Annotated in this window: 53 protein-coding genes, 1 tRNA gene and 1 other annotated feature (1 of these 55 cut by a window edge); of the genes, 46 read left to right on the top strand and 8 right to left on the bottom strand. The window is 44.7% G+C overall.

Annotated features, from left to right (window positions below):
- The 6 genes from accD to argS form a co-directional block, all read left to right on the top strand.
- A protein-coding gene (gene accD, locus ABD014_RS03185) for an acetyl-CoA carboxylase, carboxyltransferase subunit beta (protein ID WP_343857308.1) crosses the window boundary here: on the top strand, positions 1-565 show its 3' portion. The gene continues 329 nt to the left of window position 1, outside the view; only the last 565 of its 894 coding nucleotides appear in the window; the start codon falls outside the window, past its left edge; the stop codon is at positions 563-565.
- Positions 566-1,663, top strand: a complete 1,098-nt coding sequence (locus tag ABD014_RS03180) for an acetyl-CoA carboxylase carboxyltransferase subunit alpha (protein WP_343857306.1) — start codon at positions 566-568, stop codon at positions 1,661-1,663. It abuts the gene before it with no gap.
- Positions 1,664-1,786: 123 nt separating this feature from the next.
- Positions 1,787-3,208, top strand: a complete 1,422-nt coding sequence (gene pyk / locus ABD014_RS03175) for a pyruvate kinase (RefSeq protein WP_343857304.1) — start codon at positions 1,787-1,789, stop codon at positions 3,206-3,208.
- A gap of 124 nt (positions 3,209-3,332) precedes the next feature.
- A complete protein-coding gene (locus ABD014_RS03170; protein ID WP_251407564.1) occupies positions 3,333-3,752 on the top strand; it encodes an acyl-CoA thioesterase in 420 nt (139 codons plus the stop codon).
- A gap of 89 nt (positions 3,753-3,841) precedes the next feature.
- Positions 3,842-4,234 carry an FxsA family protein gene (locus tag ABD014_RS03165; RefSeq protein WP_343857300.1) on the top strand — a complete coding sequence of 131 codons (393 nt, stop codon included), beginning with the start codon at positions 3,842-3,844 and terminating at the stop codon, positions 4,232-4,234.
- Between the two features lie 83 nt (positions 4,235-4,317).
- Positions 4,318-4,547, top strand: a binding site (T-box leader).
- 61 nt (positions 4,548-4,608) lie between these two features.
- Positions 4,609-6,360 (top strand): arginine--tRNA ligase, encoded by a 1,752-nt coding sequence (gene argS / locus ABD014_RS03160; protein ID WP_343857298.1) that lies wholly within the window; start codon positions 4,609-4,611, stop codon positions 6,358-6,360.
- A gap of 23 nt (positions 6,361-6,383) precedes the next feature.
- On the opposite strand, the gene ytvI is transcribed toward argS, so the two are convergent.
- Positions 6,384-7,502, bottom strand: coding sequence for a sporulation integral membrane protein YtvI (gene ytvI, locus ABD014_RS03155; protein WP_343857296.1), 1,119 nt, complete (start codon positions 7,500-7,502; stop codon positions 6,384-6,386).
- 350 nt (positions 7,503-7,852) lie between these two features.
- Here ytvI and ABD014_RS03150 point away from each other — a divergent pair, with 350 nt between their 5' ends.
- The 4 genes from ABD014_RS03150 to ABD014_RS03135 all read left to right on the top strand — a co-directional run bounded on the left by ABD014_RS03150 (position 7,853) and on the right by ABD014_RS03135 (position 11,967).
- Complete coding sequence (locus ABD014_RS03150; protein WP_343857294.1) at positions 7,853-8,965, top strand: citrate/2-methylcitrate synthase; 1,113 nt, start codon at positions 7,853-7,855, stop codon at positions 8,963-8,965.
- A 93-nt stretch (positions 8,966-9,058) separates the two neighbouring features.
- Positions 9,059-10,357, top strand: a complete 1,299-nt coding sequence (gene icd, locus ABD014_RS03145) for an NADP-dependent isocitrate dehydrogenase (protein ID WP_343857291.1) — start codon at positions 9,059-9,061, stop codon at positions 10,355-10,357.
- A 147-nt stretch (positions 10,358-10,504) separates the two neighbouring features.
- The gene (locus tag ABD014_RS03140) at positions 10,505-10,930 is read left to right on the top strand and encodes a hypothetical protein (protein ID WP_251408922.1); all 426 of its coding nucleotides are present in this window, start codon (positions 10,505-10,507) and stop codon (positions 10,928-10,930) included.
- 167 nt (positions 10,931-11,097) lie between these two features.
- Entirely contained in the window at positions 11,098-11,967 is an 870-nt protein-coding gene (locus ABD014_RS03135) for an SDR family oxidoreductase (RefSeq protein ID WP_343857286.1), read from the top strand.
- Between the two features lie 149 nt (positions 11,968-12,116).
- Here ABD014_RS03135 and yfbR read toward each other — a convergent pair whose 3' ends face one another.
- Positions 12,117-12,716: a 5'-deoxynucleotidase gene (yfbR, locus tag ABD014_RS03130; protein ID WP_343857283.1), complete on the bottom strand. Its 600-nt coding sequence runs from the start codon at positions 12,714-12,716 to the stop codon at positions 12,117-12,119.
- A 166-nt stretch (positions 12,717-12,882) separates the two neighbouring features.
- Here yfbR and ABD014_RS03125 point away from each other — a divergent pair, with 166 nt between their 5' ends.
- From ABD014_RS03125 to ABD014_RS03080, 10 genes are all read left to right on the top strand, one after another.
- A complete protein-coding gene (locus ABD014_RS03125; protein WP_343857280.1) occupies positions 12,883-14,436 on the top strand; it encodes a fumarate hydratase in 1,554 nt (517 codons plus the stop codon).
- Entirely contained in the window at positions 14,437-16,239 is a 1,803-nt protein-coding gene (gene pnpS / locus ABD014_RS03120; RefSeq protein ID WP_343857278.1) for a two-component system histidine kinase PnpS, read from the top strand.
- A gap of 196 nt (positions 16,240-16,435) precedes the next feature.
- A complete protein-coding gene (locus ABD014_RS03115) occupies positions 16,436-17,164 on the top strand; it encodes a response regulator transcription factor (RefSeq protein WP_343857276.1) in 729 nt (242 codons plus the stop codon).
- Between the two features lie 151 nt (positions 17,165-17,315).
- Entirely contained in the window at positions 17,316-18,479 is a 1,164-nt protein-coding gene (locus tag ABD014_RS03110; protein ID WP_343857273.1) for a methyl-accepting chemotaxis protein, read from the top strand.
- Between the two features lie 173 nt (positions 18,480-18,652).
- Positions 18,653-19,441, top strand: coding sequence for a phosphate ABC transporter ATP-binding protein PstB (gene pstB / locus ABD014_RS03105; protein WP_343857271.1), 789 nt, complete (start codon positions 18,653-18,655; stop codon positions 19,439-19,441).
- A gap of 17 nt (positions 19,442-19,458) precedes the next feature.
- Positions 19,459-20,118 (top strand): phosphate signaling complex protein PhoU, encoded by a 660-nt coding sequence (gene phoU / locus ABD014_RS03100; protein WP_343857270.1) that lies wholly within the window; start codon positions 19,459-19,461, stop codon positions 20,116-20,118.
- A 143-nt stretch (positions 20,119-20,261) separates the two neighbouring features.
- Positions 20,262-22,922, top strand: coding sequence for a DNA polymerase I (gene polA / locus ABD014_RS03095; RefSeq protein WP_343857268.1), 2,661 nt, complete (start codon positions 20,262-20,264; stop codon positions 22,920-22,922).
- 37 nt (positions 22,923-22,959) lie between these two features.
- The gene (gene mutM, locus ABD014_RS03090) at positions 22,960-23,868 is read left to right on the top strand and encodes a DNA-formamidopyrimidine glycosylase (RefSeq protein ID WP_343857266.1); all 909 of its coding nucleotides are present in this window, start codon (positions 22,960-22,962) and stop codon (positions 23,866-23,868) included.
- Entirely contained in the window at positions 23,865-24,461 is a 597-nt protein-coding gene (gene coaE / locus ABD014_RS03085) for a dephospho-CoA kinase (protein ID WP_343857263.1), read from the top strand. Before mutM ends, coaE begins: the two co-directional genes overlap by 4 nt.
- Positions 24,458-25,021 carry a lytic transglycosylase domain-containing protein gene (locus ABD014_RS03080; protein ID WP_251407505.1) on the top strand — a complete coding sequence of 188 codons (564 nt, stop codon included), beginning with the start codon at positions 24,458-24,460 and terminating at the stop codon, positions 25,019-25,021. Before coaE ends, ABD014_RS03080 begins: the two co-directional genes overlap by 4 nt.
- 76 nt (positions 25,022-25,097) lie before the next feature.
- On the opposite strand, the gene ABD014_RS03075 is transcribed toward ABD014_RS03080, so the two are convergent.
- Positions 25,098-25,316, bottom strand: a complete 219-nt coding sequence (locus tag ABD014_RS03075) for an alpha/beta-type small acid-soluble spore protein (protein ID WP_343857260.1) — start codon at positions 25,314-25,316, stop codon at positions 25,098-25,100.
- Between the two features lie 138 nt (positions 25,317-25,454).
- On the opposite strand from ABD014_RS03075, the gene nrdR reads away from it, so the two are divergent.
- The 11 genes from nrdR to pstB (ABD014_RS03020) all read left to right on the top strand — a co-directional run bounded on the left by nrdR (position 25,455) and on the right by pstB (ABD014_RS03020) (position 38,330).
- Entirely contained in the window at positions 25,455-25,922 is a 468-nt protein-coding gene (nrdR, locus tag ABD014_RS03070) for a transcriptional regulator NrdR (protein ID WP_343857257.1), read from the top strand.
- A gap of 222 nt (positions 25,923-26,144) precedes the next feature.
- Positions 26,145-27,152, top strand: a complete 1,008-nt coding sequence (locus tag ABD014_RS03065; protein WP_343857254.1) for a substrate-binding domain-containing protein — start codon at positions 26,145-26,147, stop codon at positions 27,150-27,152.
- 24 nt (positions 27,153-27,176) lie between these two features.
- The gene (locus tag ABD014_RS03060) at positions 27,177-29,027 is read left to right on the top strand and encodes a cache domain-containing sensor histidine kinase (protein WP_343857252.1); all 1,851 of its coding nucleotides are present in this window, start codon (positions 27,177-27,179) and stop codon (positions 29,025-29,027) included.
- A 43-nt stretch (positions 29,028-29,070) separates the two neighbouring features.
- Complete coding sequence (locus tag ABD014_RS03055; RefSeq protein ID WP_343857250.1) at positions 29,071-30,288, top strand: response regulator; 1,218 nt, start codon at positions 29,071-29,073, stop codon at positions 30,286-30,288.
- Positions 30,289-30,630: 342 nt separating this feature from the next.
- Entirely contained in the window at positions 30,631-31,719 is a 1,089-nt protein-coding gene (chvE, locus tag ABD014_RS03050) for a multiple monosaccharide ABC transporter substrate-binding protein (protein ID WP_343857248.1), read from the top strand.
- Between the two features lie 79 nt (positions 31,720-31,798).
- On the top strand, positions 31,799-33,328 hold the full coding sequence (gene mmsA, locus ABD014_RS03045; protein ID WP_343857246.1) for a multiple monosaccharide ABC transporter ATP-binding protein: 1,530 nt from the start codon (positions 31,799-31,801) through the stop codon (positions 33,326-33,328).
- 5 nt (positions 33,329-33,333) lie between these two features.
- Positions 33,334-34,497 carry a multiple monosaccharide ABC transporter permease gene (mmsB, locus tag ABD014_RS03040; RefSeq protein ID WP_343857244.1) on the top strand — a complete coding sequence of 388 codons (1,164 nt, stop codon included), beginning with the start codon at positions 33,334-33,336 and terminating at the stop codon, positions 34,495-34,497.
- A gap of 268 nt (positions 34,498-34,765) precedes the next feature.
- On the top strand, positions 34,766-35,701 hold the full coding sequence (locus ABD014_RS03035) for a phosphate ABC transporter substrate-binding protein (protein ID WP_379339293.1): 936 nt from the start codon (positions 34,766-34,768) through the stop codon (positions 35,699-35,701).
- Between the two features lie 76 nt (positions 35,702-35,777).
- Positions 35,778-36,677 carry a phosphate ABC transporter permease subunit PstC gene (gene pstC, locus ABD014_RS03030; RefSeq protein WP_343857242.1) on the top strand — a complete coding sequence of 300 codons (900 nt, stop codon included), beginning with the start codon at positions 35,778-35,780 and terminating at the stop codon, positions 36,675-36,677.
- Positions 36,674-37,561 (top strand): phosphate ABC transporter permease PstA, encoded by an 888-nt coding sequence (gene pstA, locus ABD014_RS03025; RefSeq protein ID WP_127001114.1) that lies wholly within the window; start codon positions 36,674-36,676, stop codon positions 37,559-37,561. The genes pstC and pstA overlap by 4 nt, the downstream gene beginning before the upstream one ends.
- 10 nt (positions 37,562-37,571) lie before the next feature.
- The gene (gene pstB / locus ABD014_RS03020) at positions 37,572-38,330 is read left to right on the top strand and encodes a phosphate ABC transporter ATP-binding protein PstB (RefSeq protein WP_343857237.1); all 759 of its coding nucleotides are present in this window, start codon (positions 37,572-37,574) and stop codon (positions 38,328-38,330) included.
- Positions 38,331-38,449: 119 nt separating this feature from the next.
- Here pstB (ABD014_RS03020) and ABD014_RS03015 read toward each other — a convergent pair whose 3' ends face one another.
- On the bottom strand, positions 38,450-38,893 hold the full coding sequence (locus ABD014_RS03015; protein ID WP_343857235.1) for a hypothetical protein: 444 nt from the start codon (positions 38,891-38,893) through the stop codon (positions 38,450-38,452).
- Between the two features lie 185 nt (positions 38,894-39,078).
- Between ABD014_RS03015 and ABD014_RS03010 the strand changes: the two genes are divergently transcribed.
- A complete protein-coding gene (locus ABD014_RS03010; protein ID WP_343857233.1) occupies positions 39,079-39,708 on the top strand; it encodes a DedA family protein in 630 nt (209 codons plus the stop codon).
- Positions 39,709-39,740: 32 nt separating this feature from the next.
- On the opposite strand, the gene ABD014_RS03005 is transcribed toward ABD014_RS03010, so the two are convergent.
- A complete protein-coding gene (locus tag ABD014_RS03005) occupies positions 39,741-39,962 on the bottom strand; it encodes a hypothetical protein (RefSeq protein WP_343857230.1) in 222 nt (73 codons plus the stop codon).
- A gap of 175 nt (positions 39,963-40,137) precedes the next feature.
- Here ABD014_RS03005 and ABD014_RS03000 point away from each other — a divergent pair, with 175 nt between their 5' ends.
- Positions 40,138-40,254: a YjcZ family sporulation protein gene (locus ABD014_RS03000; protein ID WP_343857228.1), complete on the top strand. Its 117-nt coding sequence runs from the start codon at positions 40,138-40,140 to the stop codon at positions 40,252-40,254.
- Positions 40,255-40,335: 81 nt separating this feature from the next.
- On the opposite strand, the gene ABD014_RS02995 is transcribed toward ABD014_RS03000, so the two are convergent.
- Positions 40,336-41,283 carry a radical SAM protein gene (locus ABD014_RS02995; protein WP_343857226.1) on the bottom strand — a complete coding sequence of 316 codons (948 nt, stop codon included), beginning with the start codon at positions 41,281-41,283 and terminating at the stop codon, positions 40,336-40,338.
- A 572-nt stretch (positions 41,284-41,855) separates the two neighbouring features.
- On the opposite strand from ABD014_RS02995, the gene ABD014_RS02990 reads away from it, so the two are divergent.
- The 5 genes from ABD014_RS02990 to ABD014_RS02970 all read left to right on the top strand — a co-directional run bounded on the left by ABD014_RS02990 (position 41,856) and on the right by ABD014_RS02970 (position 46,673).
- Positions 41,856-43,205 carry a lytic polysaccharide monooxygenase gene (locus ABD014_RS02990; protein ID WP_343857353.1) on the top strand — a complete coding sequence of 450 codons (1,350 nt, stop codon included), beginning with the start codon at positions 41,856-41,858 and terminating at the stop codon, positions 43,203-43,205.
- A gap of 207 nt (positions 43,206-43,412) precedes the next feature.
- The gene (locus ABD014_RS02985; protein ID WP_343857224.1) at positions 43,413-44,306 is read left to right on the top strand and encodes a DMT family transporter; all 894 of its coding nucleotides are present in this window, start codon (positions 43,413-43,415) and stop codon (positions 44,304-44,306) included.
- 162 nt (positions 44,307-44,468) lie between these two features.
- The gene (locus ABD014_RS02980) at positions 44,469-44,873 is read left to right on the top strand and encodes an RrF2 family transcriptional regulator (protein WP_343857222.1); all 405 of its coding nucleotides are present in this window, start codon (positions 44,469-44,471) and stop codon (positions 44,871-44,873) included.
- 118 nt (positions 44,874-44,991) lie between these two features.
- Positions 44,992-46,107 carry an AbrB family transcriptional regulator gene (locus ABD014_RS02975; RefSeq protein ID WP_343857351.1) on the top strand — a complete coding sequence of 372 codons (1,116 nt, stop codon included), beginning with the start codon at positions 44,992-44,994 and terminating at the stop codon, positions 46,105-46,107.
- Entirely contained in the window at positions 46,104-46,673 is a 570-nt protein-coding gene (locus ABD014_RS02970; RefSeq protein WP_343857220.1) for a hydrolase, read from the top strand. The genes ABD014_RS02975 and ABD014_RS02970 overlap by 4 nt, the downstream gene beginning before the upstream one ends.
- Positions 46,674-46,714: 41 nt before the next feature.
- Here ABD014_RS02970 and ABD014_RS02965 read toward each other — a convergent pair whose 3' ends face one another.
- Both ABD014_RS02965 and ABD014_RS02960 read right to left on the bottom strand, forming a co-directional pair.
- On the bottom strand, positions 46,715-48,040 hold the full coding sequence (locus tag ABD014_RS02965) for a sensor histidine kinase (protein WP_343857218.1): 1,326 nt from the start codon (positions 48,038-48,040) through the stop codon (positions 46,715-46,717).
- A 1-nt stretch (position 48,041) separates the two neighbouring features.
- Positions 48,042-48,728 (bottom strand): response regulator transcription factor, encoded by a 687-nt coding sequence (locus ABD014_RS02960; protein WP_343857216.1) that lies wholly within the window; start codon positions 48,726-48,728, stop codon positions 48,042-48,044.
- A gap of 281 nt (positions 48,729-49,009) precedes the next feature.
- On the opposite strand from ABD014_RS02960, the gene ABD014_RS02955 reads away from it, so the two are divergent.
- The 8 genes from ABD014_RS02955 (at position 49,010) to ABD014_RS02920 (ending at position 57,195) form a co-directional block, all read left to right on the top strand.
- Positions 49,010-50,050, top strand: coding sequence for a DJ-1/PfpI family protein (locus ABD014_RS02955; protein WP_343857213.1), 1,041 nt, complete (start codon positions 49,010-49,012; stop codon positions 50,048-50,050).
- Between the two features lie 39 nt (positions 50,051-50,089).
- The gene (locus ABD014_RS02950) at positions 50,090-50,719 is read left to right on the top strand and encodes a DUF2306 domain-containing protein (RefSeq protein WP_343857348.1); all 630 of its coding nucleotides are present in this window, start codon (positions 50,090-50,092) and stop codon (positions 50,717-50,719) included.
- A gap of 168 nt (positions 50,720-50,887) precedes the next feature.
- Positions 50,888-50,961: transfer RNA gene (locus ABD014_RS02945), tRNA-Ala, on the top strand.
- A gap of 422 nt (positions 50,962-51,383) precedes the next feature.
- On the top strand, positions 51,384-52,982 hold the full coding sequence (locus ABD014_RS02940) for a hypothetical protein (protein WP_343857211.1): 1,599 nt from the start codon (positions 51,384-51,386) through the stop codon (positions 52,980-52,982).
- 530 nt (positions 52,983-53,512) lie between these two features.
- Positions 53,513-54,271, top strand: a complete 759-nt coding sequence (locus ABD014_RS02935; RefSeq protein ID WP_343857209.1) for a hypothetical protein — start codon at positions 53,513-53,515, stop codon at positions 54,269-54,271.
- Positions 54,272-54,508: 237 nt separating this feature from the next.
- Positions 54,509-55,447, top strand: a complete 939-nt coding sequence (locus tag ABD014_RS02930) for a hypothetical protein (RefSeq protein WP_343857207.1) — start codon at positions 54,509-54,511, stop codon at positions 55,445-55,447.
- A 230-nt stretch (positions 55,448-55,677) separates the two neighbouring features.
- The gene (locus tag ABD014_RS02925; RefSeq protein WP_343857205.1) at positions 55,678-55,845 is read left to right on the top strand and encodes a hypothetical protein; all 168 of its coding nucleotides are present in this window, start codon (positions 55,678-55,680) and stop codon (positions 55,843-55,845) included.
- Between the two features lie 657 nt (positions 55,846-56,502).
- Positions 56,503-57,195 (top strand): hypothetical protein, encoded by a 693-nt coding sequence (locus ABD014_RS02920; RefSeq protein WP_343857203.1) that lies wholly within the window; start codon positions 56,503-56,505, stop codon positions 57,193-57,195.
- Positions 57,196-57,671: the final 476 nt, after the last annotated feature.

Here is a 57,671-nt window from a genome sequence, read left to right as displayed (position 1 = left end):
GCAGCAGGCTCTGAAGTCGGGACTTCGTGAAGCGGTCGTCACGGGTGAAGGAACGATTGGTGGATTTCCGGTCGTTGTTGCTGTAATGAGTTTTGATTTCTTTACGGGAAGCATGGGCTCGGCTGTTGGCGAGAAAATTACGCGCGCCATTGAAGCGGCGACAGCCAAACGTCTTCCTATAATTATTTTCTCAACATCGGGCGGGGCTCGTATGCAAGAGAGTATCCTCAGTCTGATGCAGATGGCGAAGACGAGTGCAGCTTTAGCCCGCCATAATGAACAGGGTGGATTCTACATTTCGGTCATTACCGATCCGACTACGGGAGGGGTATCGGCCAGCTTTGCTATGCTTGGTGATATTATCATCGCTGAGCCGGGAGCTGTGTTCGGATTTGCCGGGAGAATTGTCATTGAGCAGACGATTCGTCAGAAGCTGCCAGATGATTTCCAGACCGCGGAATTTAACCTGCAGCACGGTCAGTTAGACCTCGTAGTTCATCGTAAAGAGCTTAAGGCGATGCTGACCAAATTGATCGACTTGCACAGCGTGAAGGGAGGAGCATAAATGGCTGGAGAATTGCCTTTTGAGACACCTCTTGTGAAACTGCGTGAGAAAATTAATGAACTGAAGCAGTTTGGCCAGGAGAAGGGAATCGATTTCAGCGATGAAGTTGCACGGCTGGAGGAACGTTACAAGCAGCTGGAGGAAGAAATATACAGCTACATAACGCCATCGCAGAAGATGCATCTGGCTAGACATCATCAGCGTCCAACCTCGTTGGATCTGATTAACCTGATCTTTGAAGATTTCATTGAGCTGCATGGGGACCGTCAATTTGGAGACGATCTAGCCATTGTGGGCGGTCTGGCTAAGCTGGATGGAACCGCTGTTACGGTCGTCGGCCAGCAACGCGGTAAGGATACGAAGGACAATATCGCCCGATTCTTCGGTAGCCCGCATCCGGAAGGGTTCCGCAAGGCACTGAGACTGATGCATCAAGCTGAGAAGTTCGGCAGACCCGTTATCACCTTTATTGATACCAAAGGCGCTTATCCAGGCAGTACAGCAGAGGAGAGAGGCCAATCCGAGGCGATCGCCCGCAACCTGTTGGAGATGGCTGGGCTTCGCGTACCTGTGATTTGTGTAGTTATTGGCGAAGGCGGCAGCGGTGGCGCTCTAGCACTTGGTGTCGGCAACCGTGTTCTTATGCTGGAGAACGCTATATATTCTGCGATCTCGCCAAACGGAGCAGCTTCGATCTTGTGGAAGGATGCCTCCAAGGCGGATAAGGCGGCCGAAGCGATGAGGATTACTGCTCAGGACCTGTTGGAGATGGAAGTCATCGAAGGTATTATTCCTGAACCACGCGGTGGTGCTCATCGTGATTACGAGACAACCGCAACAGCGATCAAACAGGAGTTGCTTATTCAATTGCAGGAATTGTCCATTATGAATTCGGACGAGCTGCTGGAGGATCGCTACAGAAAGTTTCGTAAAATCGGCAAATTTACGGAGAAGGCAGAAACTTATGCCGAACTTTCCAATTCCGATGAAGCGGCAACTGCTGAGCCTGTGCTGGAAGTCAAGCAAGAGCTGGACGAAAAACATGCGGAAGATAAAGACAAAGTTGTTATAGAATCTACCGGTTCAGGAAATGAATAGGACAGTTATATTGTTAATATGACAAATTCCCTATACAAATCGGTCAAACTGTAGTAAATTTAGTTGTTGGAAAAGATGAATTAAAAAAGTATAGAGAGAACCTAAAAACGGAGGAAACCCAAAATGCGCAAAACAAAAATCGTATGTACTATCGGTCCTTCCAGTGAATCGTTAGAAAACACCAAGAAATTAATCATGGCCGGAATGAACGTTGCTCGCCTGAACTTCTCGCATGGTGATTTTGAGGAGCATGGCAACCGAATCAAGACGATTCGCCAAGCGAGCAAAGAGTTGGGGAAAACGATCGCCATACTGCTGGACACCAAAGGTCCTGAAATTCGCACCGGTAAATTGAAAGAAGAGCCAATTGAACTTGTACAAGACGAGTTCATCACTTTGACCACCGAAGAAATCCTCGGTGACAAGAGCCGTATCTCCATTACCTACAAAGAGCTTCCTGGAGATGTGAAAGTGGGTTCGACTATTCTGATCGACGATGGTTTGATCGGATTGACCGTTGAAGAAGTTCAAGGTACGGAAATCAAATGCCGCATTGTTAATGGCGGTACGATCAAGAGCAAGAAGGGTGTTAACGTTCCAGGCGTAAACATCTCTTTGCCAGGTATTACAGAGAAAGACGCTAACGATATCAAGTTTGGGGTTGAACAAGGCATCGATTTCATTGCGGCTTCCTTCGTTCGTAAAGCAAGCGACGTACTTGAAATTCGTAAACTGCTCGAAAGCTTAAACGCAGCACATATCCAAATTATCTCGAAGATTGAGAACCAGCAAGGTGTGGACAACCTGGATGAAATCCTTGAAGTGTCTGACGGCTTGATGGTAGCACGTGGTGACCTTGGCGTGGAAATTCCTGCTGAAGATGTGCCACTCGTGCAAAAATTGATGATCGAGAAATGTAACCGTGCTGGTAAGCCAGTTATTACTGCAACGCAAATGCTCGACTCCATGCAGCGCAACCCAAGACCTACCCGCGCTGAAGCAAGTGACGTAGCGAATGCGATCCTTGACGGCACAGATGCAATCATGCTCTCCGGCGAGACGGCTGCTGGTAAATATCCGGTAGAGTCTGTTCAGACGATGTCCCGCATCGCTGAGAAGGCTGAGTCTGCGCTTGACTATCATGGAATTCTCGTGAAGCAAAGAATCGCTCAAGAGACTACCGTTACCGAAGCAATCAGCCAAGCTGTAACGACTTCAGCGCTTGAACTGAACGCTAAGGCGATCATCACTTCGACAGAAACAGGCTATACGGCTCGTATGGTATCGAAGTATCGTCCACAAGCACCGATCATTGCTGTAACGACTCAAGATCAAACCTTGCGTCGCCTTGCTTTGAACTGGGGCGTTATTCCGGTTAAAGGTCATACAGCTACATCTACGGATGAAATGTTCGACAATGCTATGAAGGGCGGACTTGATTCCGGTGTCGTTGTTGATGGAGATCTCGTAGTCATTACGGCTGGAATTCCACTTGGAAGCTCCGGTTCGACGAACCTGATCAAAGTTGGCCAAGTTCATAACTAATTTATAAGATGCACGGTTATGTGCATAGAGATAAGAAGCAATGGGACAACCGGCGACGGTGTGCCATTGCTTTTTTTTCAATAGAGATCGATATAATTAAGCACAAGAGGAGGAATTATAGAGCATGTATGTAAGTGAGCTCGGCATCACGCCTAAATATTTTGAATATGATATGATGGGAATTATTTATCACTCACATTATTTGGAGTGGTTCGAAGCCGGCCGGTTGAAGTTAATCCAGGATCTTGGCTTAAGCTATTTCGAGATGGAGAAGTCCGGTTACATCTCTCCGGTTCAAGAGATGAAAGTCGAGTATAAGCGGGGAATCCGTTATGGTGAAGAGGTGCTGCTTCGCACTTGGATCAAGCAGAACGGGGGAGTTAAGACCGAATATGCTTATGAAGTATTTAACGGAGAGGGGACATTATGTGTCGTAGGTACATCGGTCCATTATGTTGTTAGACGTGAGGACTTTAAGCCTGTGCAATTCAAAAAAGTGTTTCCTGAATGGTACTCGGCATTTGAGAAAGCGAGCAAGTCCTGAACAATTTTGATTCTGGAGTCTCAAAACGGTAAAATATGATTCATAGGAATTTCTTGCTGAAGAAACTTGCTAGTGAAAAGGAGTTATTTATGCGCAAATGGATTGCCGTTTTGATTGTATTATTTCCAATTGTAGAGTTTTGGGGATATGTTGAGGTTGGAGGAAGGCTGGGCGTAGGCAGGACGATCTTCCTGACCGTTGCGACTTCGATTATCGGCGGCTTGATGATGCAGTTCGAAGGCAGCAAGGTCATGGCAGATGCGAAATCGCAAATGAATGGCGGGCAGATTCCCGGACGCACGATGTTGGATGGAATGTGTGTGTTCTTCGGCGGAATTCTGCTGCTGATTCCCGGCTTTGTCACGGACATAATTGGGTTTACGATGGTGTTCCCGCTCACTCGTCTGATCTACCGGAAGCTGCTCTTGAAATGGATAGAGAAGAAGATGAAGGATGGTTCGATCACATTTTATCGTCGTTGACTTATGATGGTTTCATGTATACAATATTTAAAATTACTTGTTCAAAAAGGTCGGTTTTCAGTACTTTTTGAACTTCCTTTATATGAAATTCTACGATCGGGAGAGTAGCTCATACTAACCTGCAAATAGCGAGCCGGGACGGTGCAAGCCGGTGCAGAACAGGATGAGTGAAGCGCACCCGGGAGATGATCTTCTGAAGCTAAGGTGAGTAGGGAGATCCGGCAGCTGGACGTTAACCAGCCTTAAGCAGGTTGGATCAGTAGGTCCAGCACGTAGAGTGGTACCGCGGGAACATAAGTCTCTCGTCTCTTCAATAGAGATGAGGGGCTTTTTTATTTATCATTTTTGGATATAGCGATAAGGAGCTGAAGTAAATGGATATGGCAAAATCAAAGATTGCGCAATGGATCTCCGGACTGTTGACTGATACTCCTGCACAGGAGATTATGGCGATGCTGGAGTATCCGAAGGAGGAATCGCTGGGGGATCTATCCCTGCCCTGCTTCAAACTTAGCAAGAAGCTGCGGAAGTCTCCGATGCAAATTGCCACTGAATTGAAAGAAGCGTTAGAGGCGAAGGCAGAAGGAGATGAATTCATCGACCGGATCGAGGCGGTGTCCGGATACTTAAATCTGTTCCTGAAGCAGAGCTACCTCGCTGGGAACGTCGTGCTTACGATTCTTAACGCCGGAGAGCGTTACGGATCTAGAGACATCGGCGCCGGGAAGACGATTGTGATCGATTTCTCTTCGCCCAATATCGCCAAGCCATTTCACGTTGGCCATTTGCGTTCAACGGTCATCGGCAATGCGCTGTATCGAATTCATTCCTTTTTAGGCTATCAATCCATCGGTGTTAATCATCTAGGCGACTGGGGCACCCAGTTCGGCAAATTGATTGTCGCCTATCGACTGTGGGGGGATGAAGCACGGCTGGAGGAAGGGGCGATAGATGAACTGCTTGGTCTGTATGTGAAGTTCCATAAGGAAGCAGAACATGATCCTGGTCTGGAGGATGAAGCGAGAGCCTGCTTCCTGAAGATGGAGCAAGGTGATGAGGAAGTGTTGGCCCTTTGGCAGCGCTTTGTCGATATCAGCCTGGCTGAGTTCCAGAAAATATATGATCTGCTCGGTGTAGAATTCGATTATTTTACAGGGGAGAGCTTCTATAACGATAAGATGGAGCCGGTCATCCAGGAACTGAAGGATAAGCAGCTTCTTGAGGAGGATGAAGGAGCCTGGCTCGTTCGTCTGGATCAATACAACATGGCTCCGGCTTTGATGTTGAAGAAGGATGGTAGCACCCTTTACCATACCCGTGATGTGACGGCGGCGCTCTACCGTAAGCAGACTTATTCATTCGACAAAGCACTGTATGTTACGGACTATGCACAGAATTTGCATTTTGCGCAATTGTTCAAGGTTGTAGGGCTGATGGGCTATGACTGGGCAGAAGATGAGATGATTCATGTTCCCTTTGGCCGAGTAACTCTGGAGGGCATGAGCTTATCGACCCGTAAAGGAAATGTCGTGAAGCTGGAGGAAGTACTGGAGCAGACGATTGAGAAGGTTAAGGAGATTATCGAAGTAAAGAATCCCCAGCTGCAAAATAAAGATGAGGTAGCTCGTCAGGTCGGAGTTGGCGCTGTCATCTTCAATGACTTGAGTGCGAACCGGATTAAGGATATCGTCTTCTCCTGGGATGATGCGCTTAGCTTCGAGGGCGAGACGGGGCCATATGCGCAGTATTGCTATGCGAGAACCTGCAGTGTATTGCGCAAAGCGGCCGGAGATCAGCTTGCCGGAAAGGCAATAGTTGATGCCTTACTACTTGCTGAACAATTCGATCCTGCCAAGCTGCAGCATCCTACCGAGATCGCCATATTAAAAGAATTAGCCTTGTTCCCGGAACGAACTGTACAAGCCGCAGCCAAGCTGGAGCCGTCGATCGTTACTCGCTATTTGATTGACTTGGCTCAGGCCTTCAATCGCTTCTATCATGATTGTCCAATTCTCGTGGAAGATGAGAGGCTAAGAACGGCTCGTCTTGCCTTGGTTAAATGCGTACAAATTACACTTAAAAATGGATTCAATCTGATCGGATTACAAGCACCAGAGGAGATGTAGCTGTAGAGGGGAGCCGCTAGGCATTATTGCGCTCTTCCGTTCATGATATAGTCCCTCAACTCATGAAAGACGCCGGCTTTAATAACGGCATTAATAACGACAAGGGAGACAGGGCCGATAATAAGCCCGAGTACACCGAACAGCCGCAAGCCGACGAACAAAGAGATCAGAGTAGGCAATGGATCGAGTCCGACGCTGGTAGCCAGCACCTTGGGCTCGATCAGTTGTCTGGACACAAGAACAACTCCGTATAAAATAGAAAGACCGATGCCAAGAGCAATGTTGCCAGTCATGAAGGCGTAGACGAGCCAAGGGATGAGAATCGTGCCGACGCCTAAGTAAGGAAGCAAATCGACTAACCCGATCAGAATGGCATAAGTAACCGGCGAATCGACTCGCAGGATGAGAAGTCCGATGCAGACAACGAAGGCAGTAATCGAGATCATAATGAACTGGGCCCGCAGGTATCCGAATAGCGCCATTTGCAGATTACTCCGTATAATACCCCCCATTTTGAACCATCCCTTAGGCATAATTCCAAGGATCATGCGTTTGTTCTTGTCCCAACCGTTGCTAATGAAGAAGGCAGATAGCAGGATGATTAACAGAATAAGGCCTAGACTGGGCAATGAGGTAACCACGTTGATAACACCGTTCAGGAAGCTAGTAATGATTCTGGAAATTGCATTGCTAATCGTTAACGCGGCATTATCAATATTTTTGGTGAAAGTGTCACCGTAGCCTGGATTCCGTACGATAAAAGAATTTATTTCATTAAACAGCCGCTGCAGCTCCTCGTTCTGGCCCCAGGATATGAACTGATCACGCCACTCCCCGATATGCTCATTAGCGGTGTCGGCAAGATGGATCATTTCCTTAACCATACGGGTGACGGCTGCTGTAATGACGATGGCTCCGGCCGAGAAGTAGACAAGAATGGCCAGTATGACAGAAGCCCAGCGAGGCAGCCTCAATGTCTCTTGCATCCAACGTACGAATGGATTCATAGCATAGGCGATAATCCATGCGATCAGAAAGGGGTAGATGAGCGGCAGAACCCAGTAAAATAAAAGGCAGATCATCAGCACCGCAAGACATACCCAGGCACCACGCAGTATTCGTTTTACAACAACGTAATCCATTCGTATCCCTCCCCTTTGGACTGGACAGGTTTTACTCTATTTCTATTTCTCTTCCGAAATTAGTATTACAGAAACAATATTTATTGGATGATGTGACTTTTGTCGTTGCAATTCGGAAGAGATTACAAAAATTTCTTTATATATGTGAAAAAATAATTTGATGTGTCTATCATGACTCAAGTTGTTCCCTTGCTCCAAGAAATCCAGTATGATTATTTAAAAGAGTTTTAGTGTCAGATCCTCCCTAATATTTCATCCACGATGCTATATTACGAAAATTTTAAACTTCAAAATTGAAAATGTTTTCAATGGTTTATTTTCCCAATTTCGTATTTGAAGGAGAGATGTACATGACAGCTACCAAAGGACTTGAGGGTATTGTCGCTGCGACTTCCTCAATCAGCTCCATACATGATGGCGTGCTGGCTTATCGAGGTATTAATATCGATGATCTGGCGGAACGGGCAAGTTTCGAAGAGACTGCTTATCTGCTATGGTATGGGAAGCTGCCAACTCAGACCCAGCTTGCTTTCCTACAGCAGCAGTTGAGTGATTATGCGGCTATTCCGGGGCCATTGCTGGCCCAATTGAAGTTGTTCCCGTCTGATGCTAACACGATGGCCGTTTTGCGTACAGCCGTATCGGCACTAGCTCTATATGATGAGAATGCGGATGATATCTCCAGAGAAAGCAATCAGATCAAGGCGATTAAATTACAGGCGCAAATTCCTACGATTATTGCCGCTTTTGCCCGGATTCGCGAAGGCAAGGAGCCACTTGCTCCATTGCAGAATGTATCGATCGCGCACAATTTCCTGTATATGATGACCGGTGAAGAACCGGATGTCGTAGCAGTCAAAGCTCTGGACCAGGCGCTTGTGCTGCATGCTGATCATGAGCTGAATGCTTCAACCTTCTCGGCTCGCGTGACCATTGCGACGCTCTCGGATATTTATTCGGGGATTACGGCTGCGATTGGAACCTTGAAGGGACCGCTGCATGGTGGTGCGAATGAAGCCGTGATGAAGATGCTGTCCGAAATCGGCAGCCTTGATAATGTAGAGTCTTATATTCTGAATAAGATCGCGAACAGAGAAAAGATTATGGGCTTTGGACATCGCGTATACAAGAACGGCGATCCGCGTGCCAAGCATCTGCAGAAGATGTCTCGACAGCTCGGCTTGCTTAAGGGAGACTCTACCTTATTTGAAATGTCATCAAGAATTGAAGAATTGGTAACAGGCCAGAAGGGCCTCAGACCGAATGTCGATTTCTATTCTGCTTCGGTATATACCATGCTTGGAATTCCATCCGATTTATTTACTCCGATCTTCGCGATCAGCCGCTTGTCCGGTTGGTCTGCACATATTCTCGAACAGCTTGACGATAACCGGATTATTCGTCCGCGCGCTGAATACACGGGTCTTATTAATCAGAAATATATTCCAATCGATCTAAGATAATGGTCTGGCGGGAATTCTTCCCGCCAGTTATGTTAGAATGAGAACAGGTGAATAGCCTGTTCATTCAATATATACGAGGAGGAACCTATAAACATGCTGCAACTTTCTAAGTTTGACCTTCCAACAGAAGGAGAAAAAATCGTAATCGATAACGGCAAATTGCAAGTTCCTAACAACCCAGTTATCCCGTTCATTGAAGGGGATGGAACAGGCCGTGACATTTGGAGAGCGTCCAAGCGCGTATTGGATGCTGCGGTAGAGAAGGCTTATAACGGCGAGAAGAAGATCGCCTGGTACGAAGTGTTTGCAGGGGAAAAAGCCTTCAATACATACGGAGAGTGGCTACCGGCTGATACGCTGAATGCAATCCGTGAGTATATTGTGGCGATCAAAGGGCCGCTTACGACCCCGATCGGTGGGGGGATTCGCTCCTTGAACGTGGCGCTGCGCCAAGAGCTTGACCTGTATGTATGTCTGCGTCCTGTACGTTATTTTGACGGTGTACCTTCTCCAGTGAAGCGTCCGGAGCTGGTAGATATGGTCATTTTCCGTGAGAATACAGAGGATATCTATGCAGGCATCGAATACAAGGAAGGCTCTGAAGAAGTGAAGAAAGTGCTCAGCTTCCTGCAAAATGAGATGGGCGTTAATAAAATTCGTTTCCCTGAGACTTCAGGAATCGGCATTAAGCCGGTATCGGAGGAAGGTTCGAAGCGGTTGGTTCGCGCGGCAGTTGAGTATGCGATCAAGCATAACCGCAAGAGCGTAACCCTCGTTCACAAAGGGAACATTATGAAGTTCACAGAAGGCGCCTTTAAAAATTGGGGCTATGAAGTGGCTGAAGCCGAGTTTGGCGATAAAGTATTCACATGGGCTGAATATGACCGCATCAAGGAGCAATCCGGAACAGATGCAGCCAACAAGGCGCAGCAGGATGCGCAAGCAGCCGGCAAGATCATCATTAAGGATGCGATCGCCGATATTGCCTTGCAACAGGTATTGACTCGTCCGACTGATTTTGATGTGATTGCAACGCTGAACTTGAACGGTGACTACTTGTCCGATGCTCTGGCAGCGCAAGTAGGCGGGATTGGCATTGCTCCAGGAGCGAATATCAACTACGTAACAGGACACGCCATCTTTGAAGCTACGCATGGTACGGCTCCGAAATATGCGGATCTGGACGTGGTAAATCCGGGCTCGGTCATTTTGTCTGGCGTTATGCTGCTTGAGCACTTGGGCTGGCAGGAAGCGGCTGACCTGATCTATAACGGTCTGGAGACTTCGATCAACAACAAGACGGTAACTTATGATTTTGCCCGTCTGATGGAAGGCGCAACTGAAGTGAAATGCTCGGAATTCGCCGATCACGTCATTAATAATATGAAATAATAGGGAGCCTAGAAGAACGCTCGTTATTCTAGTTAGTAGTCTTCAAGAGGAAGGAGTCTCCTTTGGTAGGAGGCTCCTTTTATTTATTGGCAATGATAGGTATAATAGATTGTAATAAATCTAATTTATTTTGGAAGGATGATGGAGTTGTATAAATTTATGCTATTTCTGCATATCGTAGGCACCTTGGCGTTAGGGTTCTACCTGGTGCTGCCTTTTGTAATGGCGAAAGTTAACAAATTGTCCCCTGCCGCGCAGGAAGGAACAATGAGCGCTGTGAAATCGCTGAACACCTTCGCACAAATTGGCCTTGTCATTCAATTATTGAGTGGCGGGTATATGATCAGTAAGGGAGAATATTCCGTACCTTGGATGATCATTATTGTCATCTTGTTCCTTGGCATCGGCGCTGTAGGCGGTATTATGGGTAAACCGCTGCGTCTGGCGATTGAAGGGATCCGGGCGAATCGCAGCATTTCCGCTGAGAGCAGCAAGCTAGCTACGTTGAGCTATGTCGTAGCGCTGCTTGTACTCCTGATCAGCTTCTTCATGGTATTCAGCTCTATCATTTAAACTTCTATATCATACTAAGTTAAGTTTAGAACTCCTGGTCTTCATCTATCGGATGGTGATCGGGAGTTTTTTGATTTTGTCATGTGCAGGACCGCATAACCTGCTTCCCCAGGCCCATCTTAATATAGATGGACAATAACTGAACAGGAAGGAAGCGACATATCGATATGGCTAGTAGTGGACAGAGTAAACCGACGATGCCGCCACAGCATCAGAATCAACAGCCTGGGTTGGAGCATAAGATGAATCCCCTGCCGGACTATGAGGGACCCTACAAAGCGGCCGGTAAGCTGATGAATAAAATAGCTCTAATCACCGGCGCTGACAGCGGCATAGGGAGGGCGGTTGCCGTTGCTTATGCCAAAGAAGGAGCAGATATCGCCGTTGTCTATTTAAGTGAGCATGAGGATGCCGCGAAGACGAAGCGAGAGGTTGAGCAGGAAGGCAGAAAATGTCTGCTGATCCCAGGGGATATCGGGAATGAGACTTTTGCGAAGCAGGCTGTGCAGCAAACCGTAGACCAACTGGGAGGCCTGGACATTCTCGTAAATAATGCTGGCGAGCAGCACCCACAGCAGGATATTGCCGCCATTACCTCCGAGCAGCTTGAGAAGACATTCCGCACGAATGTATTTGGCATGTTCTATCTGACTCAGGCGGCGTTACCGCATATGAAGAAGGGCAGTGCGATTATTAACACTGCTTCTATAACCGCCTACAGGGGCAACCCAACGTTAATTGACTATTCGGCATCGAAGGGGGCGATTGTCAGCTTTACTCGTGCCCTGTCGATGAACATCGTGGGCAAGACGGGGGTTCGTGTCAATGCAGTGGCCCCGGGCCCGATCTGGACGCCGCTGATCCCCTCGACCTTCGATGAGCAGCAAGTATCCAAGTTCGGCGGGGACACTCCGATGCAGCGACCTGGCCAGCCGGAGGAACTCGCCCCGGCGTATGTCTATCTAGCTTGCGACGATTCCTCCTACATGAGCGGGCAAGTACTCCATATTAACGGCGGGGAGATCGTTAACGGCTAACAGAGTGTGAAGCAGAGCAAGCTCTAGGAATTCAAAAGCCCTCCTGATTATGCTTCTTCTGAAGAAGCTTGATCAGGAGGGCTTAATATTGCTTAGAACATATTCTAACGAAACTGGGTATCGCTATTTGATGCTAATTAACATTCCGGTTACTCGGACAGCTCATCAAGCGTCATCTCGAATCCAGGGGCAAAATGCTCCAGGAAGTAGCCGATTTCCGGCAGGTTCAGCTTATCCAGCTTGTCATGGAGCTGTTCCTTCGCGACGGCGAACTCCCGATTGCCGCAGGTAAGCTCCCAGGTGCATTTCAAATATGCATCGAGGCTGTCGGCCGCTTTGACATATTTGAACAACTCAGCATCCGAAGGGTTCGTATCTGCTCCGTTAGGGAACAGCATGACCTGATAGCTGGAACGAAGCTCCGGCGGAACCATAGATAGCAAGCGCTCACCGGCAATGCTCTCCATCTCGCGGAAGCTGCCGAGCAGCTTCGGATTATGATGCTTTACTGGGGTTGGAATATCGCCGGTGAATACCTCTGTGGCATCATGGAACAATGCCAGCGTCGCAGCGCGTTCCGCATTCAGCTGACGTTGGAACAGCTTATTGCCGATTTCGCATAACAGATGCGTGAGCAGCGCGACATGGAATGAATGCTCAGCTACATTTTCTTCAGTGGTGCTCCGCATCAGACTCCACCGCTTGATCGAGCGCAGACGATACATATAAGCGGAAAAATGATAATTCATCAGTGATAAACCTCTCTTTTTTTAGGGGAAAGTCTGTATAATTTTGTAACCTGAAACATTGTACTATGTTATTATAAAACTATTGAAGAGGATAAAGCTATCGGCAGCATGCAATGATTGTAATGCTTTTGTGTCATTTTGGACAATCGAGAGGAGAGCGTGGTCTATGCAACAAATTCAAGAGAGTATTTATGAATTGATTGTTGAAACTTCGACGAATTTACCAGGCGATGTACGGCGGGCGATTAATCGGGGAAAAGCGCGGGAGAATCAAGCGACACGGGCTGGGCTGGCTCTGTCAACGATCTCGAAGAACATAACTATGGCCGAAGAACAAGTGTCTCCGATCTGTCAGGATACAGGGATGCCTACCTTTATTATTCATACACCGATAGGCGTTAATCAGCTTGAGATTAAGAGAGCCATCCATGCTGCGCTGCAAAGAGCGACTAAGGAGGGTAAGCTGCGCCCGAATTCTGTTAATTCGCTGACAGGGGAGAATAGCGGTGATAATCTGGGTCCGGGCACGCCGGTGGTTCATTTTGAACAGTGGGAGAATGATTATATAGATATGCGTCTGATCCTCAAAGGCGGTGGTTGTGAGAATAAGAACATTCAATATTCTCTGCCGACAGAGCTTGAAGGACTTGGACGTGCTGGCCGAGACCTGGACGGTATCCGTAAATGCATTCTGCATGCCGTATATCAGGCACAAGGACAAGGATGTAGTGCCGGATTTATTGGAGTTGGCATCGGTGGTGACAGAACGACGGGCTATGAACTGGCCAAACAGCAATTGTTCCGTACTGTAGAAGATGTGAACCCGAACTCCGATCTACAACGGTTGGAGGATTATATTCTGGATAAAGCGAATGAGCTTGGGATCGGGACAATGGGCTTTGGCGGCGAGGTTACGTTATTAGGCTGCAAGATCGGCGCGGCGAACCGCTTGCCGGCGAGCTTCTTCGTCTCGGTAGCGTACAACTGTTGGGCTTTCCGTCGTCAAGGCGTAGAGATCGATCCAGCTACAGGTGGAATCGATAAATGGATCTATGAACGGGGTAATGAGGATCAGTCTACACAACAGGCCGTCCCTCAAGTAGCTGACCACACTTCTGAACAGACTGCAGCGTCCCAGTCTCGTGAGATCGTGCTGCAGACTCCGATCACCGAAGAACAAATCCGTAGCCTGCGCGTCGGTGATGTCGTTATTATCCAAGGCGAGATGCATACCGGTCGGGATGCTCTGCATAAATATCTGCTTGATCATGATGCACCGGTGGACCTTAACGGAGCGGTTATATACCACTGTGGACCGGTAATGCTTAAGGATGAAGAAGGCTGGCATGTGAAGGCGGCTGGACCGACGACGAGTATCCGGGAGGAGCCTTACCAAGCAGAGATTATCAAAAAGTTTGGTATTCGTGCGGTGATCGGCAAAGGCGGAATGGGGCCAAGGACGCTCGCAGCACTGAAGGAGCATGGAGGCGTATATTTGAATGCGATCGGTGGAGCGGCGCAATATTATGCAGAATGCTTCAAGCAGGTGAACGGTGTTGACTTCCTTGAATTTGGCGTTCCGGAAGCGATGTGGCATTTGGAAGTCGAAGGATTTGCTGCGATCGTGACGATGGACTCGCATGGTGACAGCCTGCATGCAGGCGTAGAACAAGCGTCGAAGGAGAAGCTGGCTTCTTTTAAAGAAGTGGTATTTAAATAGATGAAGACTTTTCGAACACGATTAACCATCATATTAATGGGCCTGATCGGCATTTCGATGCTGGCGGCAGGATTGACGATGGCCCAGCTATTTAGAGATTCACATATCCGGGCGTTAGAAGAGAATATGTCCCGGGAAATTGATCTGCTTCAGAGTACGTTCCAATTCAAACCTGTTGACTCGAATAGGGTGGAGGAATATTACTCGGAGCAATCGAGGAAGCTCGAGAATCTGATTGATTCCAGGGTAACCTTTATCGCTCTGGATGGGACAGTTATTGGAGATTCAGAAATGTCCCCCTCCAAGATGGACAATCATTTGCAGCGTAAAGAAATCATCTCGGCAGCCAAGGGGAATATTGGCAGTTCGATCCGCTTCAGTGAATCGATCGGTGAGAATATGCTCTATGTTGCCAAGCATGTTACTTCTGAGGACGGAAGCTACGATGGCTATATTCGCCTGTCGATGAGCCTCAGAATGGTTGAGAGGGATCTGAATAAAGGCTGGCTCATGATGGTGGGCGGTCTGCTGTTGTTATTCTTAGCTGCAACTCTAGTCAGCTACCGGATATCAAAAGGATTAACGAAGCCACTGGAGCATATTACTGTGGTGGCGAACCGGATCTCACGGCTCGATTATGATGCGAGGGTGCTATTATCGCGGCGTGATGAGATCGGACAGCTGGGGCTGGCTATCAATCGAATGGCTGGCAGTCTGCAAGAGCAGATGAAAGTGATCCGTTATAACGAGGATTTGTTGCAGAGCGTTCTCACGAATATGGTTGGCGGTATTCTAATGGTCGAAGCGGATGGACGTGTCGCTCTTATGAACCGGGAAGCGGAGCATTTTCTTCATGTGAATCAGGAAAAATTCATCGGCAAATCGTATTTGGAGCTGAAGCGGAATCATGACTTTCAGCAGTTTATGGCTGAGGGCATGGACACGAAGGAGTACCTCAAGGAAGAACGAAACGTATATGATCCCGAACAGCGCACGCTGCAGTTCGAGCGGGTGCCGATGTTCGAGGATGATGGCAAATACCGGGGGATGCTCTTCCTGCTGCAGGATGTTACGGAGATCCGCCGCCTGGAGACGATGCGAAGTCAATTTGTCGCGAACGTCTCACATGAATTGAAGACACCCATCGCCGCGGTGAAGGGCTTCGCAGAGACACTGCTTAGCGGTGGTGTGGAGGATAAGGAGACAGAACGATCCTTCCTGCAGATTATTTATGATGAAGGAGATCGGCTGAATCGGCTGATCGGCGATATTCTGGATCTGTCGAAGATTGAGTCCAAGCTGATTCCGCTTGAATATTCACCGATTCAGCTGAAGGAATTGATCAACCGCATATACGAAGTGTTGCTTCCGACAGCTTCTCGCAAGTCGATTATTATGAACAATAATGTTCCGGAGCATCTGTTCCTTGAAGGGGATGAGGATCGGCTCAGGCAAATATTTATGAATCTGTTATCGAATGCGATCAGCTACACACTGGAAGGTGGCAGGGTTAAGGTTGAAGCCGAAATCGTCAACTCAGATGATGATCATGAGGATGAGCGGGTAAGGATATCTGTGAGTGATACGGGGATCGGGATTCCAAAGAAGGATCTGCCACGTATCTTCGAGCGCTTCTATCGCGTTGATAAGGCGAGATCGCGCAGCTCAGGCGGTACAGGACTCGGTTTATCGATCGTCAAGCATCTGGTCGATCTTCATCACGGGACGATTATGGTGGAGAGCCGGGTCGGCGAGGGAACAACCTTTATCGTCGAACTACCGATTACACAAAATTTAGCATAAATCTGGTATGTCGTTAATTTTTATCATTATTTTACACTGCGTTAACATTGTGGTGCTATGCTGGGCTTGTCAGGAGGAATGGGTCCAAGTATGGAGCCCCTTCTCCTGGCTATATCCGTCCGGTATGGATATGTTAAGTTGTATAGTCATTTTACGAATCGACAGTAACAGGCATTCTTGAAATATGGGGGTTAATATGACTCAACGACTGCTAGTAATTGAAGATGAACCGACGTTATCAAGGCTTCTTTCCTACAATCTGACCAATGAGGGTTATCAGGTTACGGTTGCGGAAAATGGACAACTTGGCTTTGATATTGCGGCACAAGGAGAATTTGATCTGATTCTGCTTGATCTGATGCTGCCGGGGATGAACGGATTTGAGGTACTGGCCAAGCTGCGGCAGATGGGTGTGAAGACACCGATTATTATCCTGACCGCGAAGAATGCGGAGGAAGAGGTAGTACAAGGCTTGAAGTCTGGGGCCGATGATTATATTACAAAGCCGTTCGGTGTGGCTGAACTGCTTGCCAGGGTTGCGGCGGTGCTGAGAAGGTCGACGGGAATAGAGGAGAGGGAACCTCAGCAGGAGCAGGACGAAGCAAAGATATCGCTCGGACCGCTGGCGATCTTCCCGGACAAATACGAAGTCGTATTGAATGGCGAAGCGATTACGCTAAGGCCGAAGGAATTTGAGGTTTTGCTATACTTGGCTCGTAAGCCAGGGGTTGTGCTTACGCGGGACGACCTGATGAACTCGGTATGGGGCTTTGATTATATCGGCGGACAGCGCACGGTGGACGTTCATGTCAGCTCGCTGCGGAAGAAGCTGGAGCTTGATCCCGAATCGGTGCATATCGACTCGATTCGCGGTGTTGGATATAAGCTGGTTGTAAATAAGAAAAAGGGTGCTCTGCATGGGTAATCATTCCATGGGGCACCTCTTTTTTTTGGGCCTTAAATCCTATTTTTGAGTAATTTTACATAGATCTTAAGAATCACTAACATTCTGCGAACTAAAGAGTATTAAAATGTAAAAAAACATGTATATACATACCATTGAGGAGTGGTTGAGCATGGGATACGATACGTTGGTAATAGAACCGCAATTACAGGAGAGCAAGCATGACGAATTGCAGGATACGAAAAATGACCAGCCAGAGGCAGCTACGATTGAGAAAAGTCAGATCGAAATCGCCTCGTACACAAGAAATGTTCCAGCTATATCCGATAGTACATCATGCCAGCAAGTTCTGCATATATTTCAAAATAATCCTGCCCTTCCGTGCGTGGTCTCTTGTGACGATAGTAACATACCAACTGGATTGATCATGCGCGATAAATTTTATAAGCATCTTGCTAGCCGGTTTGCAGCAGATTTGTTCTACGATCGCCCTGCAGTCATGTTCGCGGAGAAGGAGTCGCTCATTTGCGAGAGATCTACTCCTGCACGTATGCTGCTGGACGCTGCCTTGGAACGCCATGATGCCGAATTCTATGATTGTCTGATTGTGACGAAGCAGAGGAAATTGTTTGGAGTTTTGACGACCCAGGATCTGATGCTTATCTCACGAGAATTGGAACGCATGACCGATCAGCTTCGCAGCCGTGTAATTCAGGAAAGCCAATCTCATGTACTGGAAATTGCCAGCTCGGTCCAGCAAGTATCATCGATCTCTCAGTTAAGTCTGAGTGAGTCGCAGAAGATGAGCTATCTGGCGAAGACGGGCCGTTCCGAGCTAGAGGAGCTTAAGACTTCATTCTCTCATGTGCTGGAGATGATGAAGCAGCAGCAAGGTCTTGTAACCCAGTTGCTTGAGCAGACGGATGAAATCTCATCTTTTACAGCCTCGATCCGGGAGCTGTCGGAACGCAGTAAAATACTTGCCATCAATGCTTCAATTGAATCTGCACGTGCAGGAGCATATGGTCAAGGCTTCTCCGTAGTGGCTAATGAGATGCGTCAGCTGGCCCAATCGACCAAGCAATTCTCCGAGGATATCGGACATGGTTTGGATATTATCCATACCTTGATCGAGCAGACGGCTTCTGCTGTATCATCAACTTCTTATGAGATGAGCGTAAGCAATGAGCGTGTAGGCAAAGCGGATGAGACCTTCCGTGATCTGGCGGACTCAGCCGATATCGCCAAGGACCGCGGCAGGGAGATGTCAGACTCCTCTACTGAAGCGACAAGGATTACAGGGGATGTGCTCCATAATCTGACCTCTCTTATGTAGTCCACTTTTGATCACAAAGTATAAAACTGAATTTTTTGAACTCATATTGATCACACTCATTTATAATCTTACAAAGCAGTTTTTACATTGCGTTTACATTTCCGGTCATTCTCTTTTACATAAGTGAGATACAATAAGGCAATGTGAAGGTTTAACTAAAGAAGGTGGATGAGATGGCAACGATAACAGCACCAAATGCAGTATCGACGGCAACGGCTATACAAATCGAACAATTAAATTTATTTTATAATCAGTTTCAGGCTCTCAAGAATATGTCGCTCGATATTCCGGAGAAGGCAATTACGGCCTTTATCGGTCCGTCGGGCTGCGGGAAGTCCACGCTGCTCCGGACGTTGAACCGAATGAATGATATGATCCCCGGAACCCGAGTTGAAGGAACCGTACGTATCGGCGGCAAAGATATTTACGGTGAGGACGTGGAAGTCGAGACACTCAGGAAACAGGTCGGTATGGTATTTCAGCAGCCGAACCCTTTTCCTAAATCGATTTATGATAATGTAGCCTACGGTCCGCGTCTGCACGGAATTACGAACAAGGCCGAGCTAGATGAAATTGTGGAGCAGAGCCTGCGCCAATCCGTTCTGTGGGATGAGGTTAAGGATTTCTTGAAGAAATCGGCCTTAAGCCTGTCCGGTGGACAGCAGCAGCGCTTGTGCATCGCCAGAGCGATTGCCGTGCATCCTGATATTCTATTGATGGATGAAGCTACTGCCGCACTTGACCCGATCTCTACACTCAAGATCGAGGAACTGGTTCAACAGCTGAAAGATAAATACACGATAGTGATGGTCACACACAATATGCACCAAGCAGCCAGAGTATCGGATAAAACTGTATTTTTCTTGAATGGTGAGATTATTGAAGCTGATGAGACGAGCAAATTGTTCTCGACGCCGCAGGATTCTCGTACTGAGGATTACATTTCCGGCCGCTTCGGTTGACATAAGGAGGATTATGAATGATACAAAGACGAGAGTTTGATCAGAATTTGAATGAGCTCCGTGAATTGCTGCAGAAGATGGGGGAGCATGTGGAGCATGCGCTGGTTGAATCTGTTGCTGCCTTGAAGAGTCTGGATTCCAAGCGGGCCAAAGACATCATAGATCGCGACCGTGAGCTGAACCAGATGGAGGAGCAGGTGATGGAGATCGGCTCGCGTCTTATCGTTACACAGCAGCCGGTAGCTAAGGATTTGCGTAGAATTTTAGTTGCTTTCCGGATCTCCAGTGACTTGGAACGGATGGGGGATCTAGCGATTGATATCGCCAAGGTGACACTTCGTCTTGAAGGTCAGACATTGATCAAGCCGCTTGTGGACATTCCAAAACTTGCCGAGCTCGTTGTAGCAATGATTCAAGAGTCGCTGCAATCCTATCTGGACGAGAATACGGACCTGGCTTATAAAATGGCTAAGGACGATGATGAAGTCGATCATCTGTACAGTCAGACTATAACCGATCTATATAAGATTATTATCGATCATCCTGAATCGCTGCATCAGGCCATGTCCTTAACCTTGGTCGGCCGTTATATAGAACGGATTGCCGATCATGCTACGAATATCGGGGAGAGTGCTGTATATTTAGTGACAGGGCATCGTCCTGACCTTAACCACTAATCGCATACCATTTTTGTCGAAAAGTGCCGGATAATTCTCCGGCGCTTTCTTTTTTATTATAAGGATGCCATGTGTTAGAATATAAGGAAGTAGTATCTATAAGAGGTTGTTTATGAACACGTACTATAAGGACGAGGTGTCACATGGAAAAATTGATTCTTATTGATGGGAATAGTATTATATATCGTGCTTTCTTTGCGATGCCGCCTCTGACCAGCTCCAGTGGTGTGCATACGAATGCGGTTTATGGCTTCACCAATATGCTGTTGCGTTTGCTCCAGGAGGAGCAGCCCAGTCATATTCTGGTAGCTTTTGATGCGGGTAAGGAGACATTCCGCCATGAGGGCTATCAGGAATATAAAGGTGGCCGCGAGAAGACTCCACCAGAGTTGTCTGAGCAATTTCCAATTATGCGCGAACTGCTCCAGAGCTTCGGGATTGCCTGGTTTGAGCTGCCGGGCTATGAGGCCGACGATATTATCGGTACGATGAGTAAGCAAGCCGAAGAAGCCGGCCACAATGTGCTGGTCGTCACCGGTGACAAGGACATGCTACAGCTTGTCTCGGATCGGGTGAAGGTGGCGCTTACTCGTAAAGGAATCACCGAGGTTGAACCATACGGTGTTCAGGAGATAGAAGAGAGATATGGTCTGCGTCCGGAGCAGATTATTGATTTGAAAGGCCTCATGGGAGACGCATCTGATAACATCCCCGGTGTTCCGGGAATCGGTGAGAAGACCGCTCTGAAGCTGCTTCATCAGTTCGGATCCGTAGAGGAAGTTTTGGCCCGTACGGATGAATTGAAGGGTAAGATGAAGGAAAATCTGGTGAGCCATGCGGAAGATGCTCGGATGAGCAAGCAGCTGGCAACGATATTCCGCGAGGTTCCTGTCGAGCGTTCCTGGGATGACATGGCCTTCAGCGGAGTATTGGAAGAGCCGGCGGCGCAAATGCTGCGCAAGCTGGAGTTCAAATCGCTGCTTGAGCGCCTATCCTTCGCTCCCGGCAGTGACGAAGAGGCTGAAGACGGAGGCCAGAGCCTGAAAGAGGTACAGGTTACGATCATCAATGCCGAGACGATACAGCAGCTTGTTGAAGCGTTGCCACAGGTGCAGAATATGATGGTGGAGTCCTATGGGGAGAATCCGCATCAAGCGGTATTAATGGGTGTCATTCTGTCAACAGAGGACCATCATTTCTACCTGAGCCCGGAAATATTACAGGCTGAGTATGCGTCGCCAGTCATTAAATGGCTTGGCGATGAGAGTATCAAGAAGCATGGATATGATCTGCATCGGGGAGATCTCACCTTGCATTGGCAGGGAGTTGCCTTCGGTGGAGCCGAGTATGATATTCAGCTTGCTGCCTATTTGCTGGATCCGACAAATAATGACCAGACCGTAAGCGGCCTGGCTGCAAAATATGGTATTGGTGCCGTTGCAGCAGATGAAGAGGTATATGGAAAAGGGGCCAAGTTCAAGGTTCCCGACCAGGATCGCCTTAGTCAGCATTTAGCGCGTAAAAGTGCAGCTCTATTGCAGATTTTGCCGCTGCAGAAGGAAGAACTCGAACAGGTTGAAATGAATCGCTTGTTCTATGAATTAGAGATGCCACTATCGCGGATCTTGGCTGATATGGAGAAGCAGGGCGTGGCCGTGAACCGTGATACCTTAATCGACTTAGGGGCCGAGTTCGAGGCGCAGATTAGCACGCTTATTGCGAAGATCTATGAAAGAGCCGGATTGGAGTTCAATTTGAACTCGCCGAAGCAATTGGGTGAGGTTCTGTTCGATAAGCTTCAGCTCCCAGTGATCAAGAAGACGAAGACCGGGTATTCTACAGATGCTGAGGTGTTGGAGAAGCTAGCGCCTTATCATGATATCGTGCAGTATATCCTGGAATATCGTCAGCTTGCCAAGCTGCAGTCTACTTATATCGAAGGATTGCTTAAGGAAATTCATCCGAAGACGGGAAAGGTGCATACTTATTTCCGGCAGACGATCGCTGCAACTGGTCGGTTAAGCAGTCAGTTCCCGAATTTGCAGAACATTCCGATTCGTCTGGAGGAAGGACGGAAGATTCGTAAAGCATTTATTCCTTCGGAAGAAGGCTGGTTCATGTTATCTGCCGACTATTCTCAGATCGAGCTGCGCGTCCTTGCGCATATTTCAGGGGATAAGGGCTTACAGGAGGCTTTCCTGCATGATATGGACATCCACACAAAGACTGCGATGGATGTATTCGGGGTCGCTGCCGATCAGGTAGATGCGAATATGCGCCGTTCAGCCAAAGCGGTCAATTTCGGGATTGTGTATGGGATCAGCGATTATGGCCTATCCCAGAATTTGAATATAACACGTAAGGAAGCGGCAAGGTTTATCGATCAATATTTTGACGCCTTCGAGGGTGTTCGGGCATATATGGATGACATTGTTAAGGAAGCGAAGCATAATGGCTATGTAAAAACATTGCTGGAGCGCCGACGTTATTTGCCGGAGATTAATGCTTCCAACTTCAATCTGCGTTCATTCGCGGAGCGTACAGCGATGAATACGCCAATCCAGGGAACAGCTGCGGATATTATTAAGTTGGCTATGATCCTGATGGATGATGCGCTGCGGGAACATAACTTAAAGAGCCGCATGCTGCTTCAGGTACACGATGAATTGGTATTTGAGGTTCCGCCTGAGGAGATGGAGCTAATGACAACGATTGTCCCTGAGACGATGGAACGGGCGCTTGAATTGTCCGTACCGCTTAAGGCTGAGGTTAGCAGCGGTGTGAATTGGTATGAAGCAAAATGACAAGGAACCTGTTGAAATAGATGAGGTGAAATAGAATATGCCGGAATTACCAGAGGTAGAGACGGTTAGAAGAACATTGTCGGAACTTGTTGTAGGCAAGACAATTCAGTCGGTTACGGTATCATTGCCAAGAATTATCCAAAAACCCGATGATATCAGACAGTTTGAGATGGATCTTGCGGGGCATCGTATTTTGGAGATGGGCCGCAGAGGGAAGTTTTTGCGCTTTATTATGGATGGTGTTGTTCTCGTCTCTCATTTGAGAATGGAAGGACGTTACGGTCTGTATCATAGCAGTGATCCGGTTGAGAAGCATACGCATGTTATCTTCCATTTTACAGATGGAACGGAGCTTAGATATAAGGATGTACGTCAGTTCGGGACGATGCATTTATTCGCGGCCGGAGATGAGTTCAACCATAAACCTTTGTCTAAGCTGGGACTTGAACCGCTTGATGAATCGTTTACGTATGAGGCTTTCCGCAAGGTTATGGCTAAACGGTCGACCAAAATTAAGGTGGCGCTCTTGAATCAGGAATATGTGGTCGGGCTTGGCAATATTTATGTAGACGAGGCGTTGTTCCGTGCCGGGATTCACCCTGAGACTCCCGCTTACGAGCTAAGTGATGATCTGCTTCGCAAGCTCCATACTATGATCTTGGAAACATTAAATGAAGCGGTTGAAGCTGGCGGGTCCTCCATTAAGTCCTATGTAAATGGACAGGGAGAGATGGGAATGTTCCAGCAATCACTGCGCATCTATGGACGGAAGGATGAGTCATGCGTAATCTGTGGTCACCCTGTCGAGAAGACGGTCGTTGGAGGCCGCGGAACGCATTACTGCCCGAAGTGTCAGCCTTTGAAGCGGACAAGCATTAAAAAGACTAAATCTAAACGTTCCACAGCTTCTTCGAATTCTAAAGTCGACGGTGAGGTGAGGGGATGAATATCGGACTAACCGGTGGGATAGCAACCGGAAAGAGCACGGTCTCTCGCATGCTTGTCTCATTAGGAGCAGAGCTAATCGATGCCGATGTCATCGCTAGAGAAATCATGGAGCCGGGGCATCCGGTTCTGGCTAGAGTTGCAGAGCATTTCGGAGAGGATATTCTGAATCCGGACGGAACTTTGAATCGCAAGCAGCTTGGGGCAGTTGTATTCTCGAATCCAGAGCAGCGTAAAGTGCTGAATGAATTGACGCATCCGGCAATCCGCAGCGAGATGGCGGCGAGAATGAAAGCACTGGAAGCGGCTAATCCTCATCGTCTGGTCGTTTGTGATATTCCTCTGCTATATGAATCGGGACAGGAAGGGCTCTATGAACAGATTATGGTCGTATATGTTCCAAGGGAAGTTCAGCTAGAACGATTGATGGAACGTGACAATCTTACTATGGAACAGGCAAGCTCAAGGCTGGCAGCACAGATGGATATAGAATTGAAGAAGAGTAAAGCCGATGTTCTGATTGACAACCGTTATGGATTGGATGAGACGAGGCGTCAAATCGAGAAATTCTGGCGGGAAAAGGTTACTGTATGAGGCTGCTGCGGAAGAAGAGAGTGCTGCTTTTGCTGTTTCTTGGTTTTGTTGCCATTTTGTTTTTTAATTCCGCATGGTTGTCCATGTTCTATCCGATCTATTATAAAGAAGAAATTAAACAGCACGCACAGGAGAATGGTCTGGATCCGTTGATCGTGGCTGCGATTATTAAGGCAGAATCAAACTATAAAGTCGGTGCCGAATCGAGGAAGGGTGCGCTCGGCATCATGCAGATTATGCCAGGCACGGCCGAATGGATTATTGATCAGGCTAAATATGATAAAGTACATCTTGATCAAGTAAAGAACGAGATTGATGTAAATGTCCGAATTGGAACTTGGTACTTGAATTATTTGTCAGAGCAATTCGACGGAAATATAATTGCTGTGATCGCGGCCTACAATGCGGGCCCTACTCATGTGAAAAACTGGATTAAGAGCAAGAGATGGGACGGTCAGTTGAATACTGTCGATGACATACCGTTTCCGGAGACAAGGAATTATGTCCTTCGGGTAACTCATTACTATAAACAATATTCCGAGATATATGATGATTTTTAAGGAAAGCCTCGGTTACAATAGATAAGGAAAGCACCAAAAGGCTACAGAGCCTTTCAATGCTTTCCTGAGAGCTTACTTATTTGAATTGGCCTGCCAATTGTTGTTCGGCGATTGTTACCAAGCGTTTAGTAATGTAACCACCGATCGAACCGTTTTCGTAAGAAGTCAGGTTACCAGCGTATCCATCTTGTGGAAAATTAATGCCAAGCTCTTGAGCAACTTCGTATTTCATTTGCTCGAGTGCACCGGAAGCTTGTTTTACTACCAGGTTGTTAGAATTAGAACCTTGCGCCATTGTTGTTCACCTCCTTGCGGTTGGTAACAGTATTATGCTCCGGTATTTGAAACTTCATTACTGATTTTTTTAGTTATTTATTGGTATTCTTATTTTCAGGAATATCAGTTAGCAGAAGCAGAAGGGAGACATTTTTGCGTGAGATGTCCGTATTGTAACTATATGGGAACGAAGGTGCTTGATTCGAGGCCGGCTAACGAGAATCGATCGATCCGCCGCCGTCGTGAATGTGAGAAATGCAGCCGACGTTTTACTACATTTGAGATGGTGGAGGAAATGCCGCTCATCGTCATTAAGAAAGACGGCAGCCGCGAGGAATTCAATCGTGAGAAGCTGCTTAGAGGACTAATGCGTGCTTGTGAGAAAAGACCGGTATCTGTAGAGCAATTAGAGTCTATCGTATCCGCGGTAGAGCGTCAGATGCGCCACTCTGCGAACGCAGAAGTGGAAAGCCGTGAAATCGGCGAACTGGTCATGGAACAGCTGTATCCGGTTGATGAGGTTGCTTATGTCCGCTTCGCCTCGGTATACCGTCAATTCAAGGACATTAACATGTTCATGAAGGAGTTGAACAGCCTGCTCTCCAAGCCTGCAGGTGATGAGTAATGAACAGGAAGTATGAATGATTAACAGATTTTCTGATTTATAAAAACACAGTAGTAAAACTCTGATGGGAGATACCTGCAGATTTGATTTTAACGGGTATCTTCTTTTTTTGTATACTCAAGGCTAATTATTCTCATCGATCATTACATGTGCTAAGCTAAGGTTAATCTCATTCTTAAAAACATATATTTTTCATCACAAGTTATGAAAGGGGTTACATCGATGAAGAAGCTGTGGCTTGTTTATGTCGTCCTTATCGGATTTTTTATTGTGTATGTACTTAATTACAGGTTACAAACCAATTCCAAAGACCCTTGGGAGAAAACAGGGCTTAGGGGAAATCTAGAGGACACATACGTTATGGTCACGTTTCAGACAGGCATCGATTATTGGAAAAGTATTTTAAAGGGTTTCGAAGATGGGGCAGAAGAACTGAATGTATCTGTAGAATATCATGGCTCCACTAAACATAATGCGAGTGAACAAATGACCGTTTTGGAACAAGTCATCTCTAAAAAGCCAGCGGGCATTGCCATTTCTGCTGTGAATTCCGAACTGTTAACTGCAACGATCAATAAGGCAGTAGAAAGTGGCATCCCTGTTGTGTTGTTTGATTCGGGGGCCCCTGATAGCAAAGCCTATTCTTATCTGGGAACGGATAATTATAATGCCGGAGTTGAAGCCGCACGTAAAATGGCGGAGTTAACTGGAGCAACAGGCCAAGTGGCGATTGTTACAACGCCTGATCAGCATAATCATCAGGAGCGGACGGATGGTTTCTGTGACACTATTCAAAAAGAGTTTCCCTATATGAAGGTAGTCGCTGTAGAAGATGGACGAGGGGACCTTGTCTTTTCAAGACAGGCTGCAGAACAAATCTTATCCTCGTATCCAGAGGTAAAAGGCATATTTGCTACAGAATCAAACGGTGGGATTGGGGTAGCCGAAGCGGTAGATGCCCACAGTGGTGTATCACTCAAAATTATAAGCTTTGACACGGATAAAAGAACGCTTGATCTTGTAAAAAGTGGTACTATTTCAGCGACGATGGCGCAAGGTACATGGAATATGGGCTATTGGTCACTTATGCAACTATTTCGTCTTCATCGGGACCTTGCTGTCGATCCTCTAGCGTATTCAAACAGTAAATTGGTACCTGTTCCGGATGTCGTTGATACTGGTATTGATGTAGTAACACGAAATAATGTTGATAATTACTATGCAAAATAGATACTGTTCAGCAGGAGGACAACGATGAGAAGTACGAACAGGCTATCGATGGACAAGCTGAAATTAAACAATTTGCCTATAAGGTATAAGCTAATCATCCACTTTTTGCTTATCAGTATCTTGCCTTCTATCGGTTTAGGTTTATTGATCGGATGGACTGTTGATCGGATTGTAGGGGATCAGAGCAATGAGAATACTATGCAACTGATTGGCAAGGTCAATTCGTCTTTTGAGAGTGATGTAGAGAATTTACAGAAGATCACGTATTTGATTTCATTTGATCCGGCTGTGCAATCTTTTTTTAGCGGACAAATGAAGGCGGTTGCACAAGGAAGTAAAGGAGTAAATAATAGTGAATCAACCGAATATGGTATACGTATGTTTCTGCAAGGTTTCACTACACTAAGTTCTGAGATTGCTGGAATTATGATCGTTAACGGACAGGGTGACTACATTAGCAATGAGATGTACACTCGCCCTGGTACTAGTATTACAAGTGAAGAGTGGTATAAAAAAGCCATTGATAATAAAGGGATTTTTAAAATTGTTGGTCATCCTTATGGACGGGCTGTCATGTCACATGTGGATTATAAAGAGAGTGAGGTTATATCTGCGGTTAGGGCGATTATTGATCCGGAAACTCAGGTTGTACAAGGGGTTATTCTTATCGATTTGAAGTTGCGGGCTATTGCAGAGACGGCTAGAGACGTTACTCTAGGTAAAACAGGTTATCTGGCTGTTGTTGATGACAGCGGCGAGTTAATTTATACTCCGGAACATCCAATTATGAGCCATATTCCAACAGAGTTATTTACTGAAACCTCGGGAATTACCTCTAATGAAGTGGATGGACGTCAGTTGCAGCTTATTTATAGAACTTCTTCGTTTACGGGGTGGACTACTGTAGGTATATTTCCGATGGAGGAATCTGCTTATGGTGTTCGAGAGATTACATTTAATTTGGTTACCTTTGTGTTTCTAATCTGTATGTTAGGGATGACTGCATCCTTTTATTTAGCTCATTCAATTTCCCGTCCCATCGGACAATTGGCGTCCTTTATGAGCAAGGCTGAATCTGGAGATTTAAATATACGCTATTGGGGGGCTCGTTCTGATGAAATAGGGATGCTCGGGAGAAGCTTCAATACGATGCTAGTCCAGATCAACCGTCTGCTGTCGCTGACAGAACTGCAGGAACGACAGAAGCGGGAGGCTGAGCTGCGAAGTCTTCAGGCGCACATTAAGCCGCATTTTCTCTACAATACGCTGGATACAATTCATTGGATGGCTCGTAGAAAGGGCGCAGAGGATATTGCTGAAGTAGTCAAAGCAATGTCGCGCCTATTCCGGCTAGGCCTTAGCAAGGGCAATGATATTATTCCCTTGGCTGATGAACTTGAGCACATTACCAGTTATTTGAAAATTCAACATGTACGGTATAGCAGCAAGCTCTTCTATAATATTGCAGCTGATCCTAAGTTAGAGGAACTACATGTACTTAAGCTGATCTTACAACCAATTGTAGAAAATGCGATCTACCATGGAATCAAGCAGCGGCGTGGCCCAGGCCATATCTCAATTGAAGTGACTGAGCAAGAAGGAGATTTGATCTTGAAAGTTCAGGACGACGGCGTGGGTATCCCATCTGATCTGCTGCTAATGCTGAAGACGAAGCTTGAAAACGTTGGTAGAGAAAGCGAATATATCGAGACGGTGAATCAGTTGCCGGGTAGTACAGGAAGTGGGTATGGAATTCTTAACGTTCAGGCGCGAATTCGCCTAACTTATGGAGAAGAATATGGTCTTAGCATCGATAGTGAAATAGGAATAGGGACCACGGTTATTGTAAAGCATCCGATTGTTCACGGGCAGTAACAAATTAAGTTTTTGGTATTCACATCTGAGGAGGGCTATAGTTATGGAACGTTGGAAGGTCATGATAGCAGATGATGAAGATATTATTCGTGAAGGTATCAGGGAAGCTGTAGACTGGGCGGACTTAAGCATGGAGGTGGTCGCAGAGGCTGAGGATGGTGTGGAGGCACTGGAGCATGCGTTATATCATACCATAGATATTGCTCTCGTTGATCTGAATATGCCTATTATGCATGGAATAGATCTGATGAAGAAACTTAGAGAGCAGTTACCTGGCTGTAAAATCGTAGTGATTACCGGACATGATGAGTTTGCCTATGCACAGGAATCTATTAGACTACAGGTTAATGACTATCTTCTAAAGCCAGCCGATCCGACAGAATTAACTCAGGTTATGCAAGGTTTACGGAATGAACTGGAGAGAGAACAGCAAAGGCACCAGCAACAGCAACAGACGTCCAAGCAAATTGTGAAGAACTTTCCACTGCTACGTGAGCGTTTCTGCCAGGAGTGGCTGGAGGGCAATCTAAGCCAGGGAGAGATAGAGGAACAATTGCATTTTTTACAATTACCGATTAGACGACCTGAACTGCTCGGGATTATAAAATGGAGATGGGAAGTACAAAATCCTGGTATTAAGGAGAATGAAAGGCAGCTGTACTTATTTGCCATTGAGAATATCGCAATAGAATTGCTTAGTGAATATCCCAAAGCAATATTTCGTGATTCTTCCGGACATATTGCCATTATTTTATGGACGAGTTCCGGGGAGGCCGGGTTAACTCGGATTGAGCAGGAGGTTCGTACTTACCTGAAGATCGCCGTAGAAATAGGAATTGAGCATATTGAAGGGGAAATTTCTGAACTAGCTTCTTCGTATCGTAGGTGTAGAGTCACGCTATCTCAAGAGCCGCCATTATCTCCGCTGGTGCGGAGAGCTAAACAATATATGCTGGAGCATTACAGCGAATATGGGATAACGTTAGAGTCGACAGCTGGAATTTTAAAGGCATCACCGGTTTATCTCAGCAGGTTATTCAAACAGGAGTTAGGAACTTCTTTTGGTGCTTATTTGGCGCAGATTCGGATCAGAAAGGCCTGTCAATTACTGAATTCTACGGATTTGAGTATTAGTGAGATCGCAGAGCAGACTGGCTACGAAACGCAGCACTATTTTAGCACCTCATTTAAAAAATCAACTGGAGTATCACCACTGCAATATCGTAAAGGAGTTTTACCAAGCGAAGGTTCTTCTTCCTAGAAGAATCTTCTTTTTTTAAGAGGAAGTTCAAAAAGTCCCCCTTTGATCACGAAGTAACACTGAAAGCTTATTCGACATCGAATCTTGAATTCAGCCGGGCCTTCCGGTGCTCACGTACCCAAAACGTACGCTCCGCTCCTCAGTCCCTAGCTTCATCCAACCTTCTCGGTGCTGAAAGTCTGACTTTTTGAACCTTATTGTGAAACCGCTAACAAAAGTTCGGTTTTTATAAAAATAGTAGTTTTATTATAAATACTCTACCTACATCTCCTTGCTATACTCAACTTGTCAATAGGGGAACAACTCCACTATAACGATAGAACTTCAGGGGGTAGTGTAAAAATGAAAAGGTACTCATTGATCATGTTGGCAATGGCATTCATTCTTGTTTTATCTGCTTGTGGAAATGGAGCAACAAAAGAGAGCAGCTCCGGAGGAAACAAAGGAAAAGTTGGGATTGCAATGCCAACGAAATCTTCGGAACGCTGGGTAAATGATGGAAGCAACATGGTGAAAGAGTTGGAGAAGCTTGGCTATAGCACAGATTTACAGTACGCGGAGGACGTAGTTGAGAACCAAATTTCCCAAATTGAGAACATGATTACTAAAGGTGTAAATGCAATTGTTATCGCTTCCATTGATGGAGAAGCCTTAACTGATGTACTTCAAAAAGCGCACGATGCAAACATAAAAGTTATCGCTTATGATCGCCTGATCAAAAAGAGTGAATATGTAGATTATTATGCAACCTTCGATAATTTTAAAGTAGGGGTACAACAAGGTACTTATATTGAAAATAAATTAGGCCTCAAAGATGGAAAGGGACCATTCAATATTGAGCTGTTTGGTGGTTCTCCAGATGATAATAACGCTTACTTCTTCTTCGATGGAGCGATGTCTATTCTGAAGCCTTACATTGATTCCGGAAAGCTTGTGGTTCGTAGCGGCCAGACGACTATGGCTCAAGTAGCGACACTTCGTTGGGATGGAGCGACCGCTCAAGCCCGTATGGATAACTTGCTTAGTGCGCACTACGCTACAGAAAATCTGGATGCTGTGCTCTCTCCATATGACGGTATCAGTATTGGAGTACTATCCTCACTTAAAGGGGTAGGCTATGGGTCCGGAGGCAAGACACTTCCTATTGTAACGGGTCAAGATGCTGAATTAGCTTCGATCAAATCAATCATTGCCGGTGAACAGACTCAAACCGTATTTAAGGATACTCGGGAGCTGGCTAAGAAAGCTGTACAGATGACGCAAAGTGTACTGGGCGGAACAGAAGCAGAAGTTAATGATACGACAACCTATGACAATGGTGTAAAAATAGTACCTTCGTACTTGCTGGAACCGGTATCTGTAGATGCTACCAATATAGATGAAGTTCTAGTGAATAGTGGTTATTACACCAAAGATGAGTTATACAAATAGGAAAACATATACGGCGGCAGCCTGAAAAGGCTGTTGCCGTATCCGTTACTTCAGTTACAACGAAAGCTGGGTGAGAAACTTGACGGATTATATTTTGGAAATGAAGGGAATCACCAAGACGTTTCCCGGTGTGAAGGCGCTCGAAAACGTTAATTTGAAGGTTAAGGAAGGCGAGATTCACGCTTTATGCGGGGAAAACGGCGCTGGCAAATCTACGCTGATGAAAGTGCTTAGCGGTGTATACCCTTTTGGAACGTATGAGGGAGATATTTTATTCAAAGGGCAGGTTTGTCAGTTTAAAGATATCAAAGACAGTGGAAGACAAGGGATAGTTATCATTCATCAAGAGTTAGCACTAAGCCCCTATTTATCGATAGCAGAGAATATTTTCTTAGGTAATGAGCAGGTAAAGCATGGAGTGATTAATTGGAACGAAACCAAGGTCAAGACCAAGAAACTACTGCAAACTGTCGGTCTCAAAGAATCACCGAATACTATAGTATCTACAATAGGTGTTGGTAAACAACAGTTGGTTGAGATCGCAAAGGCGCTCTCCAAGGAAGTGAAGCTGCTAATTCTCGATGAACCTACCGCCGCGCTCAATGAGGATGATAGTGAGAATCTACTAGAGCTTATTTGTGAGCTTAAGAGACAAGGTATCACCTCGATTATCATTTCACATAAATTGAATGAAATTAAGAAGATAGCAGATTCCATCACTATACTGCGTGACGGCCAGACGATACAAACACTGGATATGGTACAGGATCAAGTAACTGAAGATGTCATTATTAAAGGCATGGTTGGGCGGGATCTAACCCATCGCTATCCTGAGCGTACTCCGCAAATAGGAGAGACGATCTTCGAAGTGCGGAACTGGGAGGCATATCATCCGACCCAACAGGATCGTAAAATACTTCATGATATTAATATTAATATAAGACGTGGTGAAGTAGTTGGAATCGCTGGTTTGATGGGGGCGGGTCGCACAGAACTTGCGATGAGTATATTCGGGAAATCATACGGCAAACGAATTAGTGGACAGGTGTTCATGCATGGAAATGAAGTTCATTTAAATGATATTAATACGGCCATAGAGAGTGGATTGGCATATGTTACAGAGGATCGCAAGCATTATGGACTTATTCTGATTGATGATATTAAGCGAAATATCTCTTTGAGTAATTTGAAGAAATTGTCTAAGTTTGGCGTGATTAATAAAAATGAAGAAGTGCTGATAGCAGAAGAGTATCGCAGGAAATTGAACATCAAGACGCCGAGTATTTTACAGAAAACAGTTAATCTCAGCGGTGGTAATCAACAAAAGGTGGTACTCAGCAAATGGATTTATGCCCAGCCGGATGTTCTTATCTTGGATGAGCCTACTCGTGGAATCGACGTAGGTGCTAAATATGAAATTTACTCTATCATCAACCAACTGGCTATGGAAGGTAAGGGAGTGCTGCTTATCTCTTCAGAACTTCCAGAAATTCTTGGTATGTGTGATCGAGTCTACATTATGAATGAAGGTCGTATTACCGGAGAAGTAGAACAGCAGGATGCGACGCAGGAGATATTGATGCAATACATGACACGAAGCAGGGGGTAGGCAACATGGGAGCGTTAGGGGATCTTTTTAAGAAGAATATTCGTCAATATGGGATGATTATTGCTCTAGTATTTATATCTGTTCTTTTCCAAATTCTAACAGACGGAACTTTGCTTAAACCGTTAAACGTTACGAATCTAATTCTTCAGAACAGCTACATCTTGGTGTTAGCAATCGGGATGGCACTTGTTATTATTACGGGACATATTGATCTTTCTGTTGGTTCGGTTGCCGCTTTTATCGGGGCATTGTCAGCGATCATGATGGTCAATATGGAGATGAATCCGGTACTTGCAGTCATTTTGTCACTACTCATGGGAGCACTTATTGGTGCATGGCAGGGCTTCTGGGTTGCATATGTTAAAATCCCAGCATTTATCGTGACGCTGGCAGGGATGCTATTATTCCGGGGTTTGACGATGGTTGTGTTAGGAGGACAATCTATTGCTCCTTTTCCGAAGACATTTCAGAAGATTAGCGCAGGTTTTATTCCCGATTTAGTTGGTGGAGGTTCACTCCATATATTAACCATTGTTGTTGGTATAGTGTTATCAGTAGTGGTCGTGTATCAGGAGTTCAGAGAACGTAAAGTTCAGAATAAATATGGTTTTGAGCAATCACCTATTTGGGTCTCTATTGCAAAGACTACAGCTTTAGTAATGGTTATAAATCTGTTCTCATATGTGCTTGCAAGCTACAATGGGATTCCGAATATTCTGGTCATTCTCATTGTCTTGATTGCTATTTATTCTTTTGTAATGAACAATCTGACGATAGGACGGCATATTTATGCAATCGGAGGTAATGAGAAGGCAGCGAGTCTATCAGGTGTGAAAACCAAAAAAGTAACATTCTGGGTATTTGTTAATATGGGCGTATTGGCTGCACTTTCGGGACTTATTTTTGCAGCTCGTCTGAATGCCGCTACCCCAAAAGCGGGGTTGAACTTCGAGCTTGATGCGATCGCAGCCTGCTTCATCGGTGGTGCTTCTGCATCAGGAGGTATCGGGACAGTCATCGGCGCAATTATTGGTGGATTAGTTATGGGTGTAATGAACAACGGTATGTCTTTGGTTGGCCTAGGTATCGACTGGCAGCAGGGAATCAAAGGGCTTGTGTTATTATTCGCAGTTGGGTTTGATATCTATAACAAATCGAAGACCTCATAGAGGATAGTTTTAATTAGTACATCAGTCGCAAAGGGACAATTAGGTTACGGGGCGGCTGGATTTATAGAATCCGCGTGGTGAATCAAAAATATATATATGTTCAAACTAAGATTGAAATGAAGAGCATGCCTCAAAAGCATGCTTTTTTTATTTATAGACATTTTTAAGATCAATAATTTTTACACTCCGTTTACAAAACGAAAACATGGCTTTGATAATAGGCTTCTATAATCAGAGTATACAAACAAATGAGGGGGAAACCTGAATTATGAAAAAGAGTATGTTGTTGGTTTTAACGATTATTTTAACTTTAACGCTGGCTGCTTGTGGTCAAAGCAGTTCTAATAATAAGACAGCGAATTCTTCGGACAACTCGTCTGCAGGAAATTCCACGAACAGTGGCAACAAGACCGAGCTCTCCGGTTCTATCCTTGCAGTAGGTTCATCGGCATTGCAGCCGCTTGTTGAACAAGCTAGCCAAAGCTTCATGGATCTGAATCCGAAGGTATCGATTCAAGTGCAAGGTGGAGGTAGTGGAACAGGGTTGACGCAAGTATCCGGAGGACAAGCGGATATCGGTAACTCCGACGTATTTGCTGCTGAGAAGTTGGAAGCAGGTCCTGCAGCAGAGTTGGTTGACCATCAAGTTGCTGTAGTAGGTATGGCAACCGTAGTTAACCCAGAAATTACAGTAGATAATCTGACTAAAGATCAGTTGGTTAAAATCTTTAAAGGCGAAATTACAAACTGGAAGGATCTCGGCGGCGCAGATCAAAAAATCCAAATCATCAACCGTCCATCCAGCTCCGGTACACGTGCAACATTCGAGAAATATGCATTAGGCACGAAGACTGAAGACTTGGCAGGCGCGATTCAAGAGGATTCCTCAGGTACAGTCAAGAAGCTGGTTAAAGAAACACCAGGAGCTATCGGCTACCTTGCACTCTCTTATCTTGATGACTCCATCAAAGCCGTGAAGTACGAAGGCGTAGATCCGACGGAAGATAACGTGGCAAATGGTACTTATCCGGTATGGGCTTACGAGCACATGTACACGAAGGGTGAGCCAAATGAAATCGTGAAGGCTTTCCTGGACTACATGACCTCTGATGAAGTACAAAATAAAGATGTTGTCGAGCTTGGATATATCCCGGCTAGCAAAATGCAAGTAAAGCGCGATATCGATGGCAACATCACTAAGTAATAATTGACAACATAATTAAAGTACTTAAGGAGGCGGATATCCTGCCTCTTTAAGTGCTGTGTAAAGGGAGAGGTCTATGAGTCAGTCCGGTGGAAAACAAAAAGTCAAACAGCATGTTATCGAAGAATGGACCGGAAAAATATTAACCTCCTTTTGTATCGTCCTGCTCGTTGTAATTATTTTCTCCATGGTATACTTTGTGGCGACAAAAGGATTAAGTGCATTTTTTCAAAACGGACTTAAAATCAGTGAAATATTCGGAAAGACCTGGAAACCGGATGGAGAGCCACCTCTTTTCGGTGCTTTGCCGTTTATCATAGGCTCATTCAGTACTTCCCTGCTAGCTGCTGTCATCGCTGCTCCGCTTGGCGTCAGCGCGGCATTATTTATGGTCGAGATTATGCCTAATATCGGTAGAAAATATTTGCAGCCGGTGATCGAACTGTTAGCCGGAATTCCTTCGGTAGTATACGGCTTCGTCGGCCTTAGTGTTATCGTACCGTTCTACCGCACTATTTTTCCGGGTCAAGGACTTGGTATTGCTGCGGGTGCGACGGTATTGTCGATTATGATTCTGCCTACCATTACGTCGATCGCGACCGATGCGCTCGCTTCTCTTCCGGCCGGACTGAAGGAGGGCTCTTATGCGCTTGGAGCGACTAGGTGGCAGACGCTATCGCGTACGGTCATTCCAACGACGATGCCTGCGCTTATGACAGGGATCGTGCTTGGAATGGCACGTGCTTTCGGTGAAGCTTTGGCCGTCCAGATGGTTATCGGTAACGCACCGCATATCCCTCAATCTCTATTTGAATCGACTTCAACATTAACGAGTGTCATCACACTCAGCATGGGTAATACCGTAATGGGCTCAATGCAAAATAATGTACTGTGGACGTTGGCGTTGATTCTGATGCTGATGACCTTCGTCTTCGTCTTTATTGTCCGCCGGCTTGAAAGGAGAGCACAGCGATGAGTGCAAAAACAAAAGATAAAGTAGCTACCGCCGTAATCGTCACTCTGGCTGGGATTATCGTCCTTATCATGGCCGGTTTGCTCGGCTTCATTCTGGTCCGAGGACTCGGACATGTCAGCTTCCACTTCTTGACCTCTGCACCGCAGACGATCAAGGAGGGTGGGGGTATCGGGCCGCAGTTGTTCAATTCTTTATTCCTGCTTGTATTAACTATGATCATTACGGTCCCTTTAGGGCTTGGCGCAGGCATCTATATGAGTGAATATGCCAAGCCAGGGAAAATTACAGATACGATTCGTCTGATTGTCGAAGTGCTCTCTTCTTTCCCATCGATCGTAGTTGGCTTGTTCGGTTTGCTCGTCATTGTAAATACTTTTGGACTTGGCTTCTCACTGTTCTCCGGCGCGCTTGCCTTAACCGTCTTCAATTTGCCGCTAATGGTACGGATTACGGAACAGGGCATGTCCGGTGTTCCTGCTGCACAGAAGGAAGCGAGTCTTGCGCTCGGTATTTCCAAATGGAAGACGATCAAATCCATTATGCTGCCGATTTCGATGCCAGTGATACTGACCGGAACCATTCTTGCAGCTGGCCGGGTATTCGGTGAAGCCGCAGCTTTGTTATTCACGGCGGGAATGAGTAGTCCAAGGCTGGATTTCACCAATTGGAATCCGCTCAGCCCTACTTCGCCGCTGAATCCTTTCCGTCCAGCTGAGACGCTGGCTGTACACATCTGGAAGATCAATTCTGAGGGGCTGGCCCCGGATGCTCCGCAGATTGCCGCTGGCGCTTCCGCTGTGCTGATTTTGACGGTGCTTATCTTCAACCTGCTGGCACGCTGGGTTGGTCGTCTCATGCTGAAGAAATTTACGGCTGCGAAATAGGAGGGCTTCCATGCAAAATATAGAATTGTCTACAAAAGATTTGAATGTATTCTATGGTGAGAAACATGCGGTTAAGCAAATCTCGCTCGACTTTGCCTCCAAGCAGGTCACGGCCTTGATCGGCCCTTCCGGCTGCGGTAAATCGACTTTCCTGCGCAGTCTGAACCGAATGAATGATCTGATCGAGGGATCGCGCATCACTGGGGAGATTTGGATCGGCAATGAGAATATTAATGATCCGAAGACTGACGTGGTACTTCTACGGCAGAGGATCGGGATGGTCTGGCAGCGCCCGAATCCGTTCCATAAATCGATCTATGAGAATATTGCTTTTGGTCCGCGCTATCATGGCATTCGCGACCGTAAGAAGCTGGATAAGATTGTGGAGGAATCATTGGTCAAGGCGGCACTGTGGGAGGAGACCAAGGATCGTCTGCATCAGTCTGCATTATCCTTGTCCGGTGGCCAGCAGCAGCGTCTATGCATTGCCAGATCGATTGCGGTTAGTCCAAGCATCATCTTGATGGATGAGCCTTCATCTGCACTTGACCCGGTATCTTCGGCGAAGATTGAAGAACTGATCGCTGAGCTGAAGGAGGAATACTGCATTATCATCGTTACCCATAATATGCAGCAGGCCGCTCGTGTATCGGATAAGACTGCATTCTTCTTAATGGGAGAGCTCGTGGAGTATGATGAGACGAGTATGATCTTTACGAACCCATCGGATCAGCGGACTGATGATTATATATCTGGTAGATTTGGTTAAATCGATATACAATATAAGGACCCTCATTCCCGCAAAATGGCGTGGATAAGGGTCCTTTTGCTATGTGGCCTCTTTTTTGTTTTAGATGGTTAGAGTAAAATAGAGGTTAGTTCTAAATGCTAGAGCAGCAAAGTTATTACCAGCAATTCATATAAAACTAATGGAAGAATAACGTCGTTGAATGATGGCCCATAGAGCCCGCGCGGTTGCGGATACCCATCATACTGTCCGTGTCCATCCCAGTTCCATGGGTGACCATCGTGATCCCCGTCATGATACCCGCCATGATGTCCATGATCATGGCCGTGATCATGCCATTGATCCCAGTGATCATGACCATGCCATTGTCCGTCTCCTGGAGAACCGGGAAGGCTGAGGAACAATAATCCGCCATCAAGGTGGACTAGTCGGCCTTCATACGTTACACCGTCGATCGTTTGCACTCGGACGTTGCGACCTACATATTGTTTGCCGACGCGATGCATCTGGTCTCTGAAATCTTTAACGGATTTGACAGTATTGGGGTGAGCCTCATAAATCACTTGGTTTTGCCCTAATGCCATAGCTAATAACCTCCACTTGGTCGTATTTCCTTCTGGCTCATCATATGTGGGAAGGACTGGGGAGGTGCCTATATTTTTTAGACTATGGTCCAGTATATATTTACGACCTGAGACTGTTTAGAATAGCTGTATTTAAGTTCATACTAAGGTCTAACTCTATTGAACGAGCAGGAGATTGGATTCACATGAATGTATTGGATTGGATAGAACGAATGTTTGAACAATATGGATATTTTGTGTTATTGCTCGGATTACCCATTGATTTCATTGCCTTACCGTTGCCGCCAGGTCAGACGACGTTGACGTATACAGGATATCTGGTCTACAAAGGGGTATTGGACCTACTACCTGCCATATTCATGGCATATGTCGGTTCAGTCATCGGAATTACGGTGACCTATGTGCTTGGATACCAGATTGGGGCTCCGATCATAGAACGATTCGGGAAATGGATTCTGCTCAAACCTGCCCATTTGGAAAGGACGCGAAGAATCTACGAGAAATACGGCAATAAAATGCTATTCATTAGCTTTTTTGTCCCTGGAGTCAGGCAATTTTTTGGTTATTTTGTAGGCATCATTCGCATTCCTTTTCGAACCTTTGCCCTGTTTGCTTACCCTGGAGCGGCGATATGGGTACTTGCATTTATTGGCATTGGCAACATCTTTGGCGAGCAGTGGCAGCGGATTTTTATGCTGGTACAGCGGTATCTGGGCTTCTTCTTCGCCGCACTCGGCATTATAGTGCTGACGATCCTGATCGTACGCTGGCGCAAATGGTGGCTGAAGAAACCTGATAATAAACCGATGCAGTGACACGTCCACATAGCTGAAAAGAGTGAAAAGCGTCAGACATTGTCCGGCGCTTTTTTACGTGAGCTTTCTGTTCCCTTAAGCGGATTTGTTCCCTCTTCCTTGGCTTTCACTAGTGCCAGAAACGTGAAAAGACTTGCCAAGGTTTCAAATCCGGCCCCGATAATTTCCAAATCATTAGACGAGATCTCTTCTTCGTTCATTATATTCTGCAGTCCAATCTGATTGAGAAGTTGTGTCTGCCTCCTTCTTGGCAAGCCTATCACCTGTTTCAAATGGTTTTACTGTATGGTATGCAATAGAAGCAAGGTTTGAATAGGCAAGTAAGCAAGCACGACTAAAGTCAAAAATATGTATAATTACTTAAGTAGCCCGTTCGTTTAAGCTCGTCATTTCATAAGATGTTCTATACTTGAAAAGGGAGGTATAGATATGTCAGGTTGTGGAGAGGTCGGCGGCATCGGCGGCGTAGGCCTGTGGGGATCGACAGGTGCTATTCTGGTTCTGTTTATTCTGCTCGTCATTATTACTAGAACTTTCATATTCTAAATAGTAGCCTAGAAAACTGGTAAAGCAGGTCCTGTTATGACAGGGCCTGCTTTTTTAGGAAATGGGCTATTGAAGAGACGATTAGCTGTGTGTAGGATAGATGGCTTCCAATGCCGGGCAAGGCTGTCTTTCCAGGAAGTCGGCAAGTTTGTCAGGCATGTTCTTGTATATATCTCTAAGTACAGTACCTTGATAAATATTGCCGATGATCACTGGATAGCATAGCTCCGAGATCAGCACATCGCCGTTGCCGTGCAAATGCAATTGCTTCTTCCCTTCAATACAGTTGGAGAAGTAGACTCCTGATTGTTCCTCGAAGCCAAGTTCCTGAGCGAAGCGGTCCATACAGGTGAAATAAATGGTGCTGTCCTCTCTGCGATGGGCAATAAGCTCCTGAACGGCCTTCTTCAAATCTTCACGGGCGGCAATCGCTGACCACCCGCTATGGTTCATGGTAATACTGTTCTGGATCTCATGCGTACGCACACCAAGTGCGTATACATGGTCCGCAATCTCCGGCAGATGGTGGGTCGTCTCTTCAAATAGTAGTGTCTCCAGCACAGTATCGAAAGAAGCTTGCGCGCAGAGAGCGATATTTTCTCTTATTTTCGTATATACCCTTGGATGCAGCTTGTAATATCGGGAGAACTCTTCGGCGGTTGTGAAGTTAAAGGAGATATGAATCGTCGTTACTCCAGCCTCCTCTAATTGCTGCACGCGTGTGGCATTAAGCAGGCTGGCATTGGTGTTGAGTTGGGTCTCGATGCCATGTGCCGAGCAATATCTGACAATGTCCAGACAATCCTGGTATTTCAAAGTTACTTCGCCACCGGATAGTCGCACTCTGCGAATCGTAGGGACATCCTGGAGAATAGAGATAACCTCCTTGGCGCCAATGCTTTGATTGTCATCCCGGCTATATGCACAGCAGTAGCTGCACTTGAAATTGCAGTTGGATGTTACGCCAACCTCAAGGGCTTCCAGATCATAGTGGTTCGGATTTTCTAATTCAAGGAATTTATATTTCACTCTTACCGGCTCCTAAATAGATAGATTTTGGTGTCGTTAGTATAACTAACCAACCTAAGTGATTATATAGCTTATGGAGCGGAGATATGTATGAGGTTTTTAATAGGGTGACCGGGTGAAATCCCCATCTTTCAACCTATTGCGACAGAGCTAGATAAGTATAATGAATGGAGAAATATAGTTCGAATATATTATTTTACAAAAAAATAACACATTTTCCCTGAAATCGGCTATAATAAACATGTCATCAAATAAAAAACATTATAACCTTATATTCATTACTGTCTTCTTTATTTCCTCTTTTTTATTCATCAATTGTCTTTTCTTCGGTTTTTTCGCGTTGTTTTATTCCAATTATCTCTCTATTTATGGCTTTGGTAGAATGGTATATAAATCCGTATTTGGGGTTTATATAGATTTTTGTGTCTGTAGAAGAGGTTGAGGTTGAACATCAGGAGTACAGACATTTATTAAATTGCGCAAAAGGAGGGATCGAGCTCTTTTTTAGCAGGCGAGGTAGTAAGTCAGTTCGAGTCATGGTTCATCCAATTTTAAAAGGAGGTATTAGAATGATCAGTTCAATTCGTTTATCTCGTTCTATGACAATGAAGGCGCTTACAACATTTGGGGTTATACTGCTTACTCTGATCATCGTGTTCCTGATTGCAGACAAGGCTTCTGCACATGGTTATATTGATGGTCCGGCGAGCCGTGGATATCTATGTAAGACAGGACAAAATACAAATTGCGGAGCGATTCAGTATGAACCGCAAAGTCTTGAAGCTCCAAAAGGCTTTCCGGCAGCCGGCCCAGCCGATGGGAAAATCGCCAGTGCGAATGGCGCCTTCCCTGAACTGGACCAGCAATCAGCTACACGTTGGACGAAAGTAAATATGTCTGCCGGAACGAACACTTTCCATTGGACACTGACTGCAAACCATGCTACAACCAGTTGGAAGTATTATATCACAAAGGAGAACTGGAATCCGAATGCTCCGTTGACACGCGATTCATTCGATCTGACTCCATTCTGCTCCGTTAGTTATGATGGCACACAGCCACCGAAGAGTTATTCCGACACTTGTAATGTTCCGCAACGTTCAGGATATCATGTAATCCTCGCTGTCTGGGAGATCGCCGATACGCCTAATGCATTCTATAACGTGATCGATGTTAATTTTAGCGGTACAAATCCTGGCGACAACCAGCCTCCTACCGCTCCGGTATCTCTCACAGCTAGTAACATTACAGCCAACACAGTAACGCTCTCCTGGGGAGCATCTTCCGATAATGTTGGTGTAACAGGCTATAATGTATATAACGGAAGCATACTTGTGGGCTCGGTGCCTAGTTCGACGCTGAGCTATCCGGTGACAGGATTGACCCCAGATACGTCCTATACGTTCAATGTGAAGGCGGTTGATGCCGCAGGCAATCAGTCGAGTGCCAGCTCCGTTACTGTGAAGACTGGACAGGCTGCAGCCGATAAAGAGGCACCTACCGCTCCAGGGAATTTGCACATAATGGGAACGCCTACTGCATCCAGCGTAGATCTGATGTGGAGCGCGTCCACGGACAATGTGGGCGTCACAGGTTATCGTGTATACCAAGGGGCGAACCTGGTTGCTACAGTCTCCGGTTCGACGACCGATTATAAGGTGACAGGTCTGAATGCTAGTACGTCATATACATTCACGGTATATGCCGTGGATGCTGCAGGCAATGTATCCGCCGCTAGCAATTCGGTTCAGGCTACGACAGCTGCAGCGCCTGCTGCTCAGCCTTGGGCTGCGGGTGTCTCCTATGCGAGCGGCGACCTGGTAAGCTATAACGGTTCGGTTTATGAATGTCTCCAACCGCATACTTCATTGGTAGGTTGGGAGCCTACCAACGTCCCTGCACTCTGGCAGTTGAAAGCGTAATTTTATAAATTCATATAGTACGGTTGGATCCGGAGCTGCTTTCCTTTGAGTTGATCTCATAAGGAGGGCAGCTCTTTTTCACGGTTGACAGAATTTAGATAATCCGAATTTGAACATTTCAATTGTTCATGATTCGTTGTATGATGTAAAAGTTGAATTAATGATCGGTTCGCTGAAGAGTTATTTTATCATCAAGGGGTGATCATCATGTCGTCATTATCGCGATCACGCACGATTTTATATCTAATCTTTCTTGTAATCATGTGGGGGGTCAACTGGCCATTATCCAAATTTGCCCTTGAGTATACGTCTCCGTTGCTATTCGCCGGACTGCGGACATTAATCGGGGGCGTTCTGCTTATACTGGTAGCGATTCCTAACTACAAGAAGTTGAACCTGCGCAGGAATTGGCCATTGTATTTGATCTCCTCGTTGCTGAATATCGTACTGTACTATGGATTGCAGACGATCGGGCTGCAATATTTGCCGGCCGGATTGTTCTCTGCCATCGTATTTCTACAGCCTGTACTCCTCGGTATCTTCTCGTGGTTCTGGCTGGGAGAGTCTATGTATGGGATGAAAATGGTGGGTCTGTTCCTTGGTTTCCTCGGCGTGTTCGAGATTAGTGCGGGTGGACTGGCCGGGCATCTGTCGATAACCGGTGTACTGCTTGCTCTGGGCAGTGCGTTAAGCTGGGCTTTTGGCACCGTATATATGAAGAAGACGACAGAACGGGTGGATATGGTCTGGATGGTGGCCTCACAACTAACACTGGGAGGACTGCTGCTGCTCGGAACGGGCAGTTATTTGGAGAGATGGGGCGATATTACCTGGAACGTTCCTTTTATTAGCGCTTTGTTCTTTATTTCTATCTTCGTCATAGCCCTGGGCTGGCTTGTTTACTTTAAACTGATCGGCTCTGGAGAAGCCGGGAAGGTTGGTGCATTTACGTTTCTGATTCCGGTAATAGCTATTATTTGCAGTGTTATTTTCCTTGGAGAGAGTGTGACTTGGAACTTGGTTACGGGATTAGGCATGATTGTCATCAGTATCTTGCTGGTTAATATCAGGCCCGGGGCGCTTCGCCGGGCAAGCGAGTAATCTATCTCGGACATTACTGGGGTTGTGGACGGTTCCAGTAGTACCCGCCGGGTCATCCGGGTCTATTTGGGGAATAACCTGTCAGAAAGTCGGGATTGCTTCGATGCTTCAAATTGTGCTAGAATATGCACATTAAGATGTATGCAAGGGCAGGAGGAAGCAATGGCACAGTTAAAACGGTTTGGCTTCGGATTGCAAGCACTGATTGTACTCGCTGCAAACAATTCGGAACAATGCTCCAGCGCAGAGATTGCCGAACAGATTCAATGCGAACCAACCGTACTACGTAAAATATTAGCTCAATTGGCTGAGCACGGTATTGTAGAGGCTAGGCAGGGGCGTTCTGGAGGCTATCAATTAACACGTAGTCCGGAACAAATTACGCTGGCTGAAGTCTACAAATCGCTCCATGAGAAGGAGCCGCAATGGGACCGGATGCTGGACACGACCGGGAACCATCTGTTTGGACAGAAAATGCATGAATCGTTCTCGAAAATTATGACAGATATCAATACACAAGTGAACCAGGTGTTGGGAACGTATACGGTAGGAGATTTTTTAGACTAAATTTTTTTGGGATAAACTGTGCTGGAAATAGCACATATAATAGATTTTTCTTCTCTTCCGGAATCTGGATGCTTTTGATATAGAGAGACTAAATAATTGAGATGGAGGTGAGAGTGTGATGAAACTTGTCTTCCGGAGCCGCTATGCCCGTATTATAGTATCGCTGGTCACAGCGCTAATCGGAGGTATTTTGTTCAAGCTGCTGCATCTGCCTGTTCCTTGGCTGCTGGGTCCCATGCTGGCGGTGCTAGCCGGGTCTAATCTCATCAAGGAAAGCTATGAATGGCCACAGCAGCTCAGAAGTGTAGGCATGGTCATCGTCGGTTACACGATCGGTCTGTCTATGACGATGACAGCGCTAAGACAGATGTCCCGCCAGCTTCCCTATATGCTGCTCATGACAGTCCTATTGCTGCTGCTATGCGCAGGTATTGCCTTCATAAATTCCAGATTATCAGGCATCGACTACAATTCTGCGCTGCTTGGAAGCATACCCGGGGGTCTCACTCAAGTGATCTCCCTCGCCGAGGAGACAGAGGGAATTAATCTTCTTGCGGTTATGATAACGCAGGTGATACGTCTCATTATGATTATCGTCATTATTCCGCTGCTCGTGTTCAGTCCTTTCTTCGATCACGGACATCCGGATACGACCGCTGCTATTCCTTCAACGATAGCGACAGCGGCCCATAGCGCCGGTAATCCACTTGTTATGCTTCTGTTCGCTATAGTCTGTATTGCGGGGGCATTCCTGGGGAAGAAGATTCACCTGCCGACTCCGCTATTGCTGGGTCCCGTTATTGCAACAGCCACCTTGCAGTTGCTTGGTTTAACCGGTATGGCTCTGCCTGGGTGGATCATTAACGCTGCGCAACTGTTGATTGGCGTAAATGTCGGCATGATGCTGAAGCCAGGCCAAATGGAGCATAAGTTCAGAACAATATCCATCGCTGTTGGCTGTGGGCTCCTGCTGGTAGTTGGAGCCTGGGGCCTCAGCTTGCTGCTTGTCTATGTTCAATCCGTCTCAGGAGCTACGGCTCTCTTGAGCCTTGCCCCGGGAGGAATGGATCAAATGGGGATTATTGCTCATGAGATTGGTGCAGATTTGGCCATAGTTGCCGGATATCAATTATTTAGAACATTCTTTATTATGTTTGCCATACCGCCATTAGTTCGTCTATTGTTCCGTATTCAAAAGAAGAAAAAATCCACTAAACAAGGAGAGATTGTATGAGCGCGTTAAACGTTGATTTTAGCAAAACTGCATTGGTTCTGATCGATTTACAATTAGGGATTACGAAGATGTATGGTAACCAGGACGTCGTGGATCAGGCAGCGAAACTGGTCGAGGTGTTCCGTGAGAAGGACGGCTTCATCGCATTTGTGAAGGTTGATTTCCATGATGGCCACGATGCCTTAAAACCGGCGACTGACCAGCCAGCTCGAGCGCTGTCATATCCGGCGGATTGGGCAGAGCTCGCCCCTGAATTGGGTGTGAGCGGGCAGGACTATGTTGTCACCAAACGCCAATGGGGAGCTTTCTTTGGTACGGATCTCGATTTACAGCTTCGTCGCAGGGGCATCGACACGATTGTTCTGTGCGGGGTATCGACGAACATCGGTGTTGAAGGAACGGCAAGAGAAGCATTCCAGCACGGGTATAACCAAATCTTCATTACCGATGCGATGGCAGCTGCCTCCGCGGAAGAGCAGCAATCGAGCTGTAAATATATTTTCCCGAGAATCGGCAAATTGAGAACGACAGAGGAGTTCATTGCGGAAGCAGGGAGTAGGAAATAATCTCATCTGCAGGAGGCTAACCTCAATTATGAATATTTGTATTACCGATTAGGTATCCAGCCTACGAGAAGGGCTCCTCCATCCGGATGGTTACTAGCGGTAAGTTCCCCTCCGTGCTGACGGATAATTCGCTGTGAAATGGTTAGCCCCAATCCTGCTCCTCCTGTTGAGCGATTTCTAGAAGCTTCACCGCGATATAGCGGTTCAAATACATGTTGAAGCTCCTCTGAAGTAAACCCAGGCCCGGAATCCAGTATTGTAAGAGCTATTTTATGGTCCTCTTTATCGCAGTGAACCACAATTTTTCCGTGGAGTGGCGTATGTCTAATGGCATTGTCTAATAGATTGCTTACGGCGCGCTCCAATAAGTGCGAATCGCCGATGACTGTTAGATCGTCTGCAGAATAGCGCACACTCGTTACAATCTGCTTTTGTTCAACTAGCGGCTTCAAGCTATCCATCGCCTTTTGTAATACGAGTTTCAGGTCGATCGGTTTGAGATTAAGCTTCGCCTCCAAGTACTCCATCTTTGTAAAAGTAAAGAGGTCTTCTACCAGCCGGTCCAATTGCGCCGATTTTTCCTTGCAAACTGTCACATACTTTGCCAATTTGTCTGGAGTCTGAGCTATGCCTTGCTCGATACCGTCTAAATATCCTCGTAATGCGAATAATGGAGTCCTTAAATCATGTGCGACGGCAGCAATGACGAATCTGCGTTCCTCTTCCAATTTCACTTGTTTCTGATGTGATTTTTGAAGTCCCCTCACCATAACATCGAAACCGTCACGTACTCCGGCAATTTCTGTAATTCTCGAGGAGGGCAACTCAACCTCGAGATCTCCATCAGCAATCCGCCGAGCCGCAAGATTCATTCTGTAGAGGGGGATGAGGATAAACCTTCGCATTCCCATGGCTACAATAAAAAAGGATAGCAGAAGCCCCACAAATGCCCCAACCATTGGAACTGCATTTAAATTGGGCAAGTAAATGACAGCCCTCCCCAGTAATTGGCCGTCTTCGATTACTGAAAACTGTTCTTTCTTCGACAACGCCCTATTACGCTCTGAGCTGGACCGATAGATCTCCTGATCGGAAGCATTATAAATAGCCGCATCTAATTTCGCTTTCCGTAATTGAAGATTCAGTTTGTTCTGCCAATCCGGATTCGTCCAATTGTCTGCGCCCATTTCAATTAGCTGAATTGTCTCCGTCAAATGTTTTTGCAGCGATGGATCATGCGGTTGACGCTCTCCCAAGCTTAGAGACTTGGTTACCATAAAATGGGTTGTAACAAAGAATAACCATGGTATTGATAGAATCAGAAATAAGCTAAGCAATGTAAATGTGCGGATACGAAGTGTTCTCATTTTACTCTCCTTCGAATCGATACCCTACACCCCAAATGTTGATAAGGTATTTCGGGGAGTTCGGATCAGACTCGATTTTTTCACGAAGTCGGCTTAGATGTACTCTTACGGTATGCTTATCGCCCACGCCGTCCCAAAATTTATCCAGCAGCTGTTCATAGGTAAAGACCTGTCTCGGATTCTCGGCAAACAATCGGCATAACTCAAATTCTCGTGGAGTTAGCGAGGTGATTTGGCCTTCTACAAATACTTCGCGCGTCGATAGATTTATTTTGAGGCGACCATGGTCCAAGATGGCTCTATCCATTTTCTGCTGGGAACAGGACCGCCGTAATACAGCTTTCACTCTAGCTACAATCTCTCCGGGTGAAGCCGTCTTGACAATATAGTCATCACCGCCAAGTGCCAGTCCTCTTATTTTGTCTACATCATCACTGCGTGCACTTAAGAATAGAAGAGGAACGTTGCTCTCCGCACGAATTTGCCGACACAAATCAAAACCGTTTAGTCCCGGCATCATGATATCTATAATCATGCAATCTATCATGCTCTGCCGGAACAGAGCAAGTGCTTGAGTGGCATCACAGGCGGTTAGTACATTAAAGTTTTCGTTCTCCAAAAAATCCCTCAACAGTTCGACGATACTCTGATCATCGTCCACAACCAAAATCGTATTTAGTTCATTCACTATTACGCCACCTTTATAAGCTTAAGTGTTAATTTTTAACTATTGTCCTAATGTGTTGCTTACTATGCTACAAGTTTATCATTTGGCTTCTATAAGAAAAACAAAGTCTTTTGCTCTGTGATGGAATGTTTATCATTTTGTGATGTTTTTACAACGTCGTTCGAGATATTTCATTGTTATGATTCTGTTGCGAACCACAAATATATCAACTTGCAGGCCCAGGATCTAAGCAATGATACGGACAAGACAGGTTGGATGGACGAAAAAAGGAGGATTTGTTGATGCTTTCTGTTCAAATTGTGCTTTTTGATGGCTTTGATCTTTTAGATGCCATTGCACCTTACGAGGTTTTTTGTGCCGCTCAATTGTTTGCAGACGATGCGCTGAACGTGGAATTCGTTACTGCGGAAGGCCCAAGGACTGTGACCGCTGGATTCTGCGGAATAATGCTCGACGCCAGCGGCTGGCTTGATCCGGAACGCGCAGATATTATTTTAGTACCTGGGGCGTCCGGTGAAATTGAGGGGGATGGTGCCGATTCGATCCCGGCAATTCTGGTTCGGGCCAAGAATACAGCATTGACCGGTTTGATCAAGCAGGCTCTCGAGCAGCAAGACACTGTGGTCGCTACAGTATGTGGAGGCTCCCTGTTGCTGGCTATGGAAGGATTGTTGGAAGGCAGACCGGCTGTAACCAATCAGTTGGGCATGGATTTGCTTGAAGCATCAGGCGCTGTTCCTATCTCAGCCCGCGTTGTTGACGATGGCAACCTGGTTACTGCGGGTGGAGTTACATCTGGGCTTGATATTGCCCTCTATTTGCTCGAACGTCAGCTTGGACCGCAAATTGCGCACGCTGTAGAGCAGTTATTCGAGTTCGAACGAAGGGGGACGGTGTGGAGAGAAAAGGGAATTGCGCCTCGTACTCAAAAGGCATTAGATAGAGAGGATCGGAATACTACGAATATCGCCATGGAGACAAATTACAATGGGTCAAATAAAAATTTACAGAGTTCTGTTTTTGATGGCGATTGGGACGCGACAATCGCAACGCCGGTCGGGAAGCTGCAGGTTAAGCTCTCGATATCAACGCGGGATGGAATCATTCGGGGGACAGCAACCCAAGGAGATGAGAAAGTCGAGTTTTTGAATCCCTTGCTTCAGGATAACATGCTTACCTGGTCATTGCGGATAACGAAACCAATGAGGCTTAACCTAAGATTCGAAGTTACCGCCAACGGAGACCAAATGACCGGATTCGCTAAAGCTGGAGTACTGCCGGCATCTAAATTAATAGGAATAAGGATTCCCATTCAAGATTAGTAGAAGGTGAAGAGGATGTTACGAAAGGCCCCGGACCATATGAAGAAATACAATTTGCTGTATGCTATCTTGGCCTGTATTTGTCTAGTATTTATCATCTATACCATGGTGTGCAACTATATTACCGATCCTGGAGCTAAGGAGTTTTTGAGCCATAAAGCAGGACTGACCCGTGAGCTTAAGCTTCCCGTATGGTTAATCGTTATGCGCGTGCATGTCGCATTTGCTTGTATTGCCATGGCAGCGGGGCTGCTCAATTTTTCTAATCGTATCTTTGAAAAAAGCCGCAAGTTCCACCGTATAAACGGCTACCTTTATTTGTTCTCTGTCCTTCTTGTAGTGCTGACTTCTGGATATATGGCGCCCTATGCTACCGGGGGCAAAATTAGCAGTATCGGGTTCAATGCGATCAATATGATCTGGATGTTTATAACGATGATGGCGCTAATCCAAATTAAAAAGAAACAAGTTACCCGCCACCGGAACTGGATGATTCGAAGCTACGCCTTTTGTTTCACGAACATGCTGATTCATCTCACGACCTTTCTTTTTCAAAAAGGCTTCGGTTTCGAATATACATCCAGTTACACCATCGGCGTATATGTCTCTATTTTATTACTACTGGCGATCCCGAACGTAATTCTCAGAACAATCCGGCCCACTGAATAGGTGGGCTTCTAATTTTAATGATAGTTGTCTAGCTATTTTTTATCGCAAAAAATATTGACATAAAGAGTCCTGTTTGTTATTCTATAATAGTCTTTTATAATTGATATGGGGCCATAGCTCAGCTGGGAGCACACCATGTAGTATTCGCACTACCATAAAATCATACAAGGGGCTATAGTTTAGGGGGAAAACAGGTCGCTGGCAGCGATCAGTCGGCGGTTCGATTCCGCCTAGCTCCACCAACAATAAACACAAGCGGCAGAGATGCCGTTTTTTTTTGTATTTACTACTGTTTATAAAAGCTACACATATGGAGTGCTGTGTGACGCTCACAGGAAAATAGCCAATTCGAGTCACATTTACCTGCCCTAATAACGAAGATCTTAAACGCGACTAAGCTGCCTGAGATCTTCGTTTTTTATGCAATTAATTAAACACGCTTGAGATCTGCTTTAAGATAACATTATAGTAGGTCTTAAACACGTTTCTTTCTGTTTCATCAATCAAACTATTGTGTGCTATCAGGTTCCTCCAATCAGCCATTTCTTTGAAATAACAAAAGCACTGTAGAAAAAGCACAGGATAAGAAATAATTTGTCCTGATTTCTTTGTGATATATACTTTGTGGAAAGTATAATTAAATAAAAGGCTGGAGGTGGAATAAATGCAAACGAGTGATTATATTAATTGGTGGGAAGTGAATAAAGAAACAGGACTGGAAGATGTAAAGAAAACTTTTATAGCCCTCTTTTCTAAAGCGGAATTTTTACCATCAATCTATCACCCAATTTTATATAAGTATCTTAAAAATCCCCAAATGAAACATTGGGACGAAGAGATATTTTCTTTTTCTAAGGATAAAATTCGAGAAATTGAGGATAAAGTAGGAAAGGAAGTCATGACTTCGACCCTTCTATTAAATTTCCACCTCTTAATTTATGCTTATCAAAGCATATTAGATTTAGAAGAAAGAATTATGATGATGAATAGATTTAAAGGTAATGAAGAACTTAAAGCAAAAATTTTCAGCATTAATATCTATAATGACCTACTGAATACAGCGTTCAGTAACACTTTAAAACTATTTATTGAATTTCAAAGTGTAGCCGAGGGGATTAGTCTATTTCAAAAAAATTTAACTCCACAAATTGAATGTTTAGCCAGTCCAAAAAGAGGATACCAAAAAATTACGAATTTAGCAGATTCAAATATCCGTAATGCAATATCTCACGGTGGTGTAAAAGCAAGTGGTACAAAGATGGTGTTTTCTTATAGAAAAGGAGCACAGCACTTACAACAAGAATCCACGGTATATGACTTCAAAGACTCGATGTTGCAACTATACGACGGAGTAACTGCTATTATACTAGCTTGGTTTAGCTACTTATGTGAAGAAGATATTTCTTATAATGAAGTATATGGAAATGATTCTGTCCACGAAGATACCTCACTGTTTTTTGAGAGGCTATCTATATCAACGTTGCTAACGACCTGTGATAAAATATTTCAACTAGAAGTTAACAATCAGGAAGAAAAAAGAGAACATGTAAATGTTGAATTCACAGGCATAGATTTAGATATTGATTCAAGAGTTTTTCTTGGTTTGTGTACTGCGGAAAGGATATTTCATCTAAGAAAGTTATCTACAAAAGATACTATAATGGTTTCTTTTCATTCTTCTAAAGTTGCGAACTCTTTTTTCACAATCGATTGTTCTGCAGTTAGTGACTTAACAAATGGCATAATCGATATGGGAAAAGCATGGCAACATGTAGTAGACAGCAAAAATGTATTGATGTTTCCAATCAATGACGAAGATAGAAATGAATTTGAGGATTCTTTTCGTTATTACCCAGATATAGAAACCGACGACTATCGTTTAACAGAAATCGAAGATATTAGTTTAGAAGATAAGAAAAGGTTTAAAGCTGTTGCATATCTTAAAAGAGCAACAAGACCCCGTCATGTACGAGAAGCAGTTGAGGAAATAATTAGCCGAATAAAGGCTTTAGAAAATCATGGATTTTCATCACAAAAAGTAAAAAATGGAAAAATGGAAGCAGATATAATTTACTTGGTTCTATACAGAAAAGAAGTTCGTAGAGGAAAAGACAGAGCCTTATTTCCAAACAACGATAATTTCGTTGCTCAAATTCAATATGACATTGATATGAAATTTCCAATTCGCAATGGGTTCGTAGACTCTCATCTTAAACGCAGACGTGAAGAAACGATAGAATACAATTGGAATCCCAATTTTTAGGGAAATGTAATATGGTAATGTATGTCTACAAAGATAAAGGAAGAACAAAAGAACTCTACGCTAATGATGCTTTAAAGGAGGATAAGAACAAGCGTTATTATTGTCCTAATCCTAATTGTGACGCACATATGTATGTGGTGTAGATGGTGTATCTTCTGCCTATTTTAGTGCTACGCGAAAAGCGTATCCTCATCGTAAGGGATGTGATTTTGAAGCTTCAAATAATTTCAATTCGCATAAGTTTGATAAAAATTCTTTTGATTTTGAGAATGTTCTTGAAGCAATGCGAATACCTAGCAAGTCTGTATTAAAAAAGAAATCTCCGAATCCGCATAAAACTGGAGAATCAGACTCAAAACCATTAAGAACTACTAGACAAATATATGATATGTGTAAATCATATCCGTGTTCACATAGTTATAATAACCTAGTCATTGGGCAAATGCTATTAGATGACCGAAGCGAGTACATGTATCCAAAAGGAGTTTTTGGTAATAGAGTTATTGAATCCATAGTAAGGAGTGAGGAATTTGGGTGAAGGAAATGAAAAAAAACAATTGTGCGATTGTGGAAGTGGGAAAAAGAGGAAGAAGTGTTGTAAAGATAAAAAACCAAGAAATCAATCTGTGACTATGGATATGAAAAATCCCATAGCTATAACAAGCTATGAACTGACTTCTAATGGAGATTTGAAATTATTTACAGGCGGGCGAGAGGTAACTTCCAAAATGGCTAACCTAAATATTTCTCTTGATAGACCAAATGAAAAAGTCAAGCAAACGTTGAAAATCAATCAAAATCCAATAAATTTACAGACTAATATAAATGCTTTAATTAATGACTATGACTTTGTCTATGCAGTTGATACCAACACTCATAATTCTCTAATCAATGGCGAGTATTTTTCTGTGGGTGTAGCTTTAGAATACAAAAATAATAACAAACAAGAACTTCAATTTCAAAACTCATTTACAATTCAATTTAACCATAAAGAAAAATTTATTGCTGAGAAATTAGGAATTGTAGAATTAATAAAGAAAATAATCATTGATAAGAATTTAGAAACTAACGGCCTAAAAATATTACTAGTCACTGACCATGATTTAGGAAACATTGATCGTTATAATTCCAGAGAAATTCCAATGATAGAAGACACTGATCTGTATTTACCTAACAATTTTACTCTTGTTTATGCTAGTGCAGACAAAAAGAATGACAGCATATTAAATAGTATGATTAGTCAATGTGATCAGGAAGCTAGTAGAATTTCGAAGGAAGTTCTGAAGTGATTTTAGTATGGAATCTCATGAAGACAGTAACAGCGTATAACAATATATTCACGCTGCGGACATTCGTCCTTGGCCCGGCGTTCGCCGGACACCTCAGCATACGCTGAGGTCGTGAATACAGGAACGTTTATATGAAAGGGATGAGATCACTTGAATAAATTTATTTAAGACAAATAATATTGATGTATCTTTTAAAACGATAAAATTCCACAAAAAAATAGGAGAGAATTACGAGCGATGATACTAACTACAGGTTTGGTTAAGATAGTTTCAAGTACAATTGTTCTTGGTCTAATATCAACCTTTTTTAAACTTGGAATATGGTCACAGATTGCTACGAGTGAATTTCTAGAGCAACATGATAATAAAAATGATTTATTAAGAGAAGCAAAGAAGGATATTTACCAATTTAGTGACAATGTATTTTCTGGGATTCTTAGGACAATTCCTCTTCTGGTGTGGTTTGTTGTCTTATATTTAGCCAGTCAAGTGTATTCTGATAAGCTAATTGATCTTCCTTTCTTCACTACGCCAAGTATATCTATATACATTTACCCACCAGTCTTATTTATATTATTTCAAGCAGGGTATTTGTTTTTTGGGTTTGATGTCTCTCGAGTACATAAGAATCCAAACGGAAGAATTAAATATAATCATCCAGCGTGGTATACATATTTTATTTTAATTATCGTTTTGTTTTTAGTTTTTATTGAAAGGACAATAGATCCAACTATAAAAAACAAACTACTTAACATCTTACAAGTAAACGATGACATTTACTTAAAGAAATCATTAGTGTTTTTAGTAATTGCTTGGTTTAGTTATTTTATTATACTTAAGCCTTTGAGTAGGTATCTTGCTTTACTTGAACATTCAATTTTTATGGAAAGATTAAAAAATGTAAAAAATGACTCATCCTCTGTTTTTTCAATCTGCACTCTCTTTTTTACTATACTAATTTTTATGTTTGGGATTTTTCTAGTATTGAGTGGGAAGGTAAATATCATTCAAATTCCTTATGGTGATTTAATTAATTTATTTTGTTTTATACTTTTAGGTGCAGTTTTAACAGGACAAAGAACAAAATTTCTTGAAATTACAAGGAGTTATAAATATATCAATGGAAAGTATTACTTCATTAATAGTAAAGGAAAAAAAATTAGTATAAAAAAATAAACCATATATTAGTAATTCAAGTCCCCTTCATATAATCGGGGGACGAGCCCCTCTGCCAGACCTAATCGAGGAAGAGCCAACATCCTCTAACAATGTGTTCACGCTTCGGTCCGACTACGTCGTCCCTCGGTCGCCAGAGAAATATCAATGAAGAGGATCTAGGCGACACACCCGCACCACCTAACCGCATCGCCGCCGGTCACCAAGTTCGCTTAAGGTGGTGGGGCGTCGTGAACGCGGAAACGTTATCTGAAAGAGTCGAAATTCATAAAAAGGAAGTTATGAAAATCAATATTTCTACTGCAGAAATTGCAATAGTTTTATCATTTATAGGGCTGTTGGTGTCCTTTTGGAATGTGACTAGACAACAGAGAGCAAGTCAAAAAAATGATGAATAATATTCTTAAGAGATTTAAAGCTAAAAACTAGTGATGAGTTTATCGAACTATTATATCAATTTCTCTTAACAATTGGTCGATATCGTTCTTTGCAATTTAGATACAATGATGTCTTATTAAGCAGAGATATTGAAAAAACAAAAGAGTTCAGTGATTATTTATGGGGACTAACAGAGCAGTGGGGTAAATCTATTCATGAGATTGACTCATATTATTTGAAACGAAAGAAACTATTATGACTCTAAGATGGATGCAAATAAGAACAAATAGTCTATCATTAGATAGTTTATTATGGGGAACAAAGGGCGCACTCTTCGAAGATGAGTTTAACTCGGAAAGTATTATTCCTAAGATATTAATTATACAGGATATGGCAAATGAATTGATAAGATACTCTGAAGAACTAATTATTCTTATACAGGAGGACTTATTGAAGAACCTTAGAAAGTAACACAGGAAGGACTCCTTCAGATAACACCGTGTTCACGCATCAGGGACCCCCTTCGGTCTGGCAGAGGGATTTCGGGGAAGCGGAAGCAGCCAGACACATCCACACCGACTAAGCACATCGCGTCCGGTCACTTCGTGAGTTTTAAGTTGGTGGGACGTCGTAAACACACCAACGTTATACGAAAGACTGTGAAAGGAGAATTCAAAATGACTAAGAATGAACTTCAAAGTGAATCAATAAATGAAGCATTTTCTAAAGAATTGATAAATACTAGCTTGGACTTAACTATTGATTACAGTGAAGTAGCCCTAGATTCAGTACTAAGTGATAATATTACCAGTGAAATACCAATAGTAAAGAGCATAGTATCCTTGGGAAGGTTAGGAATTTCTATAAAACAACTTCATTTTACCAAGAAAGTACTTTGCTTTTTAAGAGAATTTCATTCAAGAAATTTGACAAGTAATTTTTCCGAATTTAAACAAAAGCTTATTACTGATCATAAGTTCAAATACAAGGTCACAGAACAAATTATATTAATTATTGATAGATTAAGGACTGAACAAAGGTCTGTTTTGCTTGCCAAGCTGTTTTTAGGCCATATACAAGAAAAATACGATTGGGAAACGTTTTGCTACTTTTCGGAATGTTTAGATTCAATGCAACCCGTTGATATAGATATCCTTGGATATTTATCTACTAAAGAGTCGGATGAAATTGAGAATATAGCCATTCATTCATTTGATAGATATATGCTATTGGGTTCTATTGAAAGATTAAAATCATATGGGTTTGTTGGTATGAAGGGACTGACTTGGATAAGTACAGCTGATGACTTTAAAAAAGAAGCATTTATTAGTAGTTTAGGCGTAATTATCTACAATGCAATAATAAGCTAGACATTTCAATGTAGGACAGTCCTTTCGTATAACATAATATTTGCGCTGCGATCCATAAGACCATTGATCTGCCCGAGGAATTTTCGAGGAAGAAGTTTCGGGCAGATACATCAACTCCCCTAAGATAAGAGCTATCTAAGGGGAATTTACGTCGCAAATATACTGTTTCACAAGGGTTGATACACTCTCATAAATGGCCAAGATGATCTAATACCTTACATAAAAAAATGTATTTCAAACAACTGATATACATGGAAGTACTTTTTACTAAATGGATTAATAAGTAGGTTACCCAACACAATAATAAAAGAACTTAAATCTGATTTGGAAAGAATGTAAAAATATCCCACAATCGATGAAGAAGGTGAAGATCTTGAAGATATATTAAATGAATTATTGGAACCGATTTTGCAGGTGGCTTCAAAGAGGGCAAGTACTTCTGATAACACCATATCCGAGCGTGTGGGTCGAGCCCC

Origin of the sequence: Paenibacillus motobuensis, from assembly GCF_039521865.1 — a bacterium.
GTDB classification, from domain to species: Bacteria; Bacillota; Bacilli; order Paenibacillales; family Paenibacillaceae; genus Fontibacillus; species Fontibacillus motobuensis.
This window is presented reverse-complemented; position numbering and strand designations above follow the sequence as displayed.

Excerpts from the sequence above, each read along its gene's own strand:
- pstB (WP_343857271.1), top strand. The coding sequence starts at position 18,653 with ATGGCAACGATAACAGCACCAAATGCAGTATCGACGGCAACGGCTATA.
- ABD014_RS03000 (WP_343857228.1), top strand. The coding sequence starts at position 40,138 with ATGTCAGGTTGTGGAGAGGTCGGCGGCATCGGCGGCGTAGGCCTGTGG.
- ABD014_RS03180 (WP_343857306.1), top strand. The coding sequence starts at position 566 with ATGGCTGGAGAATTGCCTTTTGAGACACCTCTTGTGAAACTGCGTGAG.
- ytvI (WP_343857296.1), bottom strand. The coding sequence starts at position 7,502 with ATGGATTACGTTGTTGTAAAACGAATACTGCGTGGTGCCTGGGTATGT.
- icd (WP_343857291.1), top strand. The coding sequence starts at position 9,059 with ATGCTGCAACTTTCTAAGTTTGACCTTCCAACAGAAGGAGAAAAAATC.
- yfbR (WP_343857283.1), bottom strand. The coding sequence starts at position 12,716 with ATGAATTATCATTTTTCCGCTTATATGTATCGTCTGCGCTCGATCAAG.
- pstC (WP_343857242.1), top strand. The coding sequence starts at position 35,778 with ATGAGTCAGTCCGGTGGAAAACAAAAAGTCAAACAGCATGTTATCGAA.
- ABD014_RS03015 (WP_343857235.1), bottom strand. The coding sequence starts at position 38,893 with ATGGCATTAGGGCAAAACCAAGTGATTTATGAGGCTCACCCCAATACT.
- pstA (WP_127001114.1), top strand. The coding sequence starts at position 36,674 with ATGAGTGCAAAAACAAAAGATAAAGTAGCTACCGCCGTAATCGTCACT.
- pnpS (WP_343857278.1), top strand. The coding sequence starts at position 14,437 with ATGAAGACTTTTCGAACACGATTAACCATCATATTAATGGGCCTGATC.
- pyk (WP_343857304.1), top strand. The coding sequence starts at position 1,787 with ATGCGCAAAACAAAAATCGTATGTACTATCGGTCCTTCCAGTGAATCG.
- ABD014_RS02965 (WP_343857218.1), bottom strand. The coding sequence starts at position 48,040 with ATGAGAACACTTCGTATCCGCACATTTACATTGCTTAGCTTATTTCTG.
- mutM (WP_343857266.1), top strand. The coding sequence starts at position 22,960 with ATGCCGGAATTACCAGAGGTAGAGACGGTTAGAAGAACATTGTCGGAA.
- chvE (WP_343857248.1), top strand. The coding sequence starts at position 30,631 with ATGAAAAGGTACTCATTGATCATGTTGGCAATGGCATTCATTCTTGTT.
- ABD014_RS03055 (WP_343857250.1), top strand. The coding sequence starts at position 29,071 with ATGGAACGTTGGAAGGTCATGATAGCAGATGATGAAGATATTATTCGT.
- ABD014_RS03075 (WP_343857260.1), bottom strand. The coding sequence starts at position 25,316 with ATGGCGCAAGGTTCTAATTCTAACAACCTGGTAGTAAAACAAGCTTCC.
- coaE (WP_343857263.1), top strand. The coding sequence starts at position 23,865 with ATGAATATCGGACTAACCGGTGGGATAGCAACCGGAAAGAGCACGGTC.
- ABD014_RS02940 (WP_343857211.1), top strand. The coding sequence starts at position 51,384 with ATGCAAACGAGTGATTATATTAATTGGTGGGAAGTGAATAAAGAAACA.
- ABD014_RS03060 (WP_343857252.1), top strand. The coding sequence starts at position 27,177 with ATGAGAAGTACGAACAGGCTATCGATGGACAAGCTGAAATTAAACAAT.
- ABD014_RS03135 (WP_343857286.1), top strand. The coding sequence starts at position 11,098 with ATGGCTAGTAGTGGACAGAGTAAACCGACGATGCCGCCACAGCATCAG.
- ABD014_RS03065 (WP_343857254.1), top strand. The coding sequence starts at position 26,145 with ATGAAGAAGCTGTGGCTTGTTTATGTCGTCCTTATCGGATTTTTTATT.
- ABD014_RS02980 (WP_343857222.1), top strand. The coding sequence starts at position 44,469 with ATGGCACAGTTAAAACGGTTTGGCTTCGGATTGCAAGCACTGATTGTA.
- ABD014_RS02920 (WP_343857203.1), top strand. The coding sequence starts at position 56,503 with ATGACTAAGAATGAACTTCAAAGTGAATCAATAAATGAAGCATTTTCT.
- argS (WP_343857298.1), top strand. The coding sequence starts at position 4,609 with ATGGATATGGCAAAATCAAAGATTGCGCAATGGATCTCCGGACTGTTG.
- ABD014_RS02970 (WP_343857220.1), top strand. The coding sequence starts at position 46,104 with ATGAGCGCGTTAAACGTTGATTTTAGCAAAACTGCATTGGTTCTGATC.
- ABD014_RS03035 (WP_379339293.1), top strand. The coding sequence starts at position 34,766 with ATGAAAAAGAGTATGTTGTTGGTTTTAACGATTATTTTAACTTTAACG.
- ABD014_RS03165 (WP_343857300.1), top strand. The coding sequence starts at position 3,842 with ATGCGCAAATGGATTGCCGTTTTGATTGTATTATTTCCAATTGTAGAG.
- phoU (WP_343857270.1), top strand. The coding sequence starts at position 19,459 with ATGATACAAAGACGAGAGTTTGATCAGAATTTGAATGAGCTCCGTGAA.
- ABD014_RS03125 (WP_343857280.1), top strand. The coding sequence starts at position 12,883 with ATGCAACAAATTCAAGAGAGTATTTATGAATTGATTGTTGAAACTTCG.
- ABD014_RS03080 (WP_251407505.1), top strand. The coding sequence starts at position 24,458 with ATGAGGCTGCTGCGGAAGAAGAGAGTGCTGCTTTTGCTGTTTCTTGGT.
- ABD014_RS02955 (WP_343857213.1), top strand. The coding sequence starts at position 49,010 with ATGCTTTCTGTTCAAATTGTGCTTTTTGATGGCTTTGATCTTTTAGAT.
- ABD014_RS02930 (WP_343857207.1), top strand. The coding sequence starts at position 54,509 with ATGATACTAACTACAGGTTTGGTTAAGATAGTTTCAAGTACAATTGTT.
- ABD014_RS02985 (WP_343857224.1), top strand. The coding sequence starts at position 43,413 with ATGTCGTCATTATCGCGATCACGCACGATTTTATATCTAATCTTTCTT.
- polA (WP_343857268.1), top strand. The coding sequence starts at position 20,262 with ATGGAAAAATTGATTCTTATTGATGGGAATAGTATTATATATCGTGCT.
- ABD014_RS03150 (WP_343857294.1), top strand. The coding sequence starts at position 7,853 with ATGACAGCTACCAAAGGACTTGAGGGTATTGTCGCTGCGACTTCCTCA.
- ABD014_RS03010 (WP_343857233.1), top strand. The coding sequence starts at position 39,079 with ATGAATGTATTGGATTGGATAGAACGAATGTTTGAACAATATGGATAT.
- mmsB (WP_343857244.1), top strand. The coding sequence starts at position 33,334 with ATGGGAGCGTTAGGGGATCTTTTTAAGAAGAATATTCGTCAATATGGG.
- ABD014_RS02975 (WP_343857351.1), top strand. The coding sequence starts at position 44,992 with ATGAAACTTGTCTTCCGGAGCCGCTATGCCCGTATTATAGTATCGCTG.
- ABD014_RS02950 (WP_343857348.1), top strand. The coding sequence starts at position 50,090 with ATGAAGAAATACAATTTGCTGTATGCTATCTTGGCCTGTATTTGTCTA.
- ABD014_RS03170 (WP_251407564.1), top strand. The coding sequence starts at position 3,333 with ATGTATGTAAGTGAGCTCGGCATCACGCCTAAATATTTTGAATATGAT.
- pstB (WP_343857237.1), top strand. The coding sequence starts at position 37,572 with ATGCAAAATATAGAATTGTCTACAAAAGATTTGAATGTATTCTATGGT.
- ABD014_RS03110 (WP_343857273.1), top strand. The coding sequence starts at position 17,316 with ATGGGATACGATACGTTGGTAATAGAACCGCAATTACAGGAGAGCAAG.
- ABD014_RS03115 (WP_343857276.1), top strand. The coding sequence starts at position 16,436 with ATGACTCAACGACTGCTAGTAATTGAAGATGAACCGACGTTATCAAGG.